57 protein-coding genes and 1 pseudogene (1 of these 58 running past the window's edge) are annotated in these 55,361 nt (G+C 70.4%); 25 read left to right on the forward strand and 33 right to left on the reverse strand.

Annotated elements, in window-relative coordinates:
- Nucleotides 1–299: 299 nt before the first annotated feature.
- Nucleotides 300–1,472 (reverse strand): FAD-dependent monooxygenase, encoded by a 1,173-nt coding sequence (locus ABGA98_RS43600; protein WP_347624364.1) that lies wholly within the window; start codon nt 1,470–1,472, stop codon nt 300–302.
- The gene (locus tag ABGA98_RS43605) at nt 1,469–1,924 is read right to left on the reverse strand and encodes a transcriptional regulator (protein WP_347624365.1); all 456 of its coding nucleotides are present in this window, start codon (nt 1,922–1,924) and stop codon (nt 1,469–1,471) included. The genes ABGA98_RS43600 and ABGA98_RS43605 overlap by 4 nt, the downstream gene beginning before the upstream one ends.
- 125 nt (nt 1,925–2,049) lie before the next feature.
- Between ABGA98_RS43605 and ABGA98_RS43610 the strand changes: the two genes are divergently transcribed.
- On the forward strand, nt 2,050–2,721 hold the full coding sequence (locus ABGA98_RS43610; RefSeq protein ID WP_347624366.1) for a DUF998 domain-containing protein: 672 nt from the start codon (nt 2,050–2,052) through the stop codon (nt 2,719–2,721).
- Between the two features lie 55 nt (nt 2,722–2,776).
- Here the strand turns inward: ABGA98_RS43610 and ABGA98_RS43615 are convergent, their stop codons facing one another.
- From ABGA98_RS43615 to ABGA98_RS43625, 3 genes and pseudogenes are all read right to left on the reverse strand, one after another.
- Complete coding sequence (locus ABGA98_RS43615; RefSeq protein WP_347624367.1) at nt 2,777–3,166, reverse strand: recombinase family protein; 390 nt, start codon at nt 3,164–3,166, stop codon at nt 2,777–2,779.
- Nucleotides 3,167–3,327: 161 nt separating this feature from the next.
- Complete coding sequence (locus ABGA98_RS43620; RefSeq protein WP_347624439.1) at nt 3,328–3,477, reverse strand: hypothetical protein; 150 nt, start codon at nt 3,475–3,477, stop codon at nt 3,328–3,330.
- Nucleotides 3,428–4,087, reverse strand: a pseudogene (locus ABGA98_RS43625) (Tn3 family transposase). Before ABGA98_RS43625 ends, ABGA98_RS43620 begins: the two are co-directional and overlap by 50 nt.
- Here ABGA98_RS43625 and ABGA98_RS43630 point away from each other — a divergent pair.
- Complete coding sequence (locus ABGA98_RS43630) at nt 4,037–5,161, forward strand: histidine kinase (protein ID WP_347624368.1); 1,125 nt, start codon at nt 4,037–4,039, stop codon at nt 5,159–5,161. The pseudogene ABGA98_RS43625 and the gene ABGA98_RS43630 overlap by 51 nt on opposite strands.
- A 296-nt stretch (nt 5,162–5,457) precedes the next feature.
- On the forward strand, nt 5,458–6,096 hold the full coding sequence (locus ABGA98_RS43635) for a response regulator transcription factor (protein ID WP_347624369.1): 639 nt from the start codon (nt 5,458–5,460) through the stop codon (nt 6,094–6,096).
- Between the two features lie 29 nt (nt 6,097–6,125).
- On the opposite strand, the gene ABGA98_RS43640 is transcribed toward ABGA98_RS43635, so the two are convergent.
- From ABGA98_RS43640 to ABGA98_RS43655, 4 genes are all read right to left on the reverse strand, one after another.
- Complete coding sequence (locus tag ABGA98_RS43640; RefSeq protein WP_347624370.1) at nt 6,126–6,395, reverse strand: DUF4158 domain-containing protein; 270 nt, start codon at nt 6,393–6,395, stop codon at nt 6,126–6,128.
- A 38-nt stretch (nt 6,396–6,433) separates the two neighbouring features.
- Entirely contained in the window at nt 6,434–6,577 is a 144-nt protein-coding gene (locus tag ABGA98_RS43645; protein WP_347624371.1) for a DUF4158 domain-containing protein, read from the reverse strand.
- A gap of 148 nt (nt 6,578–6,725) precedes the next feature.
- On the reverse strand, nt 6,726–7,088 hold the full coding sequence (locus ABGA98_RS43650) for a cupin domain-containing protein (protein WP_347624372.1): 363 nt from the start codon (nt 7,086–7,088) through the stop codon (nt 6,726–6,728).
- A gap of 91 nt (nt 7,089–7,179) precedes the next feature.
- Entirely contained in the window at nt 7,180–7,728 is a 549-nt protein-coding gene (locus tag ABGA98_RS43655; RefSeq protein ID WP_347624373.1) for a dihydrofolate reductase family protein, read from the reverse strand.
- 402 nt (nt 7,729–8,130) lie between these two features.
- Between ABGA98_RS43655 and ABGA98_RS43660 the strand changes: the two genes are divergently transcribed.
- Nucleotides 8,131–9,090 (forward strand): hypothetical protein, encoded by a 960-nt coding sequence (locus ABGA98_RS43660; protein WP_347624374.1) that lies wholly within the window; start codon nt 8,131–8,133, stop codon nt 9,088–9,090.
- Between the two features lie 297 nt (nt 9,091–9,387).
- Here the strand turns inward: ABGA98_RS43660 and ABGA98_RS43665 are convergent, their stop codons facing one another.
- Both ABGA98_RS43665 and ABGA98_RS43670 read right to left on the reverse strand, forming a co-directional pair.
- On the reverse strand, nt 9,388–10,149 hold the full coding sequence (locus ABGA98_RS43665; RefSeq protein WP_347624375.1) for an SDR family oxidoreductase: 762 nt from the start codon (nt 10,147–10,149) through the stop codon (nt 9,388–9,390).
- Nucleotides 10,150–10,207: 58 nt separating this feature from the next.
- Nucleotides 10,208–10,570, reverse strand: a complete 363-nt coding sequence (locus ABGA98_RS43670; RefSeq protein ID WP_347624376.1) for a DUF488 family protein — start codon at nt 10,568–10,570, stop codon at nt 10,208–10,210.
- A gap of 391 nt (nt 10,571–10,961) precedes the next feature.
- Here ABGA98_RS43670 and ABGA98_RS43675 point away from each other — a divergent pair, with 391 nt between their 5' ends.
- Nucleotides 10,962–13,280 carry an ATP-binding domain-containing protein gene (locus tag ABGA98_RS43675; protein ID WP_347624377.1) on the forward strand — a complete coding sequence of 773 codons (2,319 nt, stop codon included), beginning with the start codon at nt 10,962–10,964 and terminating at the stop codon, nt 13,278–13,280.
- A 66-nt stretch (nt 13,281–13,346) separates the two neighbouring features.
- Here the strand turns inward: ABGA98_RS43675 and ABGA98_RS43680 are convergent, their stop codons facing one another.
- A complete protein-coding gene (locus tag ABGA98_RS43680) occupies nt 13,347–13,811 on the reverse strand; it encodes a MarR family transcriptional regulator (protein ID WP_347624378.1) in 465 nt (154 codons plus the stop codon).
- Between the two features lie 105 nt (nt 13,812–13,916).
- On the opposite strand from ABGA98_RS43680, the gene ABGA98_RS43685 reads away from it, so the two are divergent.
- From ABGA98_RS43685 to ABGA98_RS43695, 3 genes are all read left to right on the forward strand, one after another.
- The gene (locus ABGA98_RS43685) at nt 13,917–17,183 is read left to right on the forward strand and encodes an efflux RND transporter permease subunit (RefSeq protein ID WP_347624379.1); all 3,267 of its coding nucleotides are present in this window, start codon (nt 13,917–13,919) and stop codon (nt 17,181–17,183) included.
- Between the two features lie 296 nt (nt 17,184–17,479).
- Nucleotides 17,480–18,910: an adenylosuccinate lyase gene (purB, locus tag ABGA98_RS43690; protein ID WP_347624380.1), complete on the forward strand. Its 1,431-nt coding sequence runs from the start codon at nt 17,480–17,482 to the stop codon at nt 18,908–18,910.
- On the forward strand, nt 18,907–19,665 hold the full coding sequence (locus ABGA98_RS43695) for a GNAT family N-acetyltransferase (RefSeq protein ID WP_347624381.1): 759 nt from the start codon (nt 18,907–18,909) through the stop codon (nt 19,663–19,665). The genes purB and ABGA98_RS43695 overlap by 4 nt, the downstream gene beginning before the upstream one ends.
- Here the strand turns inward: ABGA98_RS43695 and ABGA98_RS43700 are convergent.
- The 3 genes from ABGA98_RS43700 to ABGA98_RS43710 all read right to left on the reverse strand — a co-directional run bounded on the left by ABGA98_RS43700 (nt 19,623) and on the right by ABGA98_RS43710 (nt 22,591).
- Nucleotides 19,623–20,321 (reverse strand): TetR/AcrR family transcriptional regulator, encoded by a 699-nt coding sequence (locus tag ABGA98_RS43700; RefSeq protein ID WP_347624382.1) that lies wholly within the window; start codon nt 20,319–20,321, stop codon nt 19,623–19,625. The genes ABGA98_RS43695 and ABGA98_RS43700 overlap by 43 nt on opposite strands.
- Before the next feature lie 120 nt (nt 20,322–20,441).
- On the reverse strand, nt 20,442–21,335 hold the full coding sequence (locus ABGA98_RS43705; RefSeq protein WP_347624383.1) for an SDR family oxidoreductase: 894 nt from the start codon (nt 21,333–21,335) through the stop codon (nt 20,442–20,444).
- 2 nt (nt 21,336–21,337) lie between these two features.
- Nucleotides 21,338–22,591: an MFS transporter gene (locus ABGA98_RS43710; protein WP_347624384.1), complete on the reverse strand. Its 1,254-nt coding sequence runs from the start codon at nt 22,589–22,591 to the stop codon at nt 21,338–21,340.
- Between the two features lie 80 nt (nt 22,592–22,671).
- Here ABGA98_RS43710 and ABGA98_RS43715 point away from each other — a divergent pair, with 80 nt between their 5' ends.
- Together ABGA98_RS43715 and ABGA98_RS43720 are read left to right on the forward strand one after the other, a co-directional pair.
- Complete coding sequence (locus ABGA98_RS43715) at nt 22,672–23,571, forward strand: LysR family transcriptional regulator (RefSeq protein ID WP_347624385.1); 900 nt, start codon at nt 22,672–22,674, stop codon at nt 23,569–23,571.
- A 160-nt stretch (nt 23,572–23,731) separates the two neighbouring features.
- Complete coding sequence (locus ABGA98_RS43720) at nt 23,732–24,754, forward strand: DUF4037 domain-containing protein (RefSeq protein WP_347624386.1); 1,023 nt, start codon at nt 23,732–23,734, stop codon at nt 24,752–24,754.
- Nucleotides 24,755–24,776: 22 nt separating this feature from the next.
- Here the strand turns inward: ABGA98_RS43720 and ABGA98_RS43725 are convergent, their stop codons facing one another.
- Genes ABGA98_RS43725 through ABGA98_RS43735 form a run of 3 tightly spaced genes read right to left on the reverse strand, consistent with a single transcriptional unit; the run spans nt 24,777 to nt 26,664 of the window.
- A complete protein-coding gene (locus tag ABGA98_RS43725) occupies nt 24,777–25,556 on the reverse strand; it encodes an SRPBCC domain-containing protein (RefSeq protein ID WP_347624387.1) in 780 nt (259 codons plus the stop codon).
- Complete coding sequence (locus tag ABGA98_RS43730; RefSeq protein ID WP_347624388.1) at nt 25,553–25,858, reverse strand: metalloregulator ArsR/SmtB family transcription factor; 306 nt, start codon at nt 25,856–25,858, stop codon at nt 25,553–25,555. Before ABGA98_RS43730 ends, ABGA98_RS43725 begins: the two co-directional genes overlap by 4 nt.
- A 50-nt stretch (nt 25,859–25,908) precedes the next feature.
- Complete coding sequence (locus ABGA98_RS43735; RefSeq protein ID WP_347624389.1) at nt 25,909–26,664, reverse strand: MerR family transcriptional regulator; 756 nt, start codon at nt 26,662–26,664, stop codon at nt 25,909–25,911.
- 99 nt (nt 26,665–26,763) lie between these two features.
- Here ABGA98_RS43735 and ABGA98_RS43740 point away from each other — a divergent pair, with 99 nt between their 5' ends.
- The 5 genes from ABGA98_RS43740 (at nt 26,764) to ABGA98_RS43760 (ending at nt 31,485) form a co-directional block, all read left to right on the forward strand.
- Nucleotides 26,764–27,972 (forward strand): OmpA family protein, encoded by a 1,209-nt coding sequence (locus ABGA98_RS43740; protein WP_347624390.1) that lies wholly within the window; start codon nt 26,764–26,766, stop codon nt 27,970–27,972.
- Between the two features lie 201 nt (nt 27,973–28,173).
- Complete coding sequence (locus tag ABGA98_RS43745; protein WP_347624391.1) at nt 28,174–28,368, forward strand: DUF5999 family protein; 195 nt, start codon at nt 28,174–28,176, stop codon at nt 28,366–28,368.
- Entirely contained in the window at nt 28,365–28,784 is a 420-nt protein-coding gene (locus ABGA98_RS43750; protein ID WP_347624392.1) for an ATP-binding protein, read from the forward strand. The genes ABGA98_RS43745 and ABGA98_RS43750 overlap by 4 nt, the downstream gene beginning before the upstream one ends.
- 71 nt (nt 28,785–28,855) lie before the next feature.
- Nucleotides 28,856–28,981 (forward strand): hypothetical protein, encoded by a 126-nt coding sequence (locus tag ABGA98_RS43755; protein ID WP_347624393.1) that lies wholly within the window; start codon nt 28,856–28,858, stop codon nt 28,979–28,981.
- A 143-nt stretch (nt 28,982–29,124) separates the two neighbouring features.
- The gene (locus ABGA98_RS43760; RefSeq protein ID WP_347624394.1) at nt 29,125–31,485 is read left to right on the forward strand and encodes a LuxR C-terminal-related transcriptional regulator; all 2,361 of its coding nucleotides are present in this window, start codon (nt 29,125–29,127) and stop codon (nt 31,483–31,485) included.
- Between the two features lie 22 nt (nt 31,486–31,507).
- On the opposite strand, the gene ABGA98_RS43765 is transcribed toward ABGA98_RS43760, so the two are convergent.
- Complete coding sequence (locus ABGA98_RS43765; RefSeq protein ID WP_347624395.1) at nt 31,508–31,984, reverse strand: hypothetical protein; 477 nt, start codon at nt 31,982–31,984, stop codon at nt 31,508–31,510.
- Nucleotides 31,985–32,127: 143 nt separating this feature from the next.
- Here ABGA98_RS43765 and ABGA98_RS43770 point away from each other — a divergent pair, with 143 nt between their 5' ends.
- From ABGA98_RS43770 to ABGA98_RS43790, 5 genes are all read left to right on the forward strand, one after another.
- Nucleotides 32,128–32,547: a nuclear transport factor 2 family protein gene (locus ABGA98_RS43770; RefSeq protein ID WP_347624396.1), complete on the forward strand. Its 420-nt coding sequence runs from the start codon at nt 32,128–32,130 to the stop codon at nt 32,545–32,547.
- Nucleotides 32,548–33,001: 454 nt separating this feature from the next.
- Nucleotides 33,002–33,256 carry a hypothetical protein gene (locus ABGA98_RS43775; RefSeq protein WP_347624397.1) on the forward strand — a complete coding sequence of 85 codons (255 nt, stop codon included), beginning with the start codon at nt 33,002–33,004 and terminating at the stop codon, nt 33,254–33,256.
- A gap of 525 nt (nt 33,257–33,781) precedes the next feature.
- Complete coding sequence (locus tag ABGA98_RS43780) at nt 33,782–35,488, forward strand: enoyl-CoA hydratase-related protein (RefSeq protein ID WP_347624398.1); 1,707 nt, start codon at nt 33,782–33,784, stop codon at nt 35,486–35,488.
- 14 nt (nt 35,489–35,502) lie between these two features.
- Nucleotides 35,503–37,032, forward strand: a complete 1,530-nt coding sequence (locus ABGA98_RS43785) for a UDP-N-acetylglucosamine 1-carboxyvinyltransferase (RefSeq protein WP_347624399.1) — start codon at nt 35,503–35,505, stop codon at nt 37,030–37,032.
- Between the two features lie 70 nt (nt 37,033–37,102).
- Entirely contained in the window at nt 37,103–38,155 is a 1,053-nt protein-coding gene (locus tag ABGA98_RS43790) for a tyrosine-type recombinase/integrase (RefSeq protein WP_347624400.1), read from the forward strand.
- Between the two features lie 139 nt (nt 38,156–38,294).
- On the opposite strand, the gene ABGA98_RS43795 is transcribed toward ABGA98_RS43790, so the two are convergent.
- Nucleotides 38,295–38,600: a winged helix-turn-helix domain-containing protein gene (locus ABGA98_RS43795; protein ID WP_347624401.1), complete on the reverse strand. Its 306-nt coding sequence runs from the start codon at nt 38,598–38,600 to the stop codon at nt 38,295–38,297.
- 159 nt (nt 38,601–38,759) lie between these two features.
- A complete protein-coding gene (locus tag ABGA98_RS43800; protein WP_347624402.1) occupies nt 38,760–39,815 on the reverse strand; it encodes a TerC family protein in 1,056 nt (351 codons plus the stop codon).
- 377 nt (nt 39,816–40,192) lie between these two features.
- On the opposite strand from ABGA98_RS43800, the gene ABGA98_RS43805 reads away from it, so the two are divergent.
- Nucleotides 40,193–40,444, forward strand: coding sequence for a helix-turn-helix transcriptional regulator (locus ABGA98_RS43805; protein WP_347624403.1), 252 nt, complete (start codon nt 40,193–40,195; stop codon nt 40,442–40,444).
- 189 nt (nt 40,445–40,633) lie between these two features.
- Here the strand turns inward: ABGA98_RS43805 and ABGA98_RS43810 are convergent, their stop codons facing one another.
- Nucleotides 40,634–41,944 carry an FAD-binding protein gene (locus ABGA98_RS43810; protein WP_347624404.1) on the reverse strand — a complete coding sequence of 437 codons (1,311 nt, stop codon included), beginning with the start codon at nt 41,942–41,944 and terminating at the stop codon, nt 40,634–40,636.
- Nucleotides 41,945–42,050: 106 nt separating this feature from the next.
- On the reverse strand, nt 42,051–42,410 hold the full coding sequence (locus tag ABGA98_RS43815) for a DUF4267 domain-containing protein (protein WP_347624405.1): 360 nt from the start codon (nt 42,408–42,410) through the stop codon (nt 42,051–42,053).
- Nucleotides 42,411–42,494: 84 nt separating this feature from the next.
- Between ABGA98_RS43815 and ABGA98_RS43820 the strand changes: the two genes are divergently transcribed.
- Entirely contained in the window at nt 42,495–43,070 is a 576-nt protein-coding gene (locus ABGA98_RS43820) for a TetR/AcrR family transcriptional regulator (RefSeq protein WP_347624406.1), read from the forward strand.
- Nucleotides 43,071–43,192: 122 nt separating this feature from the next.
- Here ABGA98_RS43820 and ABGA98_RS43825 read toward each other — a convergent pair whose 3' ends face one another.
- From ABGA98_RS43825 to ABGA98_RS43840, 4 genes are all read right to left on the reverse strand, one after another.
- Entirely contained in the window at nt 43,193–44,860 is a 1,668-nt protein-coding gene (locus ABGA98_RS43825) for a prolyl oligopeptidase family serine peptidase (RefSeq protein ID WP_347624407.1), read from the reverse strand.
- A 432-nt stretch (nt 44,861–45,292) separates the two neighbouring features.
- A complete protein-coding gene (locus tag ABGA98_RS43830; protein WP_347624408.1) occupies nt 45,293–45,589 on the reverse strand; it encodes a DUF952 domain-containing protein in 297 nt (98 codons plus the stop codon).
- Entirely contained in the window at nt 45,586–46,140 is a 555-nt protein-coding gene (locus tag ABGA98_RS43835) for a GNAT family N-acetyltransferase (RefSeq protein ID WP_347624409.1), read from the reverse strand. The genes ABGA98_RS43830 and ABGA98_RS43835 overlap by 4 nt, the downstream gene beginning before the upstream one ends.
- 60 nt (nt 46,141–46,200) lie before the next feature.
- A complete protein-coding gene (locus ABGA98_RS43840; RefSeq protein WP_347624410.1) occupies nt 46,201–46,524 on the reverse strand; it encodes a multidrug efflux SMR transporter in 324 nt (107 codons plus the stop codon).
- A 198-nt stretch (nt 46,525–46,722) separates the two neighbouring features.
- On the opposite strand from ABGA98_RS43840, the gene ABGA98_RS43845 reads away from it, so the two are divergent.
- On the forward strand, nt 46,723–47,676 hold the full coding sequence (locus ABGA98_RS43845; RefSeq protein WP_347624411.1) for a radical SAM protein: 954 nt from the start codon (nt 46,723–46,725) through the stop codon (nt 47,674–47,676).
- Nucleotides 47,673–47,876, forward strand: coding sequence for a hypothetical protein (locus tag ABGA98_RS43850; protein WP_347624412.1), 204 nt, complete (start codon nt 47,673–47,675; stop codon nt 47,874–47,876). Before ABGA98_RS43845 ends, ABGA98_RS43850 begins: the two co-directional genes overlap by 4 nt.
- 149 nt (nt 47,877–48,025) lie before the next feature.
- Here ABGA98_RS43850 and ABGA98_RS43855 read toward each other — a convergent pair whose 3' ends face one another.
- The 6 genes from ABGA98_RS43855 to ABGA98_RS43880 form a co-directional block, all read right to left on the reverse strand.
- Nucleotides 48,026–48,526 (reverse strand): N-acetyltransferase, encoded by a 501-nt coding sequence (locus ABGA98_RS43855; protein ID WP_347624413.1) that lies wholly within the window; start codon nt 48,524–48,526, stop codon nt 48,026–48,028.
- A gap of 5 nt (nt 48,527–48,531) precedes the next feature.
- Nucleotides 48,532–49,722 carry an Ig-like domain-containing protein gene (locus tag ABGA98_RS43860; RefSeq protein ID WP_347624414.1) on the reverse strand — a complete coding sequence of 397 codons (1,191 nt, stop codon included), beginning with the start codon at nt 49,720–49,722 and terminating at the stop codon, nt 48,532–48,534.
- A gap of 128 nt (nt 49,723–49,850) precedes the next feature.
- Nucleotides 49,851–52,019: an ATP-dependent RecD-like DNA helicase gene (locus ABGA98_RS43865; RefSeq protein ID WP_347624415.1), complete on the reverse strand. Its 2,169-nt coding sequence runs from the start codon at nt 52,017–52,019 to the stop codon at nt 49,851–49,853.
- A 71-nt stretch (nt 52,020–52,090) separates the two neighbouring features.
- Complete coding sequence (locus ABGA98_RS43870) at nt 52,091–52,324, reverse strand: hypothetical protein (protein WP_347624416.1); 234 nt, start codon at nt 52,322–52,324, stop codon at nt 52,091–52,093.
- Between the two features lie 1,152 nt (nt 52,325–53,476).
- Nucleotides 53,477–53,884 carry a hypothetical protein gene (locus tag ABGA98_RS43875; protein ID WP_347624417.1) on the reverse strand — a complete coding sequence of 136 codons (408 nt, stop codon included), beginning with the start codon at nt 53,882–53,884 and terminating at the stop codon, nt 53,477–53,479.
- 93 nt (nt 53,885–53,977) lie between these two features.
- A complete protein-coding gene (locus ABGA98_RS43880; protein WP_347624418.1) occupies nt 53,978–54,760 on the reverse strand; it encodes a BTAD domain-containing putative transcriptional regulator in 783 nt (260 codons plus the stop codon).
- 250 nt (nt 54,761–55,010) lie between these two features.
- Between ABGA98_RS43880 and ABGA98_RS43885 the strand changes: the two genes are divergently transcribed.
- Nucleotides 55,011–55,361 carry the beginning of a serine hydrolase domain-containing protein gene (locus ABGA98_RS43885; RefSeq protein ID WP_347624419.1) on the forward strand. The gene runs 981 nt beyond the window's last position, so the window shows 351 of its 1,332 coding nt (coding positions 1–351); its start codon is at nt 55,011–55,013; the stop codon falls past the right edge of the window.

Genomic DNA, 55,361 nt, shown 5'->3' on the forward strand with positions numbered 1-55,361 from the left:
TGGGGTACGGCTTGCGCTCGGTCACGCGGCCATCCCAGCACATCCTGCCCTGACGACCGGCGGTAACGCTACAAATCCATACGATCACACTGCGACATCACGGACATAAGCTCGCGGAACGCACTCTCAGTTTCCGAAGTCGTCTGCACGGATGTCCGGAGTGCCCTGCAGGGGTGCCACCGGAATACGGCGGAAACGGGCCGCGTGCTTGATCTCCGTCACTAGGATCTTGGCGTTCACGCTGGTGGGTGACGGTTTCCCGAGTTCGGGTAGCTCGGCCTTCGGGAGCCTCGGGCGGGTCAGCCATGTGGGAGTGCGTCAGGCGTTGCTGGCAGGGTCGGGGGTGTCCAGTCCCACAGGGGACCGAGCGTGCGGGGTGCGAGGTGCGCCCACAGCGTAGAGGGAGTGAGCTGGAGGGCGAGAGCAGTCAGGACATGGGTGATCGGCCCGGCGTTGATCACTTGAAGACCGGCCTGGTGAGCATTGCGGGCGGTGGCCTGGGTGCGGGGGCGGCGTTGGGCATCATAGGCGTCCAGCGCCGCGGGTACGGAAGCGTTGCTGGCAAGGGCGGCGGCCAGGACGACGGCATCTTCGATCGATTGGCCGGCGCCTTGGCCGCGATCAGGGCTCATGGCGTGGGCGGCGTCGCCGAGAAGGGCGATCCGGCCGCTGGTGTAGGCAGGCAAATCGGGTAGGTCGTGGATGTCGATGTGGCGGACCTGTTCGGGCGGTGTGGCCTGCAGGAGGGCGGGGATCGGGTCGTGCCAGCCGGCGACGTGCCGCCGCACTTGCCCCAGTTCGTCGTCGAAGCGGACGCCGGGCTGGTCGGTGCTTGTGCCCAGCGCCCAGTAGACCTGGCCCGGCGCGATGGGGTGGATGAGGAAGTAGCAGCCGCGGCCCAGGGTCATGCTGCCGCTCACCGGGATGGAGGTGTCGGCAAGGCCGAGCCAGGCGGTGTAGCCGAGGAAGCGCGGGCCGGGGGCCTGCGGCCACAGCAGTCGGCGGGTGAGGCTGTGGATTCCGTCGGCGCCGACGACCAGGTCGGCGTCTTGCCGGCCGGCGGCGTAGGTGACGGTCACCTTCTCGGAGTCCTGGGCCAGGCCGGTGACCTTGACGCCGGTGTGCACCACGTCCTCGGGCAGCGCCTGTCGGAGCAGCCGATGCAGGGCGGCGCGGCGGAAGGCGCGCAGCGGCGGGTTCTGGCCGGTGGGGGCGCGCATCAGGTGGCGGCCTGAGGGCAGGCGCATGGTGTGGGTGGCCCAGGTCGGCATGCTCGTCGCTTCGGCCTGTTCGGCCAGGCCGAGTTCGGCCAGGGCACGCATCGCGTTGGGCGATTGCGACAAGCCGGCACCCACCTCGCCGAAGGCGTGCACGCGCTCCAGCACCTCCACCTGCCAGCCGATGCGGCGCAGGGCGACTGCGGCGGCCAGACCGCCGATGCCGCCCCCGATCACGATCGCGTGGCCAGTCATGAGTCCTCCTTGTTCAGCGGTGGGGCCTGTTCGAACACCTTGGCCATCCACGCGAAGGTGGCGTGCGCTTGGTGGACGCGTGCGGCCCGTTCGTCGTCGGGGCCGACCAGATCGAGGCCCTGGCGGGTGATGTCGAGGAACGAGGCGATCCCCGCCACCTGCTGCCGCACCACCGCCTGCCAGGCGTCGTCGGCCATCCGGTAGTACATGGTGCGGTCGCCCGGCCGGGTCCTCCATGTGAGGAAGCCCATGCCGGTTAGCAGCCGCAGGTTCATGGTCAAAGACGCGCGGCTGGCGCCGATGGTGGTGCTGATCTGGCCTGCCGACTGCTCTGGCGGATCGCAGACCATCAGCCAGCCCAGGATCCGCCCGGCGATCGGTGGCACGCCATCGCGTGCCAGATGCATGGCGACCTGCTCGGCCCATTCCAGTAGTTGTTCGTCGTCGGCCATACGAACCCCCATTTTTTCGCGAGTTTCAGTATGAGCTAAAGTCCGTGTATCCAGCAAGACGGTGAGCCGGGAAGTCTGGTCGGCCCGCGACGCGCGTCGCGGAGAACAAGGAGGGTTTCCCCTTTATGTCCACCACATGGCTGCTGCGCTGCGGCCTGGCTGCCAGCGTCCTGGTTCCGGTCGTGCTGTGGGTTGACGGCGCCACTCGTCCCGGCTACAGCCTGTGGCATCACGGTGCCAGCCAGCTCGGCACGGGCGAGCGTGCCTGGCTACAGACCGCCAACTTCCTGCTCGGTGCTCTGCTTCTGGGCCTGTTCGCCATGGGCTTGCGGCGGGCCCTGCATGCTGGCCGCGGCGCCACTTGGGGGCCCGTCCTCATCGCCACCGCAGCCGTTGGCCTGGCGGTGGCTGGGCTGGTGCCCACTGACCCTGCCCTCGGTTACCCGCCCGGACAGCCGGAAGGCCTCACCGCCGCCGGCGGCGTTCACCAGGCGGCCGGGCTCGCCTTGTTCGCGGGCCCCAGCGGCGCTGCCTTCGTCCTCGCCCGACGCTTGGGCGGGCCCAGCCGCGGCTGGGCCCGCTACCTGCGCACTTCAGGTTCTCTCGTCATCGCCTTCGCCTTCGCCGCCGGCATCGCCTACCGCCTCGACACGGTCGGCATCTGGCGACCCGCTCCGGCCGGTTTTCTCGAGCACCTCGCCCTGCTGGCCGGATTCTGCTGGATCATCGCCGTCGCCACAGGGTTGCTGCGTCGCCCAGCTGAGATGCAGGCAGAACCGGCCAAGTCCGGCACTTGACGATGCCAGCCGCACGGCCTGCTGCCTTGCCGACGGAGCTCCGGGAGTCCTGAGCCTACCGGCCGGCGGCGAGCGCGGCGTAGGCCGTGCTGCGGGAGACCCGCAAGATGCGGGCGGCCTCGGTGACGCTGACGCCGTCGTCGGCGAGGTGGCGCAGCGTGGCCAGCTCGGCCGGGCCGACCGCGCGGGGGCGGCCGGTCTTCTTCTTGCCGGGCAGCATGGTGCCGGTGGCTTCGCGGCGCCTGGCGGCGGCAATGCCCTCGGCTTGACGCTCGGCGCGCAGTTCCAGCTCGTACTCGGCGGCCGCGGCCAGGACCGCGAACATGAATCGGCCCCCCTTGGTGCCCAGGTCGAAGTTCTCGGTCAGCGACACCACTGTGATGCCGCGGTCGCGTAGTTCATTGACCGTGGTCAGCACGTGTGCCGCCGAGCGACCCGACCCCATCGGTCGGACTTCCAGAACTTCAGGGTGTCGCCCGCCTTGGGCAGCGGCAGGAGCGCCGCCCACTCCGGTCGCGCGACGGTGCGCTTGCCCGACTCCTTTCCATGACCAGCTTGTCGTAGCCGCTGGCCGCCAGGGCGTCGAGCTGGAGCTGCGGGTTCTGGTCACGCGTCGAGACGCGCGCGTACGCCCATACGGTCACCGGCTGCCTCCGGCAGTGTCCAGAAACGTCTACCGTTGCGGTTGGTGACCTGGGTGATCTGCTCACGCAGGTCGGGATCCGACAGATAGCGCAGCAGCGTGATGGTGGGCACCGCGCGGCCGAGCTTCCGAAAGGCCCGGTAGAGGCGGTTCTTGCGGGAGTGGTTGCCGAGCCTGCGCAGCAGCGTGACAGGGGCAGCAGATCGAATCCCAGAAGTGCGGCCAGGCCGAAGACCGGCAATGACTGGCCTTGCGTGTCCGCGTGGATGGTGTCCGGCTGGATCTCCGAGGCGTTCTTCAGTAGCCCCTCGATGATGTAGACCGCCTCCCACACCCCGCGGCCACGGTCGTGCCGTCACCCCACACCGAGGCGATGTCGAGCTGGTTGAACGCGTTGATCACCGCGGTGGACGCTTTGGCGATCTTCTCGCTGGTGGCGTGCTTGTTCGCGGCCAGAGCGAGCTCGGCGGCGCTGACCTTGCCCCGCATGTGCGCGGCGCCCTGGGCCGGACCGAGCAGCGTGCCGTAGGTGAACACCGTGAGCACATACCGGCCGAGCGCTTCCTTGATCTTCGGGTCTGAGCCGGAGGCAGGCCCGAAGTGATGGTGCCATCCCAGCTGGTAGGCGGTGCGGGTGAGGATGTCCAGCAGATCGCGCTGCGGCAGCCGATCGTGCACCGCCTCCTCCAGCTTGAGCGCTTCCGCGCGCCGCCGGCCGGGCACGCCACCAGCCTGGTCGACCTGACCGCACTGCAGTCGGTGCTGCGCGCTCTCAAGCTCAGCGGCATGCTGGAGACCCTGGACGCCCGCTTGGCCCAGGCCCACGCCGGCGACCTCGGGCACCTGGACTTCCTGCAGATCCTCTGCCAGGACGAGATCACCCGACGCGACACCAACGCGCTCGCGCGCCGCCTGCACCGCGCCCGCTTCGAACAGCAGGCCACCTTCGAGGGCTTCGACTTCAACACCTCGCCGAAACGCCGTCTCATTCACCTGATCGCGACCGTCAACGGAGGCTCGCTGCTGGTCTCGATCTCGGGCTCACCACGATATGCGAACGGCTGGCCCGACCCCGTCGTCATCCTCGGTGCGGCCTGGCTGGCCTTCGCGGCGAGCTGGAGTCTCGGCACGGCGGCGCGCACCCGCCGCGAGTTCGCCGCCCGCGAGGCCAGGAGGCAGGCCGAGCAGGCAGCGGCCGACGAGCGCTTGCGGATCGCGCGCGAGCTGCACGACGTCGTCGCCCATTCGATGAGCGTGATCACCGTCAAGGCGGGGGTGGCGGCCAAGGTCCTGGACAAGCATCCGGAGGAAGGGCGCAAGGCGTTGCGGGCCATCGAGGAGATCGGGCGCGGCTCGCTCGCGGAGATGCGCCATCTTCTCGGCGTGCTGCGCGAACCCGGCAGCGCGCCCGACAGCGCGCCGCTCCCCCGGCTCGCCGACCTGCCGTCCCTGGCGCGCCAGGCGGCGGAGGCCGGCGTGCAGGTCGACCTGTCGGTGGACGGAACCGTGCCCGACAGCATGGCGCCGGCCGTTTACCGCATCGTCCAGGAGGCGATCACCAACGTCGTCAAGCACGCCGCTCCCGCCCACTGCCAGGCCAGCGTGTCGGTCGCCGATGGAAGGTTGCGGATCTCCGTGGTCGACGACGGGCCTGGGCAGCGGGTGCTGCCGGGGCGGCCAGGTGGGCACGGGCTGGCGGGGATGCGCGAACGGACCCTGCTGTACGGCGGCACCTTCGAGGCCGGCCCGCTCTCGGGAACGGGGTTCGGCGTGCACGCGTCATGGGAGATCCCTTGACCTGCCTGGACTTCGGCGGAGGGACAAGGGCGCAGCGCCGGGCGTTCCGGCGGGGCGCGGGCGTGCGCGAACGGCGGGCCATTCGACACAGTGCCGCAGTGGCGCATGGAGGTACGTATGGCCGGCGTTCCGAAACAGCATCGACGTGGTGGGAGCGATAGGCGCGGATCGGCCATGATGGACGTGATGACGAGAATCTTGAGCGTGAGCTGGAAAAAGCGGAGTCGGCGGGTTCGGAGAGGACGATCGCGGACCGGGCCGGGCCTGGTTGGGGTGGGTGCGGCAGGGGGAGGCTCGTGATCCGGGTGCTCATCGCCGACGATCAGGCGCTCCTGCGCGGCAGTTTCCGCTTGCTGATCGATTCGGAGGACGATCTCACCGTGGTCGGGGAGGCGGGCGACGGGCGGGAGGCGGTGGCGCTCGCACGTACGGAGTCACCCGACGTGGTGCTCATGGACGTCAGAATGCCCGAGATGGATGGCATCACCGCGACCGGGCAGATCGCCGGGGACACTCGGGTGCTCATCCTGACCACGTTCGACCTCGATGAGTATGTCTATTCGGCGCTGCGGGCGGGTGCCAGCGGGTTCCTGCTCAAGGACGCGCCTCCGGACGACCTGTTGAAGGGGATCCGCGTGGTGGCGTCGGGTGAGACGCTGCTCGCGCCGACCGTCACCACCAGGCTGATCGCGGAGTTCGTACGGCGGCCGGCCCAGCAGCTCTTTCACGGGCTCGACACGTTGACGGACCGGGAGCGCGAGGTGCTCACCCTCGTCGCCCACGGACTGTCCAACGCCGAGCTCAGTGCGCAGCTCCAGGTGAGTCCGGGGACCGTGAAGACGCATATCGGCCGTCTGCTGGCCAAGCTCAACGCCCGCGACCGCGCCCAGCTCGTCATCGCCGCCTACGAGGCCCGCCTGGTCACGCCGCGTTAGCCGCCCGCGCGCCGTGACCGCAGGCCGCGTCACCGCATCACCAGGCCGGCCCGCACACCGTGCATGCGAGGAAAGCGGACACTGGCCACCAAGCGCTCCAGCACCGTCACTCCGGGTAGCAGCACCCGATGCCGGCGTAGCCACGCCACCGACTGATCGAACAGCGCCGTCGGCCCCTCGGCATGCGTCCACGCCCATCCGTGCGGGAACGTCCGGAACCTCTTCGCCAGCACCCGCCCCTCCCACAAGTCCCGGTCGTCGAAGTCTCGTGGTAGCCGTAGGCGTCCCGGATCATCCACGCGTGCTCGTACGCCGTCTTCGGCCGCTCGGCGTACCTCTACACCTGCGAGGGATCGCCAATCCCCAACTGCTCGGCCAGACAGTCCACCACCGGCCACGGCAGCGCCAGCGGATCCTCCAGAAACAGCCCCTTGTACCGGACCGTCCCGATCTGGACAGCTACGCCCAGGCGAAGCGCCAACGGCTGCTCCCGGGTTCCTCAACCCCCGTCTCGTACGGCGTGTTGCGGCCCCGTACCGTGGGCCCGGCCCGTCCTCCGTGAGATGTCAGGCGGACCCCGGGTGGGCGCCGGGGGAGGGCGGGCCGGAATGTGGCGGTGAGCGGTGCGATCAGCCGCTCCTGGCCTTGGCGTAGTCGGCGGCGCCGCCCGCGAAGTCGTAGACGACGGCCGGCTGGTCGCCGACGACCCAGGCGTCGTGTCCCGGCGGGCAGACGAAGACCTCGCCCGGGCCCACCTCGGCCTCGGTGCCGTCGTTCATGCGGATGCGCAGGCGCCCTTCGGCGACGAACCCGTTGTGGTGGACCTCGCACAGGTCCGTCCCCGCGATCGGCTTGACGGAGGCCGACCAGCGCCAGCCCGGCTCGAACGTGGCGACGCCGAAGGTGAGCCCGCTGAGGTTGCACACCTCCAGGTGACCCATCGGGAAGTCGCGGCGTTCGTCGGGCTTGTCGATGCTCTTGACTTCGATCATGACGTTCCCCCCTCCCGTCAGGTCCAGTCTTACACCGGCGACATGCCGTCACAAGCCGCTTGACCTGGGCGAACGCCATAATGCGGGGGTTTCAGGCGGAGGGGTGGTGGACCCGGTAGGTGGACTGGACGACGCCCGCGCCGAACACCTGCGTCGACACGTGGGCGAGCGGGATGTCACCGCCGACCGGGCCGAAGAGGGGCAGCCCTGTGCCCAGCAGCACCGGGACCGTCGTGAGGGTCATCTCGTCGATCAGCCCGGCACGGAGGAACGTGCGGATCACTTGGCCGCCGTCGACGTAGACGCCCTTGGCGCCGCGCTCGGTCAGGTGCCGCAGGAGCGCGTCGAGGTCGCGGTGGACGGTGACGCGGGGGTCGGCGTCCTCGGGCAGGGTGCTGCTGAGCACGGCTACGTGCTTGTCCTCGTGCGGCCACGGATCGTAGGTCAGGCCGGGTTCGTACGTGCCGCGCCCCATGACGACGGTGTCGATGTCCTTGATGAACGCGTTGTAGCCGAGGTCGTCGCCGGCGGCCTCGCCCCGGCTGGTGAGCCAGTGAAGGTCGCCGTCCTCGCGGGCGATGAACCCGTCGAGGCTGATGCCGATGAAGACCGAGCAGGTGAACGGGCGGCGGGTGGTCATGGAGGGTCTCCCATTAGTAAACGGATATTCATTTACTAATGTACGGAGAAGGGCGAGGTACGCCAAACTGTGCGCCTGGCCAGGTCATGCTCGCCGGAGACCCCCTGGTGACCTGCCCGCGGCGTCACCGGCCGCACGAATCCGCGTTGGCGAGGTGGCGGCTGCCTCCACCGCCGCCCGCGCCCCGGCGTCGGCGGCTCGATCCGCCCCGGGAAGCGATCGATCCGAAGCGTCCTAAGATTGGCCGGTATGCGGCTGGCCTGGGTACTGCTTCTGCTGCTCGTGGGGTGTGCTCCCAGCGCCGGATCACCTGCTCAGACGCCAGAGGCGTCGGATGGGTCGTGGCGGCTGACGCACACGTGGAACGGGGCCGGAGAACATAGGTGGCACTCGATCGCTGCCATGAGTTCGGGGGAAGCGTGGGCGTTCGTCGCGGGCGGCAGGTCGCTGATGATGCGGTGGGACGGGCGTGCCTGGCGGGCCGTGGAGCCGCCCGATGATTTCAGCACGACGGGGTACGGCTTCGGGTTCGAGACATCGCCGGCGGGTGATGATCTCTGGCTGGTGGCCGGCAGCGTGTGGCAGTGGGCGCGGGGTGAGTGGGTGAGACGTCCCCGGTCATCTTCCTACGGCGACCTCGACAGCAAGGACATGGCGGTCACCGCCAAGGGGGAGGCGTGGCTCGCCGAGGTCGGCGAATACGGAGGGTGGTACCTGCACCGCTGGGATGGTGGCAAGTGGAAGCCGGTACGGAAACCCGAAGGCGAGGCGGGGTCGGCGTGGCTGGAGCGGGTCGCCGCCTCCGGGCCGGGACAGGTCTGGGCGATCCAACAGGCGGACGGCGCGACCCAGGCCATCCGGTGGGAGGGTTCGCGGTGGAGCGTTCACCCTTTGCCCCAGGTCCCCGCTCCGTCCCCCAGGTCCACCACCGCGGGCTGCGTCAGTACGGGGTGGCCGAGGTTCGCGATCCGGGCCCTGGCCCTACCTGCTCGTGATGACGCCTGGGCCGTGGGTTCGGTCCTGGTGGAGAAGCCCGGGGCCTGCATGCACTCCGTGGCGAAGGAGGGCGTGGTCCTGCACTGGGAGGGCGGCCAGTGGAGACGGGTGGAGCGCCCGATGCCCGGGACCGCGCTGACCGTTGCGCGGGCGGACACAGAGGGAGGGGTGTGGATTGCGGCCAACCCCGTCCAGGGTCGCCGGCCGTACCTGCTGCACGTCAAGGACGGGCAGTGGACCGAGCATCCGCTGCCCGAGGGGCCGACCGAGGTCATGGATATGGCGCCGGTGCCCGGCACCACCCGGGTGTGGGTGTATGCCAGGAAAGGCAGCCGGGTGTCGCAGCTTTACGAGCTGGCCAGGTGACGTGTGCCGGGGCCGTGGCCGCCGGCCGATTCTGTCGGTGCGGTCGTCCATGATGGGGTCCATGGCTTCGTGGCAGGAGTTCGAGCGGCAGGCACCCGGGTTGGCGGCGCGCAGGTGCTGGAGGCGTTCGAGATGCCGGCGGCTGACTCTCACCTGTTCCGGATCGAGCTGACGGAAGTGGTGTCGACGAGGGTCGAGGGCGACGAGCTGGTCATGGACGCCTGGCAAATGGGGTGCGCCAGATCCGCCGTAAGTAATCTACAAAGTAAAGGCGCGGGCCTGGGGCGTCACACCGGCTCAGTGCACCGAAAATCCGCCGTCGACGAAGAGCATCTGGCCGGTGACACATGCGGAGGCGTCACCGGCCAGAAACACCGCAGCCCCGGCGAAGTCCTCGGGCACGCCGTTGCGGCCCGTCATGTGGCGGGCGGCGAGTGCCTCGACACGGCCCGGCACGGCCTGGGCCGGTTCGGTCAGCGGCGTCAGCACGAATCCGGGGATGATCGTGTTGACGCACACGCCGCTGGCCGACCACGCCTCGGCCTGGGAGCGGGTCAGCCCGGCGAGGGCGGCTTTGGCCGCGCCGTAGACCCCGCTGTCGCCGAAGGCGCTGATCGACTGCTGGGAGCCGATGTTGATGATGCGTCCCCAGCCGCGGCCTGCCATCTGGGGGCCGAAGTGCTGGCCGAGCAGGTACGGCGCGGTGAGGTGCACGGCCAGGGTGCGTTCGTAGTCGTCGGCCGTGAGGTCGGCCATGGGTTTGCGGATGTTGTTGCCTGCGTCGTTGACCAGGATGTCGATGGCGCCCGCGGTGGCGCAGACCCGCTCGACGTCGCCACGCTCGCCGAGGTCGGCGCTGATCGAGGAGGCGGTGACGCCGTGCTCGCGCAGGCGGGTGACGGCCTCGTCCAAGGCGCCCTGCCTGCGGGCGACCACCACGACCTCGGCTCCGGCACGGCCGACGGCCTCGGCGATGACGTACCCGATCCCGGAGCTGCCGCCGGTGACCAAAGCGCGCCGGCCGTGCAGGGAGAAGAGGTCGCGCAGATAGTCCGACATGGAGCGTCAAACTAGCATCCCGCCTCAGCGGGACCGAGGCACGGGCCGACCGTCGGGCCTACGTGCTGAGCACGTCGGCGAGCACGGCCGCCTGGCTGATCTCGGGTCGTCTGGTCGAGGTGAGCAGGGTGAGCGGCCGGTTGGCGGCGAGTTCGCGCAGGTGGGCGAGAGCCTGGGCGCGTTCGGGGTCGTTGAGCTCGCTGCGGTAGCGGCGGGCGAACTCCTCGAAGCGCTCGGGGTCGTGCGCGTACCAGGTGCGCAGCTCCGCCGAGGGCGCGACTTGTTTGCACCATTCGTCGAGGTGGGCCCGGTCTTTGGCCATTCCGCGCGGCCAGACCCGGTCGACCAGCACCCGGGTGCCGTCATCGCCGGTGGGCTCGTCGTAGACGCGGCGCACGTGGATCGTGGTCGTCTCAGCCATCGTCGTCGCCTCCTCACTCACGACGATACGAGGCTGCCACCGGGCGACGACGAGCAGCCGCCCCTTCATCGGCAGACGGCCGGATTCTTCCGCTCACCGGGGAACACCATGACGAACAGTTCCACGGCGCCGTCGGGCTGGTCCGGCGACTGGTGGACGAGCTTGCGCCCGCGCAGGTGCACCCGCGGCCCAGAGCACCCATGATCGTCGGGACACGAGAGGGGATACTGGAGGAGCGTCGGGCCCCTGCCTACGAGAAGAACAGGGCCGATGTCTCTGCGGCCGGCCGATCAGCCGGGGGATTGCGCGCGGACGCGCGGAGGGTTAAGCTCGAATGCTGCCTTACCCGGCATCAGCGTTTACAGCCCTCCCGTCAGGAGCATACCACCGAATGACTAATCGTCAAGATGGTTTCGCGCAAGCCCTTGACAGTGAGCAGCGTGTCGTGTCGTGGCTGTACGGCCGGCTCGACGCCGCCCGGCGGCGGGCGGAGGAGGCGCTGCGCACGGCGTACGGCAGGGCGACCGGCACCCGCCAGGCGATGGTCGAGCGCGAGGCGATGGCCTCGGAGCAGGCGCGGCGGCTGGCCCAGCTGAACGCGGTCGAGCGGGGCCTGTGCTTCGGCCGCATCGACGACGGCTCCGGGCGGAGCACGTACATCGGCAGGATCGGCCTGCGTGACGAGGAGCACGAGTCGGTGCTGATCGACTGGCGGGCGCCGGCGGCGCGGCCGTTCTACGTGGCCACGGCCACCGATCCGGGTGGGCTGGTGCGCCGCCGGCACCTGCACCTGAAGGACCGTACGGTGGCCGGCATCGACGACGAGGTGTTCGACCTGGACGGCATGAGCGACGGCGACCGGCGCACGCTGGTGGGCGAGGCGGCGCTGCTGGCGGCGTTGCGCCGGGGGCGGACGGGCCGGATGGGCGACGTGGTGGCCACCATCCAGACCGAGCAGGACCGGGTGATCCGTTCCTCGCTGCAGGGGGCGCTGGTGGTGCAGGGCGGTCCCGGCACCGGCAAGACGGTGGCGGCGCTGCACCGGGCGGCGTATCTGCTCTACACGCACCGCGACACGCTGGAGCGGCGCGGGGTGCTGGTGGTGGGCCCCAACCCGATGTTCCTGCGCTACATCAGCCAGGTGCTGCCGGCGCTGGGGGAGACGCAGGTGGTGATGGCCACGGTGGGGGAGATGTTCCCGGGCGTGCGGGCGCGCGCGGCCGACTCCCCGGCCGCGGCGGTGGCCAAGGGTGATCCGCGCATGGCCGGGGTGGTGGCCAGGGCGCTGGAGCTGCGCCAGGCGGTGCCGGACGGCGAGCTGGTCGTGGAGCTGGACGGGCTGCGGCTGCGGGTGCCGTATGAGGTGTGCGCGCGGTTGCGGGCGCGGGCGCGGGCGGTGCGGCTGCCGCACAACATGGCGCGCAAGCTGTACGTGAGCGAGCTGCTGAAGGAGCTGGCCAGGGCGGAGGCCCGGGCGCTGGAGGAGTCGCTGCACATCGAGGAGCTGGAGGTGGACGATCCGGAGCTGGTCGAGCCGCTCGATCTGGAGGCCGACCTCGACGAGATCGACCTGGAGCTGGCCTCGCGGCGGTTGTGGGGCGAACCGGAGATCCGGCGCGCGGTGGACGGCCTGTGGCCGGAGCTGACGCCGCAGCGTCTGATCGGCGATCTGCTGTCGTCGGCGGAGACGTTGCGGTCGGTCGCTCCGGCGGGCCTGGCCTGGCAGGGGCTGGTACGCCCGCCCGGCTCCGCCTGGACGCCGGGCGACGTGCCGCTGCTGGACGAGGCGGCCGAGCTGCTGGGCGAGGACGACTCGGCCCGGAGGGTCGCGGCCAGGGAGGCCGGCCAGGAGTGGGCCGAGCAGGAGCGCTACGCCCGGGAGGTGCTGGAGTCGACGGGCGTGGCCGAGCAGGGCATCTTCGAGCGGGCCGACGTGCTGGCCGAGCGGCACGCCGACGACGGCTCGGGCCTGACCACGGCCGACCGGGCGGCGGCCGACCGCTCGTGGGCCTACGGGCACGTGATCGTGGACGAGGCGCAGGAGTTGTCGCCGATGGCCTGGCGGATGGTCATGCGGCGGGTGCCGGCGAAGTCGCTGACCGTGGTGGGCGATCTGGCGCAGACGGGGTCGGCGGCGGGGGCGCGTTCGTGGGGTGAGGTGCTCGACCCCTATCTGGAGGGCCGCTGGCGGGTGGAGCGGCTGCTGGTGAACTACCGCACGCCGGTGGAGATCATGCGGGTGGCGGCTGACGTACTGCGGGCGTTCGCGCCCGAGCAGGAGCCGCCCGAGTCGGTGCGGTCGGGCGGGGCGGAGCCGCGGGCGGTGCGCCTCGCAGCGGCGGATCTGCCGGTGCTCGTGGCGGCGGAGCTGGCAAAGGTCGGCGCCGAGGTGGGCCCGGAGACCGGCGCCGAGGCGGGTGCGGGCCGGGTGGGCGTGGTGACGCCCGACGCGCGGCACGCCGAGGTGGCGCGGTTGTTTCCGGAGGGGGATCTGGAGGCGCCGGTGGTGGTGCTGACGGTGGGGCAGGCCAAGGGGCTGGAGTTCGACGCGGTCGTGGTGGTGGATCCGCAGGGCATCCTGGACCAGTCGCCGATGGGCGGGCAGGACCTCTACGTCGCGGTGACGCGGGCGACGCGGCGGCTGACGGTGGTGCACGAGGGTGATCTGCCGGAGGTGTTGTCCCGGCTGACCCAGGAATTTACTTTGTAAAGGCGATGGCCCGGATCTGAACGATCATGGTCCACATCACACACCCCTCGGCGACGCCCGCGGACGCTACTGCCGGCAGGTGTCGTGGTCCGGGGTGAGGTCGGTGGCGACGTCGCGGATGGTGCGGGTGACGTGGTCGAGGGCGCGCAGCGTCTCCAGGTCGAGGTGGTCCATGATGCGGCGGTAGTGTTCGTGGCCGGCGTTGTTGATCTCTTCGATGAGGGCGGTGCCCTCGGGGGTGAGCTGGACGCGGCGTACGCGCCGGTCGTGGGGGTCTTCGTGCCGGTCGGCAAGGCCCTGGGCGACGAGGCGGTCGACGATGCCGGTGACGGTGCCGAGGCCGACGCCGAGCGCGTGGGCGAGCTCCTGGCCGGAGGAGGAGCCGTTGATCGCCAGGAGCATGACGACCTTGAGCTGTCGCATGGTGAGGTTGGAGGTGAACAGGGGGGAGTGGTGCTGGGCGAACAGTCGCCCGAGGCCACGCTGGGTTTCGGTGATCCGGTGGATCAGGTCTTCGCGTTCGCTGCTCACACTCACCTCTCGCCTTCCTGAGAAGGTTATCAGGAAGGCTCGGTTTGTCTAAATATTCGTATCAGGCGAAGTGTTAGTCTGTGGCGAACTCTTGGAGGGGACCTCATGACCGCTTTCGCCCGGTTGAGCCTGGTCAACCGCAGCCTTGTGATCCTGATCGCGGTGGTGCTCAGCGCGTTCGGCGTGTTCGCCATCCCTCAGTTGAAACAGCAGTTGCTGCCGTCCTTGTCGTTCCCCGGCGCGTTCGTGGTGGCGCCGTTCGCCGGGGCCTCGCCGGAGATCGTCGAGGACCAGGTCACCAAGCCGATCGAGGATTCCTTCCAGGGGCTCGCCGGGATGGAGCAGATGACCTCGACCTCGAAGGAGGGCCTGGCGCAGATCCAGGTGGCCTTCGAGTACGGCACCGACGTGGAGTCGTCGGTGAACAAGATGCAGCAGGCCATCAGCCGGGTGACGTTGCCGGAGGGCGTTGAGCCTCAGGTGGTGGCGGGCAACACCGATGACATCCCGGTGCTGGTGCTGGCGGTGGGCGACGGCGGTGACGAGCGGTCGATGGCCGACAAGCTGCGCCGGATCCTGGTGCCGGAGGTGCAGGGCGTTGAGGGCGTGCGTGAGGTGTCGGTCACGGGCACCCGCGAGGAGGTCGTGACGATCGAGCCGGATGCCAGGAAGATGGCGCTGGCGGGGGTGTCGGCGGCGCAGATTCCCGAGGTGCTGAAGGCGAACGGCACGCCGATCCCGGCGGGGACGCTGATCGATGACGGTAAGGCGCTGACGGTCCAGGTGGGTTCGCGGGTCGACTCGGTGTCGAAGTTGGAGAGCCTGTATCTGACGCCTGCGCAGCCGGCGGCGACTCCTCAGCAGTCTCAGCAGCAGGGCCGGTCCCCGTCTCAGCAGCAGAGCCCGCAGCAGGGGCAGGCGCAGGCGCCGGGCCGGCCGGGTCAGGGGGCGGTCGCGCAGCAGCCGGCCAGGCCGAAGCCGCTCAAGCCGGTGAAGCTGGGTGATGTCGCGGAGATCAAGCGTGGGCTGGCGGAGGCGACGACGCTCACCCGTACGGACGGCAGGTCGAGCCTGGGCGTGGCGGTGACGATGACGCCCGACGGCAACGCGGTGGCGATCTCGCACGAGGTCCGGGAGAAGCTGCCGGAGCTGACCAGGGCGCTGGGCGACTCGTCGGACACGGCGGTGTCGGTGGTGTTCGACCAGGCGCCGTATGTGGAGGAGTCGATCGAGAGCCTGACCACTGAGGGTCTGCTGGGTCTGGTGTTCGCGGTTCTGGTGATCCTGGTGTTCCTGTTGTCGGTGCGGTCGACGCTGGTGACGGCGGTGTCGATTCCGCTGTCGGTGGTGATCGCGCTGCTGGTGTTGTGGGCGGGCGACTATTCGCTGAACATGCTGACGCTGGGGGCGCTGACGATCGCGGTGGGCCGCGTGGTCGACGACTCGATCGTGGTGCTGGAGAACATCAAGCGGCATCTGGGTTATGGCGAGGCGAAGCTTCAGGCGATCTTGACGGCGGTGCGCGAGGTGTCGGGGGCGGTGACGGCTTCGACGCTGACCACGGTTGCGGTGTTCGCGCCGATCGCGGTCGTGGGCGGCATGGTGGGCGAGTTGTTCAGCCCGTTCGCGATCACGGTGGCGGTGGCGTTGCTGGCTTCGCTGGTGGTGTCGCTGACGGTGGTGCCGGTGCTGGCGTACTGGTTTTTGAAGGCGCCCGCGCTGACGCCGGAGCAGGCGCGCAAGCAGCGTGAGGAGGCCGAGGCGAAGGAGTTGCGCTCGCCGTTGCAGCGGTCCTACCTTCCCGTGCTGCGGTTCGCGACCCGGTTCAAGCTGGTGACGGTGCTGATCGGGGTGGCGGTGTTCGTCGGCACGATGGGGCTGGCGGGCGGGTTGCAGACGAACTTCCTGGACGCCTCGGGGCAGAACACGATCTCTGTGTCGCAGCGGATGCCGGTGGGCACCGACCTGAAGACCACCGACGAGGCGGCGCGGAAGGTCGAGGAGGTGCTGGCGGGCCTGGACGGCGTGGAGACGTACCAGGTGAACGTGGGCGGCGGGAACGCGATGTCGGGCGGGGCGGTCGGCGGTGGCGCGGATCGGGCCTCGTACTCGGTGACTCTTGAGGAGGGTGCCGACACCGTGAAGGTCGAGCGGGTGCTGCGCGATGGGGTGGCGGGCCTGTCGGGGGTCGGCGAGGTCACGGTGGGGGCGCAGGGGGCCGGGTTCTCCTCCGACACGATCGACGTGATCGTGCAGGCGTCCGACGCTGAGGCGTTGCGTGCGGCGAGCGGCACGGTGGCGGCGGCGATGGGTGAGGTTTCCGGGTTGAAGGATGTGTCGTCGGACCTGGAGTCGAGTGCGCCGCGGGTCGAGGTGGTGGTCGATCGTGAGGAGGCCGCCGAGCGGGGCCTGTCGGAGGCGCAGGTGGGGCAGGCGGTGGCGCAGGCGTTCCGTGGCGCGCCGCTGGGGCAGATCGTGCTGGACGGGCGGGCGAGCGATCTGGTGCTGCGGGGGGCTGACGCGCCGGACGACGTCGAGGCGATCGAGGGTTTGAAGCTGCCGACGCCTGCCGGGATGGTGACGTTGTCGTCGGTGGCGGATGTGCGGCAGGTGGCGGGGCCGACGCAGGTGACGAGGATCGACGGTGAGCGGTCGGCGACGGTGTCGGCCAAGGCGGACGCGGCGGATCTGGGGAGTGTGACGCAGGCGTTGACGACGAAGCTGGAGGGGTTGTCGCTGGCCGCGGGGGTGTCGTACGAGATCGGTGGTGTGTCGGCTGATCAGGCTGACGCGTTCGCCGATCTGGGCTTGGCGATGCTGGCGGCGATCGCGATCGTTTTCCTGATCATGGTGGCGGCGTTCCGCAGTTTCGTCCAGCCGGTGATCCTGCTGGTGTCGGTCCCGTTCGCGGCGACGGGCGCGGTCGGGTTGCTGGTGGCCACGGACACGGCGCTGGGGGTGCCGGCGTTGATCGGCATGTTGATGCTGATCGGCATCGTGGTGACGAACGCGATCGTGCTGATCGATCTGATCAACCAGTACAGGGATCAGGGGATGGGTGTGGTGGAGGCGGTGATCGAGGGTGGCCGGCGCAGGTTGCGGCCCATTCTGATGACGGCGGTGGCCACGATCTGCGCGTTGACGCCGATGGCGCTGGGGGTGACGGGTTCGGGTGGTTTCATCTCGCAGCCGCTGGCGATCGTGGTGATCGGTGGTCTGATCTCGTCGACGTTGTTGACGCTGGTTCTGGTGCCGACGTTGTACGTCGTGGTGACGCGCGAGGGCGGCCAGGGGCGGGGGCCGGTGGGTCCGCGGGTGCGGCAGGACGCCGACGGCGCGGGGGCGCAGGATCTGGCCGGTCATCCGGCGTGAGGGTGTCCCGGCGGCGGAAGGTCGCCGGGGTTGAGGTGCCCGGCCGGGTCTGACATCGGGCCGGGCTCGCTCGCGGCTACGTGGACATCACTCACGCGGGCGGGCGCGGAAGCGGCGTCGTCCACCTCTACGACGTGGGGCGAGGAGATCACGTCGGCGTTATGGTCTTCGACGACGGGCGGCGCGCCCTGATGTTCTACGACCGGGCCGGTGCTTCGGGTGTTGGTGCCGCCCCCGCCGGGAGCGGGGCCCCTGCGCGCCCGGCGGGGGCGGGCGTGTGAATAGACTTGTCGAACGTGACTGCCAAGCCGCGTATCCCCGATGTCCTGGCCGCTCGTTATGCCTCGCCTGAGCTGGCTCGCCTGTGGTCCGCCGAATACAAGATCGTCGCTGAGCGGCGGTTGTGGCTGGCGGTGTTGCGCGCCCAGGCCGAGCTGGGGGTGACGGTGCCCGAGGGGGCCATCGCCGATTATGACAAGGTGGTCGAGCAGGTCGATCTGGGCTCGATCGCGGCGCGCGAGCGGGTGACCCGGCATGACGTCAAGGCGCGCATCGAGGAGTTCAACGCGCTGGCCGGGCACGAGCAGGTGCACAAGGGCATGACCTCGCGCGACCTGACGGAGAACGTCGAGCAGTTGCAGGTGCGTGACAGTCTTATGCTGGTGCGCGACCGGACGGTGGCGCTGCTGGCCCGTCTGGCCCGTCTGGCCGTGGAGCATGAGGCCACGGTGGTCGCCGGCCGCTCGCACAACGTGGCGGCGCAGGCCACTACTGTGGGCAAGCGTTTCGCGACGGCGGCCGAGGAGTTGCTGGTGGCCTACCGGCGGCTGGAGGAGTTGATCGGCCGCTATCCGCTGCGCGGGGTCAAGGGTCCGGTGGGTACCGCCCAGGACATGCTCGACCTGCTGGGCGGTGATCGCGGGAAGCTGGCCGGGCTGGAGGAGCGGGTCGCCGCCCATCTGGGGTTCGCGCGCCGGTTCACCAGCGTGGGGCAGGTCTATCCGCGCTCGCTCGACTACGAGGTGGTCACCGCGCTGGTGCAGCTGGCGGCGTCGCCGTCCTCGCTGGCCAGGACGATCCGGCTGATGGCCGGGCACGAGCTGGTCACCGAGGGGTTCAAGGAGGGGCAGGTCGGCTCGTCGGCGATGCCGCACAAGATGAACACCCGCTCCTGCGAGCGGGTCAATGGCCTGGCGGTCGTGCTGCGCGGCTACGCGTCCATGGTGGGGGAGCTGGCGGGTGACCAGTGGAACGAGGGCGACGTGTCCTGCTCGGTGGTGCGCCGGGTGGCGCTGCCGGACGCGTTCTTCGCCTTCGATGGGCTGGTGGAGACGACGCTGACGGTGCTGGACGAGTTCGGCGCGTTCCCCGCGGTGATCGCGTCGGAGCTTGACCGTTACCTGCCGTTCCTGGCGACGACGAAGATGCTGATGGCGGCGGTGCGTGCCGGGGTGGGGCGTGAGCAGGCGCACGAGCTGGTCAAGGAGCACGCCGTGGCGGCGGCGCTGGCGATGCGTTCGCGCGGAGCCGCCAACGACCTGCTCGATCGGCTGGCCGGCGACGAACGGTTCCCTCTCGGCCGCCCGGCGCTGGAGGAGTTGCTGGCCGACCGGGTGTCGTTCACGGGCGCGGCCGGCGACCAGGTGGCGGCGGTCGTGCGGCAGGTGGACGAGGTTGTGGCGGAGCATCCGGAGGCGGCCGCGTACCGGCCCGGCGCCATTCTGTGATCCGTGAGCTCCGCTCCGTGGCCGAGGTGCGGGCGGCCTGCGGGGACGACGATCTGGTGGTGTGGGCGGCGCAGGGGTTGCGCGGCGGCGCGCGGGCGTGGGTGCTGGGCGAGGCGGTGGTGGCGGCCTGCCCGCGGGTGTCGCGGCGGGACCGGCTCGCGGTGCGGGGTGGTGCCGTGCACGCCGCCGAGCTGGTACGCCATGCGCTGGCGGAGCTGGGCCCGTCGTACCGGCCGCTGGGTGAGGCGGCGTTGATGCGGGAGGTGACGGCCAGGCTGGACGGGCTGCAGGTGGCCGGGCGGTTCTCGTGGATGAGCCTGGACACGGACGTTGCGGGCACGGACGGCACGGACGGCACGGACGGCGGTATCGGCGGGGCCGGGTGGCTGGAGGACGACGACATCGAGCAGGTCGCGGCGCTGCTGGCCGCCGAGGCGCCCTTGTCGTACGCGGTGCCCGGCCTGGCGGGGGTGCGGCGCTGGGCGGGTGTGCGGGCCGGTGGGGAACTGGCGGCTGTGGCGGCCGACGCCTGGTCGGCGCCCACGGTGGGGTTGCTGGCGGGGGTGGCGACGCGGGCCCGTCATCGCGGCAGGGGGCTGGCGGGCCGGGTGTGCCGGTGGGTGTCGCGGGAGCTGGTGGCGGCCTACGGGCGGGCGGCGCTCATGGTCGACGACGACAATCCGGCGGCCATCCGGGTGTACGAGCGGCTCGGCTACCGCAGGCGGCGGGTGGCGGCCTGCCGGGCGGCGGGCTGACCGAGCTCCGCACGGTCCGTGCCTGGTGCGGGTGGGCGCGGCGGGGACGGTCGGCCGTTTCGGCTGGGGCTGGTCTGGGAGGCGGCGGACAGCAGGGTGAGCGCGGCTTGGCGGGCGTGCTCGCCCGCGCCGGTCGCGTCGTGATGTGCGGCGACGACGGTGGCGCCCTCGACCAGCATGAGCAGCTGACGCCCCAGCAGGTGTGGTTGGGCTGCTCCGGCGCGGTCGGCGATACCGGTCAGGAGGTCCAGGTAGCGGTCGAGGTGGCGTGTGGTGATGGCGCGAACGGCCTCGACATGGTGCTGGGCGGCCGCGTTCAGCATCGCGCAGCCGCGGAAGAGCGGGCGGTCGTACCACTGCTGCAGGGCGTCGAACACTGCGGCGAGCTGGTCGCGGGGGTCGTTCCCGGCGTCCGAGACAGCTTTGACGAGCCAGTGCGTCACCCGCTCGCTGCGGGCCTTGAGCACGGCCTCCACGAGGCCGTCCTTGGTGCCGAAGTGCCGGTAGAGCGTCTCCTTGGACACGCCGATGCGGGTGCACAGCTCGGCGACGCCGATGCCGTCGAGTCCGCGCTCGTACAGCACCGCGGTCGCCGCGTGGAGGATGGTGGCGCGTGTGCGCTCCGGGTCGAGCGTCGAGCCTTTGGGAACCGGCATACCCGGATGGTACCGGGCGGTTCGATCCTTTGGGGTCCGCCCGTCATGTCCTCCGCCCCGGGGTCGCGGGCGGAGGAGACTCCGGCTCCGGCCTCGGGACGGCCGCCGCTCCCCGACAGGTCAGTACGCGGTGGCGGATCCGGTCCGGGCGAACGCTGCGGCGTGGTCGCGGGCGAAGCCGGCGATGTCGCGCGGGGGGCGGCCGGCAACGGTGGCCACCGCATCGGTGGTGACGTCTCCCCAGCCGGAGACGTACGCCTGCGCGTACTCCTGCAGCATGTCGACGATCCATCGCGGAACACCGTGGCCGAGCAGCGTCTCGCGCTTGGCGTCGTCGCTGACCGGCAGGTAGGCGATCGGCCTGCCCAGAGCGCGGCTCAAGGCCTGCGCCACCTCGCCGAACGTCAGCGAGCGCGGGCCGGTGAGGGTGTAGGTCTGGCCGTGGTGGCGGTCGGGGCCGTCGAGGATCACGCGGGCGGCGCACTCGGCGATGTCGCGTACGTCGATCATGCCGATTCGGGCCGAGGCCATGTTCAGCGAGAACGTGCCGGTGGCGGCGATGGTGCCCGCCTCGTTCAGCAGGTTCTGCATGAACCAGTGCGGGCGCAGGATCGTCCAGCGCAGGCCGCACCGTTCGATCTCCTGGTCGGACAGCGCGTGCAGCCTGCCACTGCGGTTGGGTGCGTCGTGCGCGGCGCCGACCACGGACAGCCGTACGATGCGCTCCACTCCGGCCTGGCGTGCGGCCCACACGGCGTTCATGCTGTTCTCCGGAGCGCGCGGGCTGTTCGGAGTGAGCAGCCACAGGTCGTGCACGCCCTCGAAGGCGGGCGGCAGCGACCGGGCGTCATCGAGGTCGCCGGCGACGACCTCGGCTCCCCGCTCGCGCAGGCCGTGCGCCCTGGACTCGTCGCGGACGAGGGCGCGAAGGCCGATCTCGGCTCCTTCCAGCGCGTTCATCAGCGCGGTGGACACGGTTCCGGTCGCTCCGGTGATCAACACGGTGCGTGACACGTTCATTCTCCTTTGGTAGAGCCGGCTGGTGCCGGGTGAGCCGTGGGCCGCGGGGGTTTCCCGCCGGCGCGGCTGGTGGTGATGCGCTCCAGGGCCCAGAGCACGACGGTGCCCGTCGAGAGGGCGGCGCCCAGGACGCACACGCCGGTCCAGCCTCCGTGCACCCAGACCACCGAGGTCAGCGCGGAGCCCACCGCGCCGCCGACGAAGAAGGAGGTCATGAACGCGGAGTTGATCCGGTTACGGGCCTGCGGCCGGAGCGCGTAGACAACGTTCTGGCTGCTGTTGAGCACCGCCTGGTGCGCCAGATCCAGCACGATCACGCCGGCGAGCAGCCACACCAGGGAGCGCGCCCCGGCGGCGATGGCCAGCCAGGACACCGCCAGCAGGACCGCTCCCGCGCCGGTCACGATCTGGACGAGCCCGCGGTCGGCCAGCCGCCCGGCCACCGTGGCGGTCAGCGCACCCGCGACGCCGACCAGGCCGAAGAGGCCGATGGCGGACTCCGTCCACGCGTACGGCGATTCCACCAGCAGGAACGTCAGCGCCGTCCACAGCACGCTGAACGACGCCAGGCTCAGGGCGCCGATGCCCGCCCGCCACCGCAGCAGCGGCTCGTACCGGAACATCGCCACCGTCGAGCGCAGCAGTTCGGGGTAGGTCAGGCGCCCGCCGTCGCCGCCGAGCCGGGGCAGGAAGATCCGCAGCAACACCGCCGTCAGCGCCATCAGGACCGCGTTCACCCAGTAGACCGTCCGCCAGCCGCCCAGCTCCGACAGCGTTCCGGACGCGGTGCGCGCCAGCAACAGGCCGAGCATCAACCCGGTCATCACGGTGCCGACCACCCGGCCACGTTCGGCCGGGGCCGCAAGCGTCGCCGCGAACGGCACCACGACCTGCGCTCCGACCGAGGCCAGCCCGGTCAGGGCCGTGCTCACCAGGAGCACCGTGCCTTCGGCCGCGGTGGCCGACACCAGCAGGAACAGCGCGGTCGCCGCGTAGAGGGCCACGGCGAGCCGCCGCCGCTCCATCAGGTCGCCGAGCGGCACCAGCAGGATCAGCCCCAGCGCGTACCCGGCCTGCGCGGCCGTCACCGTCAGCGCCGCCAGCGAGGGTCCGAGGCCCAGTTCCTGGCCGATCAGGTCGAGCAGCGGCTGCGCGAAGTAGTTGCCCGCGACCGCCAGCCCGGTCGCCACCGACATGAGCAGGAGCAGCCAGGGCGACAGGCCGCCATCACGATGGGGTGTCGTCGTCATGCACCCCAGCCTCGGGGATACCCGATCGATGAGTCCAATGCATGTTCGTCATCGGTTCAATCGTGGTTCAAGATTGATGTATGGAGCTTCAGCAGATGCGCTACGTCGTCGCGGTCGCGGAGACGAGCAACTTCACCCGCGCGGCCGAGCAGTGCCTGGTCGTCCAGTCCGCGCTGAGCCATCAGATCGCGCGGTTGGAGCGTGAGCTGGGCGCCAGGCTGTTCGACCGCACCAGCCGCCGCGTCCGGTTGACCGCGGCGGGCGAGGCGTTCCTTCCCGCCGCCCGCCAGGCTCTCGACGCCGCCGAACGGGCCCGGGCCGAGGTGGCGGCCGCCGCGGGCGAGATCCGCGGCCGGCTCGCCATCGGCGCCATCCCCACCGTCACGGCGGTCGACCTGCCGATCGCGCTGCGGCGGTTCCACCTGCGCCACCGGGAGGTGCGGATCAGCCTCCGTTCCGGCGCGAGCGAGGAGTTCGTCGAACGGGTGCGGCAGGGCACGCTGGACGTCGCTTTCCTGGGGCTTCCCTCGGGCGTCCGGCCCATGGGGGTCCGCGGCCGCGAGCTGGCACGCGGCGACCTCGTCGCCGTGGTCGCGCCCGGCCACCCGCTGGCCGGCGAGGAGCGGGTGAAGCTGCGCAGGCTGGCGGACGAACAGTTCGTCGACTTCCCCGCGGGCACCGCCGGGCGGATCCAATCGGACGAGGCCTTCGCGGCGGCGGGGGTGCCGCGCGAGGTCGCCTTCGAAGTGTCGACCCCCGACTTCATGGCTCGCCTGGTCCGGCAGGGGCTGGGGATCGGGATGTTGCCGGCGGCTTTCGTTCCCCAGCTCCCCGACCTGCCCGTCGTCCGGCTCAGCGACGCTCCGGCCCGCGTGGAGCACCTCATCTGGAGCCGGCACCAGCCCTCTCCCGCCGCCGCGGCCTTTCTGTCCGCGCTGGGCGTCTCACCGCAGCCGGCCGAGACGGGTTCCGGCGCGTGAGCGGCAGGGCTGCGGCAGGGCTGCGGCAGGGCTGCGGCAGGGCTGCGGCAGGGCTCTCGTCGCCGGTGACCCGTGCTGGGGGCGGCGGCGGGAAATTGGGGTGAGGTTCCGGCGGCGCTGGTGCACAGTGGACGGCGTGATGTCCGATTTTGTACCTGGAATGGAGTTGTCGCGGGCCTTCTACCGGGATGCGGTGGCGCCGCTGATCCCCGGGGTCACGCACAGCGCCGCGTTGATCGGGCCGGGCTCGGAGGTGCTGGCATTCGACACCGCCCGCTCCACCGACCATGACTGGGGGCCGCGGGTGCTGCTGTTCGTGCCGGGCGAGCAGGTGGCCGAGGTGCGGGCGGCGGTGGAGGAGGGCCTTCCGGACCGGTTCGGCGGGTTCCCGACGGTGTTCGCCTATCACGGGCAGGTGCGCTCCGGGGTGACGGTGACGGAGGCGGGGCGGTGGCTGGCCGGGCGGCTGGGGTTCGACCCGAGGCAGGGGGTGTCGCTGCTGGACTGGCTGTCGGCCCCGTGGCAGAGCCTGGCGGAGGTGACGTGCGGCGAGGTCTTCCACGACGGGCTGGGGGAACTGGGCGGGCTGGAGACGGCCAGGGCGGCGCTGAGCTGGTATCCCGATGACGTGTGGCGTTACGTCCTGGCGTGCCAGTGGCGGCGGATCGCGCAGGAGGAGCCGTTTCCCGGCCGGTGCGGCGAGGTGGGCGACGAACTGGGGTCGGCGGTGGTGGGAGCGCGGCTGGCGCGGGAGGTGATGCGGCTGGCGCTGCTGCTGCGGCGGCGCTACCCGCCGTACGCCAAGTGGCTCGGCAGCGCGCTGGCGCGCATGCCGGGCTCGACCGAGCTGGGGGAGTCGCTGGGGGCGGCGCTGGCCGCCCGGTCATGGCGTGAGCGCGACGCGGCGCTGGCGGCGGCGTACGCGCGGGTGGCGGCGCTGCAGAACCGCACGCGGCTGGCCGGATGGCTGGATGAGGGGGTGCGCGGGTTCTACGACCGGCCGTTCCAGGTGATCGGCGGGGACCGGTTCGCCGATGCGCTGATGGCGTCGGTGACCGACCCGGTGATCAAGGGATTGCCGGTGGTCGGGTGCGTGGATCAGCTGTCGGATTCGACGGACCTGCTGGTGGCGCCGGGCAGGGCGCGGGCCGCGGCGGCCGCGGCCCTGCGACTGGGCACGTGACGGTCTGAGGGACCTGACCCTCTCAGTCGACCAGGGCCGCGGCCAGCCCTTCGACGTGGACGCGCCAGGCGTCGCGCGCGGACGGGTCGCCGGTGTGGGTGATGATGAGGCGGGCGCCGTGGCCGGTGCCCGCCGCCAGTTCCCACCGCACGTGGCCGCCGGGGGTGTCGTATTCGAGGAGCTTGCCGCTCTCGACGCGCGTGACGGAGCCGGTGGCGAGGGCGGGAGGGGTGAACGGGGCCGGGGGCGGGCCGCCCGCGGTGGCCTGGTCGCCGTCGAGCCGCCGCCACAGGTGGTCGGCGGGGCGGGTGAGCTGGCGTTCGACGCGTACGGTGTCGCCGTCGGTGGTGGCGCAGGTCAGGCCGAGGATGGCGACGTAGTGCTCGTGCAGGGGGGCGCTGTCGCCGGGCGGGGTGAAGGGGCGCTCGTCGAGGTGGGCGAGCATGGCCATGATGCAGGTGTGCCATCCGGTGGCGAAGCTGGCGGCGCCGTGGTGGTCGGTGAAGGTGTGGGTGAAGGTGAGCAGGGTGGCGTCGCCGTCGGGGTGGAGCTCCCAGCGCAGTTCGTCCTCGCCCCAGGTGTGGGCGAAGACGTGGGGCGGGTCGTTCTCGGTGATGCGGCCGTCGGGGCCGAAGCCGTAGGCGATGCGGTCGCCGTCGATGGTGACCTCGGCGGGGAACCAGGCGGCCAGGTGTTCGGGCCGTGTGATGGCGCGCCAGACCTTGCCTGGAGGGTGGGGGAGGCGGCGCTGCAGGCGCAGGGTGGTGCGGCCGTCGGGGTGCAGGGTGAGTGTTTCGTTCATGAGTCGTCCATGGTGTCGAGATGGTCTTCGAGGCGGTCGAGGGAGTGGTTCCAGAGCCTGCGGTAGGGGGTGAGCCAGGCGTCGATCTCGGCGAGGGGCTGGGGGCGGAGTTCGTACCAGCGGCGCTGGGCGTCCTTGCGGACGGCGACGAGGCCGGCCTCGCGCAGGGCCCGCAGGTGTTTGCTGGTGCCGGGCTGGGTGAGGCCGAGGTGGTGGGTGAGCTCGCCGACGAGATGGGGGCGTTGGAGGAGCAGGTCGAGGATCTGGCGTCGTGCGGGGTCGGCCAGCACGTCGAAGCGCATGGCGGCGAATATACCCGTACGGCTATATACCCGCAAGGGCATGTACGAGGTCAGGCGCGGCGGACGTTGGCGTGCACGGCCTGCCGGAAATAGCCCGCCAGGCCGGGGACCAGGTCGTCGAAGGTGGCGCGGAAGCGAGGATCGTCGACGTACAGGTCACCGAGGCACCGGTGGAGCTCGGCCGTGCAGGTGTAGAACCAGCGGCTGATGTGACCGCGGTGGCGTTCGGCGAGGTCCATGGCGTGTTCGCCGTCGGCGGGCAGACCGGCCTTGAAGGCGGCGACGAGGTCGTCGGTGATGGCGGCCGCCTCGGCCCTGAGCTCGAGCCAGTCGGCTTTGGTGTAGGAGGCCACGCGGCGGCGGCTTTCCACGTACTCCGCCGTGTCGCCCCAGCGGCGTACGACTTCCGGCTCGTGGTCTTCTGGCCGGTGGTCGCCGAACACCTCGAAGCGTTCCTCGGGAGTCAGGGCGAGGTCGAGCGTGTGGGCCTGCATGGAGCGTTCGACGGCGGCGATGACCTCGCGCAGGCGTTCGACCTTACGGGTGAGGAGCTCGTGCTGGCGGCGCAGGTGGGCGAGCTCGTCGGCGTGGGGCGCGTCGAGGATGACGGCGATCTCGTCGAGGCCGAAGCCGAGCTCGCGGTAGAGCAGGATCTGCTGCAGGCGGACCATGTCGGCGTCGGTGTAGCGGCGGTAGCCGGCGCGGGTGCGCTCGCCGGGGGTGAGCAGGCCGATCTCGTCGTAGTGGTGCAGGGTGCGCACGGTGATGCCGGCGAGTCCGGCGACCTGCCCTACGGAGAAGCTCATGGTCCCACCTTGCACGGTGACGCCGGGTGAGGGTCAAGCGCGCCGGGGACGCGCGACGCTATGCCAATCCTGAAGGTGGATCCTTTACCGTCGGGGGCTATGACCGATCGGTTGATCCGTACGAGCAGCCGGCTCCTCCTCCCGGTGGTCGCGCTCGCGCTGGCGTCCTGCAGTCTCTCCCACACCGGCGGCAGCGGGGAGGAGCGCCAGCCGCCGGCGTCAGCGTCGGCGTCGGTGTCGGTGTCGGCGTCGCAGAGCACCGCCTCGGCCGCCACGACGCCGGCGGGCACGCCGGCCACGCCGTCCCCCACGGGCCCCGAACCGTCGAGCTGCCCGAACGGCGAGCTGATCCCGGCCGTGGACGTGCCGGCGGTGCACGCCGACCCGGTGGTCGTGCCGGAGGCGAAGGTCGGGGGAGAGGTCGTCCCCGCCGTCACCATCCCGGGCATGGACATCCCCGCCGTGCACATCTCCGCACAGTGCACCGAGGTGGCGCCGGCACCCGGCGGCTGCCTGGGCGCCGCGTCCATCCCGCCGGTGTCGATCCCCGCCGTACGGATCCCGCCGGTCGAGATTCCCGGCGTGGACGCGGGCGGGATCAAACTCGACCCGGTGCGCGCGGAGGGCGTCTCGGCGCCGGCCGAAAGCGCGCAGGGCGTGTCGACCCCCGAGGTGTGCCAGGCCGAGCCCAAGGACGGCGGCGTGGTGCCGTTCGTGATCCGCCCCTTCATCATCCGGCCTTTCATCATCCGCCCGTTCGTGATCCGCCCCTACGTCATCCGGCCGGAGGGCTGCAACGCGCAGCGGGAGTGCATCCCCGCGGTCGAGGTGCCCGCCGTGGAGGTGCCCGCGGTCGAGGTGCCCGCCGTGGAGATCCCGGGGGCGGAGCTGAAGGGGTACGAGGTCGGGAAGAGCCAGGTGCTGGAGGGGAAGGACTCGATCGCGTTCGCCCTCGAAGCCGACGTGCTGTTCGACTTCGACAGCGCCGACATCAAGCCGTCCGCGGCCACCGAGCTGAAAAGGATCGCGCGGCGGGTGGCGGAGGAGGCCGGCGACGGGGTGACCATTCACGTCGACGGGCATACCGACGCCAAGGGAGACGCCGCGCACAACCAGCCGCTGTCGGAGCGGCGGGCCCGGGCGGTGGCGGACTGGCTGGCCTCCGAAGGAGGGCTGTCGGGGGCGCGGCTCGTGGCGCGGGGCTTCGGCGAGTCGAAACCCGTCGCGCCGAACATGACGGCGGGCGGCTCGGACAATCCGGCCGGCCGGGCCAAGAACCGCCGGGTGGTGATCTCCGCGCGGAGATGAGCGCCTGCCCGGGGTCGGGGCGGTGTTGCGGGGTGTCGCCGGGGGATGCCATGGTGGGGCTGAACGGGGGATTCGGGTACCTACCTACGCAGAAACAGGTACCCATATGGGGATTTTTCACCTCTTTCTTGGGCGGGTGGGGGAACCAGGCTGGCCCCATGAGCTCAATCCGCTGAGAAGCGGGAAGCGAGGACCGAAGTCATGTGCCAGCACCAGCCACCATGTCCCCCCGCGGACACCGCCGGCCGCGAGGCCGCGCGCCTCGTGGCATACCACCCCGAGCAGGGATGGGGTCTGCTGTGCAACGGGGTCGTCTTCTTCGACGACACCGGCGAACTGCTGCCCGACGGCCGCAGCGTCATCCCTGCCGCCACCTGCGCCGGGCAGGCATCATGAACGCGACGGCGGCGTGGACCCTGCCGCCACGCCACGCGTCCGTGCCGCGCGCCCGCCACGCCGTCCGCGCGCAACTGCTCGCCTGGGGCCTGCCGCACGGCAGCGAAGCCGCCGAACTGCTGGTCAGTGAACTGGTCACCAACGCCGTACGCCACGCCCGCGGCCCCATCCGGCTGCGCCTGTCGCTCACCGGCGACCTGCTGCGCTGCGAAGTCGAGGACACCAGCCCGGACCTGCCCCGCCTGCGCCCGGCCGGCCACGACGACGAGAGCTCACGCGGCCTGCACCTGGTGGAGGCCATCGCCTCCGGCTGGGGCAGCACCCGCACCCGGCGCGGCAAACGCGTCTGGTTCGACCTGCCGCTCCCGCAACCCGCCGCCGACGACACCCTGACACTCGAGGCGCAGGCCTGCTGACCGCCCACCCGGCCGCCACCAATCCCAGGCATCGGCACGCATCGGGGCGCCGACTGCACCAGACTCACACCATGACCTCCAGCAAACACCTCCGCAAGAAAGTCGCCATCACGGTCATGCGAGCGGCCAGAGCCGCCAACCGCATCGGACGGCAACACCACCTCGACGCCCTGCGCCCCTGGCACGCCACCCCATGAACCACGCCACCACCATGAAAGGGTCAAAACCCGGCCACGGGCTCCCGGCCACGCACCCGGCACCAGCGCCCGGCACATACGGTGGGTTACGACGACACGGCTCCGGCGCCACGCGAACCCGCCGGCCGGTCAACCCACACACCATGACAGCGGTGACGACCACCACCTCCAGGGAGCAACGAACGAACAGGCTCCCGGCAGAGGTGACCAGCTTCATCGGACGCCGGCACGAAGTGGCCGACGTCAAGCGACTGCTGGCCGCATCCAGAGCCGTCACCCTCACCGGCGTCGGCGGCGTCGGCAAGACCCGCCTGGCCCTGCGCGTCGGCCAGGACCTGCGCCGCTCCTTCCGCGACGGCGTATGGCTCGTCGAACTCGCCTCCCTGCACCAGCCCACCATCCTCGCAGAAAGCGTCGTCGAAGCCCTCGAGATCCGCGGCCACACCGCCGCACCCGCCATGCAGGTCCTCACCGAGCACCTGCACGACAAGCAGGCCCTGCTCATCCTCGACAACTGCGAACACCTCGTACACGAATGCGCCGTCCTCGCAGAAACCCTGCTGCGCGCCGCCGGCGACCTGCGCATCCTCGCCACCAGCCGGCAAGCGCTCGGCATCGCCAGCGAACAGGCCGTGCCCGTGCCGCCCCTGTCACTGCCCGACGGCCACACCCCCCGCCCCACCCTCGACACCTTCCAACAAGGCGACGCCGTCCGCCTGTTCGCCGAACGCGCCCGAGCCGTCCTGCCCACCTTCGCCGTCACCGAGGACAACCGCGACGTCATCACCCGCATCGTCCGCCGCCTCGACGGCCTGCCCCTCGGCATCGAACTCGCCGCCGTCCGGCTGCGCGCCCTGTCGGCACAACAACTGCTCGACCGGCTCGACGACCGGTTCCGCCTGCTCAACGCCGGATCACCGGCAGAACTACCCCGCCACCAGACACTACGAGCCCTCATCGATTGGAGCTACACACTGTGTTCGGACAAAGAACGACTGCTGTGGGAACGGGCCTCGGCCTTCGCCGGCAGCCTGGACCTGGAAGCAGCAGAAACGATCTGCTCCGGCCGCGGAATCAGCCGCCACGACGTCGTCGACCTGGTGATCGGCCTGGTCGACAAGTCCGTGCTGATACGCGAAGACCACCCATGCGGCGTCCGCTACCGGATGCTGGAAACCCTGCGCGCCTACGGCCGCGAACGCCTGACCGCCTCCGGCCACGACGACTGGCTGCGCGAACGGCACGCACGTTATTACCGCAACCTGGCCGCACGGGCCCGAGCGGACCTGTTCGGCCCCCGGCAGGTGCACTGGCTCACCCGCCTGCACCTCGAACACGCCAACCTGCGCACCGCCCTGCAAGAGTCCTACAACGGACCGGACGGCGCGCCCACCGGCCTCACCATGGCCACCGACCTGCTCTACCACTGGACCACCAGTTATTACCTGGCTGAAGGCCGGCGCTGGCTGGACCACGGACTCACCGCCGACGACGTCCCCGACGACGTACGCGCCTGCGCCCTGTGGGCCGGCGGCTGGCTGGCCATCATCCAGGCCGACAAACCCGCCGCCACCACCATGCTGCACGCCAGCCGCCACGCGGGGGAGCGGCTGCACAACCAGCACGTCCTCGGCTACGTCGCCCTGTTCTCCGGCATGATCGCCATGTGGGAGAACCGCACCGCCGACGCCGTCACCCTGTACGAGCAGGCCCTGGCCAAGCACCGAGCCTGCGGCGACCCCGCCGGCACGGCACTGTCACTCATCCGGCTGACACTGGCCCGCTCCTACACCGGCGACACCGCCTCCGCCATGGCCGCAGGGGAGGAGTGCCTGGCCCTGTGCGAAAACCACCACGAAAGCTGGCACCGCGCGTACGCCATGATGGCGCTGGGCGTCGAGGTGTGGCGCCAAGGAGACCTACGGCGCGCCACCGACCTCGAACAACAGGCGCTGATGGTCACCCGCAGCCTGGGCGACTCCCTGGGCATCGGCATCACCCTCGAAGCGCTGGCCTGGATCGCCGCCTCACAACGCCGCCACCAGCGCGCCGCACGCCTGCTCGGCATCCTGCAGACGGTGTGGGCGTCCGTCGGGGCGCCCCTGTCCGGATACGGGCACCTGGCCGGCTACCACGACGCCTGCGAGGAAGAGACCCGCAAGGCACTGGGGGAGACGGCGTTCGACACGGCCGTACGGCGCGGCGCCCGCATGCCGCTCGACGAGGCGCTGGCCTACGTCCTGCAAGAGGAGCCGCCCAGCGGCCGCGGCGACGGCAGCGAGCGGCGGACCCGGCTGACCCGCCGCGAAAGCGAGATCGCCCAGCTCGTCGCCCGCGGCCTGACCAACAAGGAGATAGCCGCCTCGCTCGTCATCTCACAGCGCACCGCCGAAGGCCACATCGAGCACATCCTGACCAAACTGGGCTTCAGCTCCCGCTCCCAGATCGCCGTATGGGTGGGAGAACGCACCAGAACCGGCGACAACAACCCACCGGGGGAGTGAACCGCCACCCGCGCCCAACCCGTCAATGCACGTGACCGCCGCCGGAAGGCAACTCGAACCACGCCACCTGCCCGGAAACACCCCAGCAACAGGCCAGCCGGGCCAGCAGCGACTGGTGCGGCGCAGGACCCGGCCGCGCCCCAGGACCGGCGAAGACACACGTCACCTCGCAACGCAGCAACCCGTCGTCCACCCGCAGCGCCAGCCTGATCCGGCCGCCGCAGCGGCGCAACGCGTCGGCGACGAGCTCACCCACGAGCAACTCGGCCGCCTCCGCCTGCCGCTGCAGACCCCACGCCGACAACCGCGCCGTGGCCAGACGCCGGGCGGCGGGCACCGCCGACGGCCGCGCCGACAACAACCACGACACCTCGCGATCCCGCCCCGCCCATCCGGTGCGCACGGCCAGCGCGTCGGCCATGGCCAGAAGCGCGTTACGGGAGGGGAGCCGTACGACGGGCGTCCTCGGGTCGCTTCCTCGCCGGTCCATGGCACGCACGTCGGTTCCTCTCCCTGGGGGGCTGGTGAGCGGTCCTCACGTAGCTTGCCGCCGCACCCTCAACCACAAGACGGGAGAAATACCTATATGGGTACCTATTGGGTGCTACGTAGGCGGCAAGCCCACCCACCACAATGAACACCATGAACACCCGCGCCGCCGCCCAACGCTTCGCCGACACCTGGCAACACGGCTGGACCCACCACGACACCGACGCCATCATCGCCCTCTACCACGACGAAGCCGTCCACACCAGCATGCCCTTCCGCCCACCCCACCAGGGCAAACAAGCCATCGCCGACTACATCACCTGGTCATTCAGCAGCGAAACCGACCCCCACGTCACCTTCGCCACACCCCTCGTCGACGGCGACCAGGCCGCCATCGAATTCCAGGTCCACGCCCTCGACAACGGCCGCCCCACCACCCTCGCAGGCTGCGTCCTCGTCCACTTCGACCCCGACGGACTTGCTCTACGCACCCGCGACTACTGGCACACCACCGACCGGCACCCCGGCCCAGAGAACAGCCCAGAAAACAGTCCGGAAAACCCAGCGAGCTAGCGCGCCACCCGAACCGGCCCCGCACCCGCCGGGACCGGCCGCGGCGGCACCGGCGCCGCCTGCGGCTGAGGACGCGCCACCCGCTGCGCCGCCTCCTCGGCACGCCGCTCGGCGCACCCACCCCCGCAGTAGCCGTTCGACACGATCAGCCGCCCCCGCAACGCCGTGTACGCCTCCTTACCCGAAGCGGGCAGAACCCCCTGACACACCTGGCATAACACCGACTGGCTCCCCACGTGCTGCTCCTCTCGCGGCGCGAATAGCAGAATCCCCACATTAAGCGCGCCGACCCGAACCGAGGAAGCGAATCGACAGGCCGTCAAGCAAGCATGTCAACCCCGCGGGGAAGTCCCTCCGGTCCCATGGATCCTCACCCTACTTGACATAATGTACATTATCGAGCAACTACGAGAGCGGGCCGACTAAACCGTTTCCTTCCGGGAAGACGCTTCCCATGTCACCCCTGGAGGTCACCACCCCGAGCCTCGTCGCACTGTCGGCCGTCCTCGCCGCCGCGGCCATCTGGTTGATCATCTGGGCCGTTCTGCTCACCAGACGCCCGCGCAACCGGCCGAACCCCAGCATGGATCTTGTGGATCAGGCGCGGGAGCTCAAGGCGCTCGGCCAGATCCGCGAGGCCGTCTTTCTCGTACGCGGTGAAACCGGCATGAGCCAGCGGGCCGCCTCGCGTTTCGTCAACCGGCTGTAGGCCCGGTGCCCTTCCGGGCGCCCCTGCGGAACCGTTTCTGATACCAGACAGAACAGGGATTCTGTCTGGTATCGAATGTTATGTCCTGGTTTGTGGTGCTTGTAGGCCAACGGGTCCGGCCGCGCGCGCCGGGGTTCCCCTGTTGCCCCGGCCGGTCCACGTCCGGGAGGCTCGTACGGTGTGCGATCGTTGTCGGCGCGGCCGGGTCCCGCCGCGAGGGAACTCCGCCCCGCTCCCCTGTTCGCGGTGGGATGCGGGCCGCTCCCCCGTGTGATCGCCGAGGGGTGTTTTCACGTCGCAGAGCGTGATGTTTGTGGGCAAATGGGACTTATCGGCGCTGGTCAGCCGGGGTTTTTGCGGTGAAGTGTCAGCGGTGATGTGAGTTTCGTGTCAGCATCGATGGCATGTATGGGTCATATGGGACGGACTGTAATGTCCGAGACCGGTGGGTTCACCCGTCCGGCTGACCGGTCCCCCGTGCCCGCGTGTCGTGTCGTCTCCCCTTGTCCTGAAAGAAGTACCGCGTTGCGTATCTTGCTGCTCTGCTCCGCGTTCAATGGCCTGACCCAGCGTTCCTGGCTGGCTCTGCGGCGTGAGGGTCATGAGGTGAGTGTCGAGCTGGCCGTCTCTGAGCAGGCCATGGTGGAGGCGGCCGAACTGGCGAAGCCGGATCTGGTGATCTGCCCGTTCTTGAAGGAGCGGGTGCCGGCGGCGTTGTGGCAGGGGCACCGTACGGTGATCATTCATCCTGGTCCTCCTGGGGATCGTGGGCCGTCGTCGCTGGACTGGGCGATCGTGGACGCCGAGCCTGAGTGGGGGGTGACGGCGTTGCAGGCGGTGGAGGAGATGGACGCGGGTCCGATCTGGGGGTATCGGATGTTCGCGATGCCGGCGGAGCCGCCGCGTAAGTCGGCGTTGTACAACGGGCCGGTGGCGGATGCGGCGGTGGAGCTGGTGGTGGAGGTGGCGGGGAAGGCGGCGGACGCGTCGTTCGTGCCGGTGCCGCTGGATTATCGTTCGCCTGAGGTGCGGGGGCGGTTGCGGCGGGCGATGCGGCATGCGGATCGGGAGTTTTCCTGGTCGGAGCCGAGTGAGGCGATCGTGCGCCGGGTGCGGGCGGCGGATGGGTCGCCGGGTGGGCGGTCGGTGTTGTGTGATCTTCCGGTGCGGGTGTTCGACGTGTATCGGGGTCCGGAGTTGCCGGGTGGGGTGCCGGGTGAGGTGGTGGCGCGGCGTGAGGGGGCCGTGCTGGTGCGTACGGGGGACGGTTCGGTGTGGGTGGGGCATCTGCGGTTGGAGCGTGAGGGGGCGGTGAAGTTGCCGGCGGCGATGGCGTTGGGTGAGCTGGTGGCGTCGGCGCCGGAGCGGTCGGGGTACAGCGAGATCACGTATGACCGTAGTGATGGTGTGGGGGTGGTGAGTTTCGACTTCTACAACGGGGCGATGTCGACGGAGCAGTGCCGGCGGTTGGCGGCGGCGTTGCGGTATGCGGCGGCGCAGGATACGCGGGTGCTGGTGGTGCGGGGTGGGGAGGTGTTCTCCAATGGCATTCATCTGAATGTGATCGAGGCGGCGCGGCATCCGGAGCTGGAGTCGTGGATGAACATCAACGCGATCAATGCGGTGTGTCGTGAGGTGATCGGGTGTACGGGGCAGCTGGTGGTGACGTCGATGGGCGGCAATGCGGGTGCCGGTGGGGTGATGATGGGGTTGGGTGCGGATCGGGTGATCGTGCGTGAGGGGGTGGTGTTGAATCCGCATTATCGGACGATGGGGTTGTTCGGTAGTGAGTTCTGGACGTATGTGTTGCCGCGTCGGGTGGGTGCGGAGCAGGCGTTGCGGTTGACGCAGGAGGCGTTGCCGATCGGGGCGGCCGAGGCGGTGGAGCTGGGGCTGGCGGACAGGATGCTGGCGGGGTCGCGGTTGGATTTCGAGCGGCGGGTGCTGGAGTACGCGGAGCGGTTGGCGGTGGATCCGGGTTACGATCGGCTGCTGGCGGGGCGTCGGGCGGCGCGGGAGGCGGATGAGCGGCGTAAGCCGTTGGATGCGTTCCGGGCTGAGGAGCTGGCGGAGATGAGCCGGGACATGTTCGATGATCAGAATGGGTTCCGGGCGGCTCGGCGGGCGTTTGTGCACAAGGTGAAGGCTGAGGCGACGCCGGAGCATCTGGCGGTTCATCGGGGGTTGTCCGGCGCGTCGTCGGTGTCGGGCGCGGAGGCATCTCATATGTGAGATATGGTTCCGGTGTGACAGATGATTATCTTGTGCGGATCGGTCGGTTGATCCGGGATGCGCGTCAGCATCGTGGGTGGACGCAGCTGCAGTTGGCGGATGCGCTGGCGACGAGTCAGAGTGCGGTCAACCGGATCGAGCGCGGCAACCAGAACATCAGTCTTGAGATGATCGCTCGGATCGGTGAGGCGCTCGACAGTGAGATCGTGTCGCTGGGTTATGCCGGGCCGATGCATCTGCGGGTGGTGGGCGGGCGGCGGCTGTCGGGTTCGATCGATGTGAAGACGTCGAAGAACGCGTGTGTGGCGTTGTTGTGCGCGTCGTTGCTGAACTCGGGGCGGACGATTCTGCGTAAGGTGGCGCGGATCGAGGAGGTTTACCGGATTCTGGAGGTGCTCGCGTCGATCGGGGTGCGGGCGCGGTGGATCAATGAGGGCAGTGATCTGGAGATCGTTCCTCCGGCGAGGTTGGAGCTGGAGGCGATGGATACGGAGGCTGCCCGGCGCACCAGGAGTGTGATCATGTTCCTGGGGCCGTTGATGCATCGGACGGAGCAGTTCCAGATTCCGTATGCGGGTGGGTGTGATCTGGGGACACGCACGGTGCAGCCGCATATGTCGGCGTTGCGGCCGTTCGGGCTGGACATCACGGCGACGGGCGGGTTCTACCACGCGCGGGTGGATCGGGGGGTGTCGCCGTCGCGGCCGATCGTGCTGACCGAGCGGGGTGACACGGTGACGGAGAACGCGCTGCTGGCGGCGGCGCGGCATGACGGGGTGACGGTGATCCGCAACGCCTCGTCGAACTACATGGTGCAGGATCTGTGCTTCTTCCTGGAGCAGCTCGGGGTGCGGGTGGAGGGGGTGGGGACGACGACGCTGACGGTGCACGGGCTGGCCTCGATCGAGCGGGACGTCGACTACTCCCCTTCCGAGGATCCGGTGGAGGCGATGAGCCTGCTGGCGGCGGCGGTGGTGACGTCGTCGGAGCTGACGATCTGCCGGGTGCCGGTGGAGTTCCTGGAGATCGAGCTGGCGGTGCTGGAGGAGATGGGGCTCGATTGCGATCGGGGGCGCGAGTACGCCGCGGCCAACGGGCGGACGCGGCTGGTGGATCTGACGGTGCGGCCGTCGAAGCTGGTCTCCCCCATCGACAAGATCCATCCGATGCCGTTTCCGGGGCTGAACATCGACAATGTGCCGTTCTTCGCGGCGATCGCGGCTTCGGCGCAGGGGTCGACGCTGATCCATGACTGGGTCTATGACAACCGGGCGATCTATCTGACGGAGCTGACGCGGCTGGGGGCGTCGGTGAAGTTGCTGGATCCGCATCGGGTGCTGGTGGAGGGGCCGACGCGGTGGCGTAGCGCGGAGATGATGTGCCCGCCGGCGTTGCGTCCCGCGGTGGTGGTGCTGCTGGCGATGATGGCGGCGGAGGGCACGTCGGTGTTGCGGAACGTGTATGTGATCAATCGGGGTTATGAGGATCTGGCGGAGCGGCTGAACGCGCTGGGGGCGCGGATCGAGACGTTCCGCGACATCTAGCGTTTGTGTCGGTGCCGGCCGCTACGGTCTTGCTGGGATCTTGTCGTGTCCAGCGAGAGGGTGGTGGCCGGTGCGGCCTGCGGAGCTCGACCGGGTGACGGTGGCGGAGGCGGCTGACCGTTATGTGGAGTTGGTGCGGGCCAGGACGGTGACGGGGGCGTTGTCGCCGTCGACGGCGGAGGTTTACGCGCGGGATGTGGCGACGCTGGTGGAGCTGGCGGGCGAGGCCACGGTGCTGGATGATCTGACGGGCGCGGACGTCGATGCGATCCTGCTGGCGTTCGCGCGCCGCCCGGACGGCAGGCGCGCGGCGGGCTCGGGCTCGGGTGAGCGGGGTGGCGGGCAGTCGCCGGCGTCGCAGGCGCGGTTTCGGCGGTCGATCTCGGCGCTGTTCAAGCACGCGGCGCTGGCCGGGTGGGTGCAGCTCAATCCGATGACGGGGTCGGCGGTGACGGCCAAGGAGCGGGGCGGGCTGCGGCCGCAGCGGCGGGCGTTGACGCGGGAGCAGGCGCAGGGGCTGATCGGGGCGGCGCGGGCGGTGCCGGACGCGGCGCCGGCGGGCAGGCGGCGTGATCAGCGTACGGAGTTGCGGGATGCGGTGATCGTGTTGCTGCTGGCGACGGTGGGGCCGCGGGTGTCGGAGCTGGTGCGCGCCAATGTGGAGGATTTCTTCACCAACGACGGGGTGCGCTACTGGCGGATCTTCGGCAAGGGCGGGCGGACGCGGGATGTGCCGTTGCCGGAGGATGTGGCGCGGGTGCTGCAGGAGTATCTGGCGCGGGGGCGGCCGGCGGTGCAGGACAAGGCGTTGTTGTTGTCGTGGCGGGGGCGGCGGCTGGCGCGGGGGGATGTGCAGGCGGTCATCGACCGGGTGCAGGCGCGGGTCGACCCGGATCAGCGGCGGTCGGTGACGCCGCATGGGCTGCGGCACACGACGGCGACGCATCTGCTGGCCGACGCGGTCGACATGGACGCGGTGCGGCGGGTGCTGGGGCACAGTGACCTGTCGACGTTGGGGCGTTACCGCGATGAGCTGCCGGGTGAGCTGGAGGTGGCGATGCGGGCGCATCCGCTGCTGCGGGGCGAGCCGGGCGGCCCGCGCGATTCCGCCCTCCCCTCCTGAAGGTGTCCCCAGCCGCCGGGTAGCTGAGTGAGTGATCGCGATTGCGGTTCCTCGTGGGAAGCACGACGGAAGCGACCCGCCTGGGGTTTAGGCTGCTGTGGCCCCTGCGGGGCGGGCTGCTCGTTACCGTCCGGCGGGTTCAGGGGGCGACGTTTCGGGTGAGCGCCGGCTGGAACACCGCGAGGATCTCGCCGATCTGGTGGTCCCGTTCGAGGGGATGGCGCAGCGGCAGGGCGGGATTGACCTGATAGCGGTTGCGCCGGCCTTCCCGGGTGGCGGTGAGGTATCCCTCGGCCGTCAGGTCGGCCAGGATGCGCTGGGCGGCACGCTCGGTGATCTGGACGCGGGCGGCCACCTCACGGATGCGCGTGCTGGGGTCGCTGGCGATGCACAGCAGTACGTGCGCATGGTTGGTGAGGAAAGTCCATTCCGGCACGGTTACCATCCTTCAAAGGGTGATATGCGTATCACGAATAGAAAGTAGCGAACTGTTGCGGGCGACGACCTGATAGCAGATGGCGGAGTCGGACAAGCGGCGCATCGGGGTTCACTCCTTCCCGCCCGGGCGGTCAGGCCCGGGCGTGCCTGAGTGAGCGAGGGCGAGTCACCCGTGCCGCGCGGGGTCCTGGACATCCTGGTCTGGTGTGTCCTGATCGGTCGCGGCGTCGCTGTCGTCGTCATCCTCGGCCGTGACACCGTCCGGGGCGACGGCGGTGACGACGGCGTCGGAGGTGACGACGGCGTCGGAGGTGCGGGTGGCGATCAGGCTCCAGGTGATCGATACACCGATGGTGACCACGATGACGCCCAGCGTCAGCGGGACCGGCAGCTTGCCGACCGGCGTCTCCGAGGCGATCAGCTTGACGCCGGCGAAGGCCAGCAGGACGGCCAGGCCGTAGTGCAGGTGCACGAACCGGCGCAGCAGCCCGGCCAGGCAGAAGTACAGACTGCGCAGCCCGAGGACGGCAAAGGCGTTGGCGGTCCAGACGATGAAGGTGCTGGTGGTGATCGCCAGGATCGCGGCGACCGAGTCGATCGCGAAGATCAGGTCGGTCGCCTCGACGGCGATGAGTACCACGAACAGCAGCGTGGCCACCCGCCGGCCGCCGGTGCGGGTGAAGAACCGGTCGCCGTGGTAGCGGGGGTCGGTGGGGATCACTCGGCGGACCAGGCGGACCACCGGGTTGCGCTCAGGCGGGGTCTGCTGGCCGTGCCGGAAGGCCATCGTGTAGCCGGTGTAGATGAGAAACGCACCGAACAGGTACGCGGTCCAAAAGAACGTCTCCAGCAGTTCCACGCCAATGAAGATGAACGCCAGCCGGAAGACCAGGGCCCCGATGACGCCCCAGAACAGCACTTTGTGCTGGAGCGCGGCGGGCACCGCGAAGGCGGTGAAGATCAGCGCGAAGACGAACACGTTGTCGATCGACAACGCCTTCTCGATCAGGTAGCCGGCGAAGTAGGTGCCGGCCACCTGCCCGCCCTGCCACCACCACAGGATCGCGCCGAAGGCCAGTCCGGCGGCGATCCAGACGCCAGACCACACGGCGGCTTCGCGAAAGCCGATGACATGGTTGTCGCGGTGCAGGAACAGATCGATGGCCAGCATCAGCGCGACCACCAGCATCACCGCGGCCCACGCCCACCAGGCGACAGACACGGGGAACCTCCTCGACCGGGCCGCCCGGACAACACGCGGGCGGCGCTGGCTGGTCGAGGGTCTCCCCAGGCCACCATGACAGGGCGGCCGCATCACCGGAGCCCGGGTCGGCCGGGCCCGTCCTGACGGCGATGCGTCGAGCGCTGGATACTCCCCCTCGAACTATGAACAATTATTCACGACACAAAAGACGTGTGTCAAGCATGCGCGACACGCGCGATAACGGTCTGTTATCGCGCGTGTCGCGCGCTGAGCGATCATGGCCGAACTGAGGGCCTGCCCCTGCCGTATGGACCGGTGATCATGCGGTGGGATCCGGTCGGCGCCTGATCACGATAAATATACCGGTATTAGTATCCGGGTATAGAGTGGTGGTCATGGTGCGACCTCCGCTGACCCCTGAAGAGCGGCTCCGTGGTGAGCAGCTCGGCTCGACCCTTCGGCAGGCCCGCGGCGAGCGCAGCATCGTCGAGGTCGCGGCGGCCGCGGGCATGTCCGCGGAAACGCTCCGCAAGATCGAGACCGGCCGCATCGCCACCCCTGCCTTCTTCACCATCGCCGCCCTGGCCGACGTGCTCGGCATCTCCCTCGACCACCTGGCCGTCCGCTCCACCCCCGCCCCCACCTGATCCCGTCCCGGCCGGCCGCGCAGGGCGCCGTCGCGGTTGATCTCCGGTGCGGCGAAGTCGTTGCGCCCCAGGGGGCGATGGCTCCGGGCAGGGTGTGCCCTTCGCGGTCTCGCGGCGACATCTGTCACGAGGGTTCGGTGCGGCCCCCTTCCTGGTGCGTGGAGGGGCCGTGACCTGCTGGGAACCGATCTATCCGAGCACCGGGTAGTTCGCGCGGAACACGTTGTGCGGGTCACGGGCCCGCTTGATCTCCCGCAGCCGTGCGAGTGCGCTGCCGGAGAAGGACTTCGCCGCCGTGTCGCCGGGGGACAGTACGGTGTACGGCTTGCGGCCGCTGATGTAGGGCTTCATGCCGGCCACGATCTCGGCCTGCTTGGCGCGCGTCGCCTCGGCCGCGTGCGGCAGGCCGAGACCCAGCAGCCCGAGCAGGTACGGCTCGGCCACCGCGCCGCTCGCACCGGCCCCGGCGCCCGGCTCGGAGAGCGCCCCGCCCAGGTGCCTGATCTGTACGTTGACAAGCGGTTCGACCGGCTTGGCCAGCAGGAGGTCCACCGCGTCCGCGTCCAGGCCGGTGAGCAGTTCCGCACGAGTGATGGATGGGGCCGGATCGGTGGGCTCGGCGGTGATGTCACCGAGGTCGGCGACCGGGACGACGCCGCGGCTGTCGGCGATCGCGCCCTCGATCTTGTCGATGCGCGCCAGCAGTTCCTCCCCCTGAGCCGCCTCACCCAGGTAGGCCAGATCCAGCGTCACCATCGGCGGCGCGCCGGGGGGCTGGAGCCGGTTGATCCAGACACTGAGTTCACGTGGCGCCTCGGCGGTGATCTCCAGGAACGCGTCGTACACCTGCCTGGTCCGGTGCTCCGGCCAGATCACGCGCCCGCCGTACAGGACTGGCGCGGGATACAGTTCGAGTTCGAGGGCGGTCACCACCGCGAAGTCCCCGCCTCCGCCGCGCAGTGCCCAGAACAGCTCGGGGTCGGACTCGGCGGTCACCCGGCCCGGCTCGCCATCGGCGTCCACGATGTCGATGGCACGCACGCTGTCGGAGGCGAATCCGTACGTGCGGCTGAACCAGCCGACCCCGCCGCCCAGGGTGTAGCCGGTCACGCTGACCCCCGGCGCGCTGCCGGACAGGCCGGTCAGGCCCAGCGGACCGGCCGCCGCCAGCACTTGCCCCCACTTCGCACCCGCGCCCACCCTGACCACGCGCTCCTGCGCGCGTACCTCCACCTCGTTCAGCAGGCCGGTACGCAACAGGATCAGGCCTTCCACATCACCGGATGCGCCGTGGCCGCTCGGCTGCGCGGTCACCGTCATACCCGCCCGCCGCGCGTAACGCACGAGCGCCGCCACGTCTTCGGCATCCGCGGCCTCCGTCACGGCCGCAACCGGCTGCCTGACGGTCAGATTCCACGCGGTGGCCGCCTGTTCAAAGCCGTCGTCATCGGGCAGGAGCACGCGCCCCTTGAGGACACCGCGCAGATCGTTGATCGTCATCGTCGTCTCCCTTTCGAGTTCTCGGAGATGCGAGGAAATACCTGCCGCACTTCGGCACGGACGGCGCCCTGACCGGCCCGGCCAGGGATCACGCCCGGAACTTCGATCACACCAGGATGAGAATGGCCGCGACCACCGCCATCACCGCGGCGGTGAGACCGTGGACGCCGAACGCCACCGCCCGCGGACCCCCGTGCCTGAGCACGACGACCATGTCGCCCAGCGGGGCGAACACACTGGCGAGAATCAGCCGGCCGAGCAGGTGCTGGTTTCCCGTCACGAGGGCCGGGAGCACGACGAGTCCGGCCGTGATGTCCCGTACGCCCTTGACGGTCAGGTACGCGTTCATGGACACGGGGACCCCGTAGCCCGCCGCCGACGCGACCGGCTGGAGCAGGAAGCGGATGCCGATGAGGATGATTCCGATGGCGATCAGTCCGGCGAGCCAGGTGGCGATGGTGACCATGCCGTCTCCTTGGATCGTTGCTAGAAGTGTTAGCAAAGCTAGACTGTCGGCGCTCATCTGTCTAGCGGCGCTAGAATCCGGGGGGTGTCCACACAGCAGCGCAGAGAACGCGAACGCGCCCAGCGCCACGATCTGATCATCAAGACCGCCCGCAAACTGGCCGAGTCCGAGGGCTGGGACGCCGTGACCACCCGCCGACTGGCCGACGAGATCGAGTACAGCCAGCCGGTCCTGTACAGCCACTTCGCCGGCAAGGACGCCATCGTCGCGGCGGTGGCACTGGAGGGCTTCACGGAACTGGCCGTACGCCTGCGCGCCGCGAGCCGGACGGGCGAGCCGCGGGCCGCGCTGGAGGGGCTGGCCAGGGCCTACATGGCGTTCGCCGAGGAGAACCCCGCGCTGTACGACGCCATGTTCACGATGGCCGTGGACCTCCCGTTCGGCCAGGACGACACCCCGGAGCCGCTCCGGGACGGCTTCCAGGCGCTCTTGTCCGGGGTCGCGCAGTTCGCCGACGGCCGCGACCCGGCGATCCTGACGGAGGTCGTCTGGAGCGCCCTGCACGGGCTGATCGTCCTGTCCCGCGGCGGCCGACTCCCCGCCTCAGGCCGCGAGGCCCGCCTGACATTGCTGCTCGACCAGCTCAGTGCCACGCGTTGAGATCGTTCCACACGGCGGCGAGACCGGCCAAGGGGGCTCGGTCGGGCCAGGCCAGGGCGCGGTGCTGGTCGTGCGATCAGTCCGTTTCCCTGACCCGCCCGCCGAACCTGCCGCTCCGAGCGTCAGCCGGGATGTGACGTGGGGCCGGCGAGCCATCGGTCGAACCACGCGCGGGTGCGCCGCAGCACGTCGATCTGGTGGCCGCGTTCCTGGATCGAGTGGCCTTCGCGCGGATAGACGACGAACTCGTGCTCGATGCCGAAGCGTCGCAGGGCGCGATGGAAGTACGTGGCCTGACCGACCGGCACGTTCGTGTCGGCCTCACCATGCAGGATCAGCACCGGCGTGCGGATTTTCGAGGCGTGGGAGATAGGGCTGAGCCGGTCGTGGCCGTGTGGACCGGTTCCTTCCCAGCCGCAGCTTCCGCTGAGGCCTGCCTCCAGGGTCCCCCAGTCGCCGGTGGCGACGAGCATGCCCCAGTCGCTGATGCCGGCACCCATGACCGCGGCCTTGAACCGGCCTGTCTGCCCGACGGCCCACGCGGCCATGAACCCTCCATGGCTCCATCCGCCGATCCCGAGCCGGTCCGGATCGGCGATGCCGTCGGCGATCAGCAGGTCGATGCCGCTGAGAATGTCCGTCCATTCGTCCATGCCGACCGCGCCGGCAACGGCCGCCGCGAATTCGTGGCCGTGGCCCTCGCCTCCCCGTGGGTTGGGCAGGAAGACGGCATAGCCGGCGGTCGCAAGCCACTGTCCCGACGGGAGCACGTCAAGCATGAAGCGGTCGGCGTACCTGTCGTACGGTCCGCCGTGCACCAGCGTGATGAGCGGGAACGGGCCGTTGCGACGGCTCCTTCCGGCCGGCAGGATCAGCAGCCCGTCAAGGTCCAGCCCGTCGGACGCCCTGTAGGACAGGCGTTCCTGCCTTCCCCATTCGATCTCGCGCAGTTCCGGCCTGGTGTCGCTGAGCTGCGCGAGTCGATCGGCAGGCCGCCCGGCGTGGATGTTCAGCGGCTGGTACGCCGTGCTCGCCGCCGCGGCGACCACCTCGCCCGCCGTGCTCGCGGTGAGCCAGGCGAGCAAGCCCTCTGCCGAACGCACCGGCTGGAACCGCCGTGTTCCGGGATCGAGCCGGTAGATCGCGGTGTCGAGCCCGTCGGCGAACAGTGCCAGTGGCGGTCCGGCCGCGACCTGCGCCAGGCCGGACGGGCAGACGGTCATGCCGCTGGTCAGGTTGCGGTGTTCTGCTGGTGAGCCGACCTCCGGCAGGGCGAGGTCGAAGACGGCCCGCCCTCCGACCGGCCCGGGGAGGGTCGTCGCCAGGTAGCACAGGTGCCAGGTGCCGTCCGTGCTCCACCAGGTGGGCGAGGAGGCCTGCGAAGCGGCCTTGCCGAGCGCCTGGACCTTGCCGGTGTCCAGGTCGACCGCATGCAACTCGCAGGCCGAGCAGCCAGGGTCGAGCTCCGGCGTCGCCCAGCTGAGTAGTGCGAGAGGGCCGCCATCCGGCCGCTGCGCCAGTTCGACGACATGCCTGTCACCGAGTCCGTCCACCATGCGCGCCCGCCCGGATTCCAACTCGAGCAACCACAGCCGGCCGTAGGGCACCTGTTCTCCCCACACCTGGGCGTCGTCGCGTTCGGCTGTCCTGCGCGCGTCCTCATCGGTCGGCGGCTGCGCGGCCACGACCGCGATCCGCCGGCCGTCGGCGAGCGGAAGGTAGTCGGAGATCCCTGCCTGCCAGGCGGTCAACGTCTCCGCCTCGCCGCCCTCGAGGGATATCCGATGCACCTGGACGGTGCCTCGCCGCGCCCGATCCGATCCGAAGAAGAGCGAGGTTGAATCCGGCGCCCAGCGCGGGATGACGTCATGCGCCGTTCCCGCGGTCAGCTTCCTGGGTGGAGAGCTTCCGTCAGTCGCGGCAATCCAGATCGCACTGCTGGGATGGTCCCCTGCCCGCCCGACGGGGGCGAGCGCGTAGGCGACCCAGCGGCCGTCCGGGGAGATCACCGGGTGCGACGGCCGGGCACTGTCCACGACCAGATGCGGCGTGAGCTTACTCAGCAAACTGGCCCTCCAGCGTCAAAGGTGGCGATCGGCGCAACAATGATCATTCCTGCATTCTCGCGGCACACACGGCTGGGACGCCTCAGATCGCGGGCAGCGCGTCCGGAATCACGCAGATCAGGTACCACCCGCGGCTGCCTCGGAGGACGGGAGAGGTCAGGGGGTGAAGGGGTGGACGGCGGTGACCGCGCTGACCGGCAGGGGGCCGTACAGGTGGGGAAAGCCGTTTTCGAGGCGCACGTCCAGGCCCGCCGGGTCGATGTCGAGGACGAGCAGCGGCTCGGTGACGTCGGTGTAGAAGGCGGAGTGGACGCCGCGCAGCTGGGCCAGGTCGCGGCTGCAGTGGATGAACCCCACGTCGTCGAGGGAGCGGCCCAGGGTCGAGACGCGGTACTCCCCCGTCTGGCGGGCGCTGTGCCAGTCGGCGCGCAGGGCGAGATGGTGGATCGTCATGGGGTCCATTCGCGCTCGAGGATGGCGTAGACCGCTTCGCTGGCCCATGCGCCCTTGACGATCTCGTTGTCGATGAGGGTGGCCTCGTGGCGCATGCCGAGTTTTTCCAGGACGCGGGCGGAGGCGGTGTTGGCGGCGTCGAGGCGGCCGACGACGCGGTGCAGGCCGAGGCCGTCGAAGGCGAGGCGGAGCAGGGCGCGGCCGGCTTCGGGGGCGTAGCCGTGGCCATGGTGGCCGGGGTGCAGGACGTAGCCGATCTCGCCCTGGCGGTTGGGCTTGCTGGTCCAGATGAGCAGGCAGTTGCCGATGAGCTCGCCGCTGTCGCTCAGGGTGATGGCCAGGTCGAGCGCGTCGCCCTCGTCGAGGAGGGCGGTGCGGGCGATCCTCTTGTCGAGGGCGACGCGGCTGGCGTCGCGGTCGCGGGGCCCCCAGTAGAGGTGGCGGGTGACCTCGGGGAGGCTTTCGTAGGCGTGGACGGCGTCGAGGTCGCCGGGGGTGAAGGGCCGCAGGGTGAGGCGGTCGGTGGTGAGGGGGTAGTGGGGTTTGAGCACGGGGGCAGTGTAGGGAGCGGTCGCGGGGGCGGCAAAAGGTTTTCCGTCGTGGTGGCGGGGTCAGTGGGCGCCCGCGAGGTTGAGGACGACGACGCCGCCGATGATGAGCAGGATGCCGCCGATCTTGAGAGGGGTGAGGGTCTCCCCCAGGAAGACGGCGCCGATCAGGGCGATGGCGGCGGTCCCGGCGCCGGACCAGACGGCGTAGGCGGTGCCGACCTCGAGGTGGAGTTTGAGCGCCTGGGCGAGCAGGACGAAGGAGACGATGTAGCCGGCGGCGACGACGACGCTCCAGCCGAGGTGGGTGAAGCCGTTGCTGAGTTTGAGCGCGGAGGTGGCCAGGACCTCGGAGGCGATGGCGAGGGCGAGCAGGAGCCAGGCCATGGGCGGTTGTCCCCCAGATGGTGAGCGGTGCGGGCGTACCACTGTAGGCCGGAGCTTGTGGCGCGGATCAGGGTAGAGGCGCGGGCCCGCGTGAGCCGGGCCGGGCGCGCCGATAGGCGGTGCGTCCGGTCGGCGGGGAACGGGCGGGTGTGCGGGAATCGCTTGAAAACGCAGTCGAATGCGTGTTCCACTGGGGGTGTGGCTTGGGACGCGCTTTCGCTGGTTGAGGCCGCCGACGATCGCACGCTGATCGAGCGGCGCGCGGTGGTGCGCGGCGGCTTCTACGAGCTGCAGGCCCGCACGATGATCGAGCGGGTGCCGCAGGCCGCGGGCATCGCCCAGAGGTGGGCGCTGTCCCCTTACCGTGGTTGTGCTCATGCCTGTCTCGGGTGCGGCGCCCGTGGCGGGCACCGGCGGCTGGGGCTGGACGCGGGCGGCGATTTCGACACGCGCATCGTGGTCAAGCCCAACGCGGTGGCGCGGTTGCGGGCGGAGCTGGCGCGCTGGGACGGCCAGGAGCTGGCCGTCGGGGTCAGCGGCGACTGCTACCAGGCGGCCGAGGAGACCTACCGGCTGATGCCCGGCGTGATCGCGGCGCTGGCCGGGGCGGGGGTGCCGTTCACCGTCTACACCAAGAGCGCGCTGGTGCTGCGCGACGCCCGGCTGCTGGCGCGGGCGGGGGCGCGGGTGGCGGTGTCGATCGCGTTCGTCGACGAGCGGATCCGGCGGGCGGTCGAGCCCGGCGCGCCCGGGGCGCAGGCGCGGCTGGAGCTGGTGTCGGCGCTGGTGGAGGCGGGCGTGGACTGCCGGGTGCTGATGGCTCCGGTGCTGCCGCTGCTCAGCGACGCCGCCGACCAGCTGACGGCCACGGTGCGGCGCATCGCGGGGGCGGGCGCGCGGGCCGTGGAGCCGGTGGTGCTGCGGCTGCCGCCCGGCACCCGGGCGTGGTACGCGCAGTGGCTGGCGCGGGCGCATCCGCACCTGGTGGAGCGCTATGAGGAGCTCTACGATCGTGCGGGCCTGCCCTCCCCCGGCTACGAGCAGCGCATCACGGGGCAGATCGCCGGGCTGTGCCAGGTGTACGGGATGGCGTGCGGGGCGCCGCCGCCGCGGCCGCTCGAGCCTCGGGCGGCGCAGCTGGCCCTCGTGTGAGCCCAGGGGCCAAGACCTCGGGGAGCGGCCAGGGGTCGCTGACCGGTGCCACCATGGCGGCCGAGATTCCCGCCGTGGCCGCCGCGATCGCCGACGGCGCCGACACGGTGGAGCCCGGCCCCGTCCCGCTGCACGACGTCGAGCGCGCGTGGTCGCTCCCGGCCGACAGCAGCAGGCGCATCGTCTTCAACCGGCTCTGACCTGGACGATCCGCCGCCACTGTGCCCTGCTCCGCCCTGCCGCCCCGGCCGGCCGGGGCGGCAGGGCGGGGCGGCAGGGCGGGACCGGCCGATCTGCACGTGTGATCCCAACAGCGGGCGGGCCGAGGCAGCGAGCGGCATCGGCGGGTTCAGGCGACGCGGCGCTGCAGGAGCATGCCCGGCCACTCCCCCACGGTGAAGGGCTCCGTACGGGTGAAGCCGCAACTTTCGTAGTAGGCGACCAGGCGGCCGTCGTCGCCGGCGTAGCAGTCGACGCGCAGCAGGTTCACGGCGAGCTCGCGGGCCCGCTCGTAGGCGTGGTCGAGCAGGGCCCGGCCGACGCCCTGCCCGGCGAAGGCCTGGTCGATGACCAGGCACTGGACGTACAGCTCGCTCTCGGCGGCGGGGGTGACGTAGTCGTGGGGGGCGCCGACGACCAGGCAGCCGGCGGGACGGCCGGCGACCTCGGCGATGTGCATGCCGCCGCCCTCGGCCCAGCCGGCGATCTGCCGGGTGCGTTTGTCGTCGCCGGTGAACGGGCGGCTGCCCCACTGGCCGGTGCGGCCCTGCGAGACCAGCCAGGCCACGGCGCTGTCGAACATGGCCAGCACGGCGGGGACGTCACCGCTGTCGCCTTTGCGGATGTGCATGGGGGTCAGGTCTTCTCCTTCAGGGCGCTGCCCTTCTTCCACTTGGAGAACGACAGCTGCCAGTAGCCCCAGCCGTTGTTCCATTCGAGATCGCGGTCGGTGCCCTTGACCTCGACGACGTCTCCGCGCTGGACGTTGTCGAAGTACCATTTGGCCTGGTCGGGGCGGGCGTTGATGCAGCCGTGGCTGACGTTCTGCCTGCCCTGGGCCCAGACGTTGTTCTTGGCGTGGACGTACTCGCCGGAGTTGGAGATCCGCACCGCGTGGTCGATCATGACGTCGTAGTACTCGGGGTCGCCCTTCTTGCGGCCCGGGGAGATCATGCGGACGGGGTGCGCGCGTTCCATGGTCAGGTGCACGCCGGAGGTGGTGGTGTACTCGCGGGTGGTGGCCTTGCCGGCGCTGATGCGCATGGTCTTGACGCGCTTGCCGTCCTTGTAGACGTACATCATGTGCTTGGCGACGTCGACCTTGCTGATCTGCTTGGCGCCGATCTCGAGGTTCGCGGTGTAGTCCTTGACGCCGTAGAGGCCCTTGCCGCCCTTGACGCCGGTGATGTCGGCGTGGAACTTCACCTTCTGGTGGGCCGGCCAGTATGTGGCGGTGCGGTAGATGACCTTGTTGTCGGCGACCCAGCGCCAGGCGCCGTCGACGGGCTTTTCCGCCTCCACCTCAAGGGCGCGCTCGATGGCGGCCTTGCTGGTGACGGGCTGGTTGAACGTCACGATGATGGGCGCGCCGACGCCGAGGGTCTCGCCCTTGGCGTTGGGGGTGACGTCGACGACCTGCAGCGCGCGCTCGGGCTTGGCGGTGGTGAAGCCGCTGGTGGAGGAGGTGGCGCCGGCTTTGGCGGTGACCGTGTAGTCGGTGGACGGCTTGAGCGGCGTCTTGGAGATCCACCTGGTCCTGTCGGCGTTGAAACGGCCCTCGACCGGCTCGTCGTCACCCTCGACGGTCACGTCCTCCAGAGCGCCGCCGGAGGCCATGACGATGATCCTTTTCTCCGGGCTGACCTTGGCGCTGCCCTCAGCGGGAGTGATCTTGATGGTGGGCGCCTGCGGGGTGGCCGAGGTGGTGGCCTCGGGCGCGTCGGGTGTTCCTGAGGGGGCGCCACCGGAGCATGAGGCCGTCAGCGCCGCCGCAGTGAGCAGCGCGAACGCGGTGGCGGGCTTCCTCCAGGCAGGCGCAGCGTTCAAGACAGTCCTTTCCCATAAGGGCACCAAAGGCACCCCAAAAACCATAATGCTCCTGCATGTAAGACGACGAATGATTTAGGAGAGTTCGGTCACATTTCAATCACTTCTGCGGGGTGATCTGCCGCAGGTCAGCGCGTTGCGAGGCGGTGGGTGAGGCCGGTGTGCCGGCGTCCCGCTCCCTTGGTGCGCACGGCCTGCGCCAGAGCCCGGCGCGAGCCGACGATCACGACGAGCTTCTTGGCGCGCGTGATGGCGGTGTAGAGCAGATTGCGCTGCAACATCATCCAGGCGCTGGTGGCCAGCGGGATGACGACCGCGGGATATTCGCTGCCCTGCGAGCGGTGGATGGAGACCGCGTAGGCGTGGGCCAGCTCGTCCAGCTCGTCGAAGGCGTAGTCGACCGCCTCGTCCTCATCGGTCAGGACGGTCAGCTTGTGCTCGTCGGGACGGATGTCGGTGACGATGCCGACCGTGCCGTTGAACACCCCGGCCGCGCCCTTGTCGTAGTTGTTGCGCAGCTGGGTGACCTTGTCGCCGACGCGGAAGACACGGCCGCCGTAGCGACGCTCCGGCATGCCCTCCCGGGCCGGCGTCAGCGCCTCCTGCAAGGCGGTGTTGAGCGCGCCCGCCCCGGCCGCGCCGCGGTGCATCGGCGCCAGCACCTGCACGTCGCGGCGCGGATCGAGCCGGAAACGGCGCGGGATGCGGCGGGCGACCACGTCGACCGTCAGCGCCGCGATCTCCTCCGGCTCCTCGCACGGGAACAGGAAGAAGTCCCCCATGCCCTCCAGGACCGGATGGCGGCCGGTGTTGACCCGGTGGGCGTTGACCACGACGCCGGACTCCTGAGCCTGGCGGAAGATCTGCGTCAGCCGTACGCGCGGCACGTCCTCGGCGGCCAGCAGGTCCTTGAGCACCTCTCCGGCGCCGACCGAGGGCAGCTGGTCGACGTCGCCGACGAACAGCAGGTGCGCGCCCGGGGCGACCGCCTTGACGAGCTTGTTGGCCAGCAGCAGATCCAGCATCGACGCCTCGTCGACCACGACGAGATCGGCGTCCAGCGGGTTGTCGCGGTCGAAGGTGGCCTCACCGCCCGGCCGCAGCTGCAGCAGCCGGTGCACCGTGGTGGCCTCGTGGCCGGTCAGCTCCGCCAGGCGCTTGGCCGCCCGGCCCGTCGGCGCGGCCAGGATCACCCGGGCCCGCTTGGCCCTGGCCAGCAGCACGATCGAGCGCACGGTGAAGCTCTTGCCGCAGCCCGGCCCGCCGGTCAGCACCGCGACCTTCTCCGTCAGCGCCAGGCGCACCGCCTGGCGCTGCTCGGCCGCCAGCTCGGCGCCCGTCTGGCCGCGCAGCCACTGCTCGGCCCGCTCCCAGTCGACGTCGGCGAACGCCTTGAGCCGGTCGTGGCCGTTGCCCAGCAGCCCCCGCAGGCCGGAGGCCAGCGACAATTCGGCCCGCTGGAAGGGCGGCAGGTAGACGGCCGGCACCACGTTGTCGCCTGCGGGAATCGGCTCGCGCACCACGCCCTCGGCCGCCACCAGCTCCTCCAGGCAGGCGGACACCAGGTCCGCGGGCACCTCCAGGATCTTGACCGCGTCGCCCACCAGATTGGGGGCCGGCAGGTAGCAGTGGCCGTCGTCGGCGGCCTGCGACAGCGTGTAGCGCAGCCCGGCCATCACCCGCTCGGGGCTGTCGTGCGGGATGCCGACCGCCTGGGCGATGGTGTCGGCCGTCTTGAACCCGATCCCCCACACGTCGTCGGCCAGTTTGTACGGCTGGGTCCTGACGACGGAGATGGACGACTCGCCGTACTGCTTGAAGATGCGCACCGCGATCGAGGTGGACACGCCGACACCCTGCAGGAAGATCATCACCTCTTTGATGATCTTCTGTTCCTCCCAGGCGGCGGCGATCATCTTCGTCCGTTTGGGGCCCAGCCCCGGCACCTCGGCCAGGCGCCGCGGCTCCCGCTCGATGACCTCCAGCGTGTCGACGCCGAAATGGTCGACGATCCGCTCGGCCATCTTCGGGCCGATGCCCTTGATCAGCCCCGAGCCGAGATAGCGGCGGATGCCCTGCACGGTGGCCGGCAGCACCGTGGTGTAGGACCACACCTCGAACTGGCGGCCGTAGCGGGGATGGGAGGTCCAGCGGCCCCGCAGCCGCAGCGACTCGCCCACCTGCGCGCCCAGCAGCGGGCCGACGACGGTCAGCAGATCGGAGCCGGAACGCTCGGTCGCCACCCGGGCGATCGTGTAGCCGCTGGTCTCATCGGCATAGGTGATGCGTTCGAGCACCGCACACAATTCGGTGACGTTATTTTCTGAACCCGAGTCCGGCCTTCCCACACCGACGAGATTAGGGCAGATCAACATCCCCGCGGCACCTGTCCCGAGCCGCTGAGCCCCCGAACTATGTCGAGCTGGGCGAACGCGCGGCGCTGCTTCCGCTCGCAGGCGCGGGCCTCGCGCAGCGCGCGGGCGCGCATCGCCGTGAGGGTGACGCGGGTGAGACGGCGGTGGGTGTCGACCTCGGTCGCAGTGCGCAGTGGCGCACCGTCACCCGCTGCGGCCTGTGGCTCCGCTCCGTTTCTGGGGCTCATGACACGGACCGAGCGGTGGGGCCGACGGGCTACGCCTATGTCAGATGGCGTCTGTCCGCCCATCCCAATCAGAAGTGGGGGCGGCGGTTATGACGGGGTTATGACGGCCCCATGGTCGCCTTGTCAAGACGAGGGAGCCCCAGGCGCAACACATCTGAGGACGTAGGGAAAGGCACATATGAGATCGCTACTAAGGCTGGCGGCCACGGCTGTGCTTGTTGCCGCGGGCACTGCCAGCATGGCCACGCCTGCCGGGGCCGCCTATGAGCCCTGGATCCGCGGGGAGTGGGGGACGTACGTTGCGACCACGCCCAACTTCAACGACACGCGGCACTGCACATGGGATCTGACGAATCGTGCCGCCCGAGCCTGCGCCACGAAGTCTGCCGTCTACGTCGGCGACGGTGCGCCGGACAGTCGGTCCGCGGTGGGCGAGATGGTCGTACACGTCCACGGCTCCACCCATAGGGTTGTGTGCCGCAACGGCGCCGGCTACGGAAAATGGGTCAAGTGCTCGATCGACACGACCAGCGCGTCTTACATCCAGGTCGGGACAGGAACGTACGGCTACGACGGCTACCACGGCTTCAGGGCTCCAAGAGGGGTTTACGCGTGGCCTGACTAGGATGGAGAGATCGACGTCAACCCGCCGCCCGTGGCGAGGTGCCGAGATCAACCGGCGATCTATGAGAGCTGGACCCCCGACCCGATCCAGGCCAACGACCCGAAGGTCGACGTGGCGGCGGGTGACGTCCAGACATTCTGGGTGACCGTGCACACCACCCAGGACACCAGGCCCGGAGTCCACCAGGTCGACCTCGTCCTCCGTGCCGACGGCCAGGAGCCGCAGCGGGTGAAGCTGCGGGGTCTGGGACGTCAAGATCGATCAGGCGCCCAGGCTACGCACCGCGATCGGGCACGACCCGAACTACGATCCCGGCCGACCGCGCACACTGCTCGGCCCGATGGATCACCGGGCCGACAGGGAAGATCGGCCGCCCGCGGGGAACCCGCCACCGGGGACGAACACGGGCACGGCACGAAGGAGGCTCCGTCCCGCTGCCGGGACGGAGCCCTGGTGACGTCCGTGCCGAGGCGCCTCACCCCTCGCGCGCGGGGCGGGGCCGCTCGGTCACCCTGTCACGGAGGAGATCACCCTCCGCCGCCGCCACCGCCGCCGCCGGGGGCGGGAGTGGTCGGGGTGGGCGTGGGCTTCGGCCGGGTGCAACTGGTGAAGCCCTCGTTGTAGCCGTCCCGGAAGCCGCGCCGGTAGGCGCCGCTGCCGGACATCTGCAGGTCGTGGTCCCGGCCGGCGCGGCAGTCCGCGCGGCCGTCGACGAAGCCGTCCCTGCGGCCCGCGTTGTAGCGCCGCCTCTTGGCCCTGCGCCGCGGCGGCTGGGCGAGTTCTTCAGTGGCGCTGTGCATGGTGGTGGAGGTCGTCGCGGTGAGGTTCTGGGCGATGGACACGGCAGAGGCGTCCGAGGCAACGGCCGGTTCGACGGCCAGTGCGGCGATGAGCGCTGGACTGAGCAGCAGCACGCCTGCTTTGGAGCGCTTCATGCTTCCCCCTTTTTCTGCGGTCGCCGGGCCCGGTGTGACGGGCGATGCCGTCGCCGTGGCCCGGCGTCTTCCGACAGCCTGGCGAATGCCTTGTCACCGGCCCGTCATGCGGGCGTGACCGGGCCGTGACGGCGCCCGCAGGAGAGCAGTGCGCTCCGTGAGCAGACCCGCGACCCGCTCGCGCAAGCGGGGCGTCGGCGTGATGCCGAGTTCGTCGCGCAGATTTCGCTCGAACGCCTGGAAGTGGCGGAGCGCATCTGCCTGGTTACCTTCGGCCAGATGTGCGTCCATCAAGGCGGCGCAAGCGCTTTCCCGCAGGGGTTCGGCGTGGACGGCCACGCCCGCGGCCGCCACCGCCTCGGCGAAGCGCCCCGCCTGCAGGAACCACCCCGACAACGCCTCCAGCGCGTGCAGGCGCAACTGGTGCCATTCGTCCGAGGCGGCCAGCACCCACTCGTCGTACCAGCCGGGCAGCAGGCCGTCCGACAGCACCTCGATCGAGCCGGCGGACACGTCGCCGTCCTGCGGAGGCTCCAGCGGGTCCAGCAGGCGCCGCGCCAGCGCCCTGGCCTCATCGAGGTCCACTCCGACCTCCGGGCACAGCCCGAGGCCGCTCGAGTCGACGCGCAGCAGCCGCCGGCCGTCCCCGTCCAGGCGGGCCAGGGCGGAACGCAGGCTGGCCTGCGCCCGCCGCTCCGGCGCCCCCGGCCACAGGGCCGCCGCCATCACCGATCGGGTCACCGTGTTCCTGCTGAGCGCCAGGTACGCCAGCAGGCGCTCCGATCCGCTGGACAGCACGATCTGCTCCTCACCGGCCGTCAGCCGGAAACCACCGAGGAGCATGAGAAAGACGGCACGCGGGCCGCTGTCCGCCATCTCCGGTCCCCTTCACTGTGCGGGATCAGACTCATCCGTGGGGGACCAGACCATCGGTCTGCTGCACACCCTACCTGCGGCGATAGCACCGAACCGGTAGAAAATCGTCGGTGCCGTCACGAAATTTCGGCAACGCCGGCGCCCTCCGCCGCCCGGAGGCCCCGGCGCGCTCCCGCGTGGCGGGTTCGGACGGACGGTCAGGGGGAAAGGGCCCGACCCGGCCCCCGCACGGCGGCTAATCTTGTCGCCCATGACGCAGGTGGGACACAGGACGGCACGTGCGCTGCTGCGCAGGCTCGCCGTCGAACAGGCCGAATGCAGGGTGCCGTCGCTGACGGCCGCGATCGTGCGCGACGGCGCGACGGCGTGGTTCGGCGGGCGAGGCCGCGTCGACGGCGCCGCACCGACCGCCGCCACCCAGTACCGGCTCGGATCGATCACCAAGAGCATGGTCGCCGTCGTCGTCATGCGGCTGCGCGACGAAGGCGCCCTACGGCTGACCGACCCGCTGGAGGAACACCTGCCCGGCGCGCCACTGGGGCACCTGACGATCGCCCAGCTGCTGTCGCACACCGCCGGCCTGACCGCGGAGCCGCCCACC

The organism is Nonomuraea sp. B1E8 (genome assembly GCF_039871515.1).
Classification (GTDB): domain Bacteria; phylum Actinomycetota; class Actinomycetes; order Streptosporangiales; family Streptosporangiaceae; genus Nonomuraea.

What these genes read in the sequence shown, in the direction of transcription:
- ABGA98_RS43600 (WP_347624364.1), bottom strand. Translation starts at nt 1,472, where the DNA reads ATGACTGGCCACGCGATCGTGATCGGGGGCGGCATCGGCGGTCTGGCC.
- ABGA98_RS43605 (WP_347624365.1), bottom strand. Translation starts at nt 1,924, where the DNA reads ATGGCCGACGACGAACAACTACTGGAATGGGCCGAGCAGGTCGCCATG.
- ABGA98_RS43610 (WP_347624366.1), top strand. Translation starts at nt 2,050, where the DNA reads ATGTCCACCACATGGCTGCTGCGCTGCGGCCTGGCTGCCAGCGTCCTG.
- ABGA98_RS43615 (WP_347624367.1), bottom strand. Translation starts at nt 3,166, where the DNA reads ATGGGGTCGGGTCGCTCGGCGGCACACGTGCTGACCACGGTCAATGAA.
- ABGA98_RS43650 (WP_347624372.1), bottom strand. Translation starts at nt 7,088, where the DNA reads ATGATCGAAGTCAAGAGCATCGACAAGCCCGACGAACGCCGCGACTTC.
- ABGA98_RS43655 (WP_347624373.1), bottom strand. Translation starts at nt 7,728, where the DNA reads ATGACCACCCGCCGCCCGTTCACCTGCTCGGTCTTCATCGGCATCAGC.
- ABGA98_RS43660 (WP_347624374.1), top strand. Translation starts at nt 8,131, where the DNA reads ATGAGTTCGGGGGAAGCGTGGGCGTTCGTCGCGGGCGGCAGGTCGCTG.
- ABGA98_RS43665 (WP_347624375.1), bottom strand. Translation starts at nt 10,149, where the DNA reads ATGTCGGACTATCTGCGCGACCTCTTCTCCCTGCACGGCCGGCGCGCT.
- ABGA98_RS43670 (WP_347624376.1), bottom strand. Translation starts at nt 10,570, where the DNA reads ATGGCTGAGACGACCACGATCCACGTGCGCCGCGTCTACGACGAGCCC.
- ABGA98_RS43675 (WP_347624377.1), top strand. Translation starts at nt 10,962, where the DNA reads ATGACTAATCGTCAAGATGGTTTCGCGCAAGCCCTTGACAGTGAGCAG.
- ABGA98_RS43685 (WP_347624379.1), top strand. Translation starts at nt 13,917, where the DNA reads ATGACCGCTTTCGCCCGGTTGAGCCTGGTCAACCGCAGCCTTGTGATC.
- ABGA98_RS43700 (WP_347624382.1), bottom strand. Translation starts at nt 20,321, where the DNA reads ATGCCGGTTCCCAAAGGCTCGACGCTCGACCCGGAGCGCACACGCGCC.
- ABGA98_RS43710 (WP_347624384.1), bottom strand. Translation starts at nt 22,591, where the DNA reads ATGACGACGACACCCCATCGTGATGGCGGCCTGTCGCCCTGGCTGCTC.
- ABGA98_RS43715 (WP_347624385.1), top strand. Translation starts at nt 22,672, where the DNA reads ATGGAGCTTCAGCAGATGCGCTACGTCGTCGCGGTCGCGGAGACGAGC.
- ABGA98_RS43720 (WP_347624386.1), top strand. Translation starts at nt 23,732, where the DNA reads ATGGAGTTGTCGCGGGCCTTCTACCGGGATGCGGTGGCGCCGCTGATC.
- ABGA98_RS43725 (WP_347624387.1), bottom strand. Translation starts at nt 25,556, where the DNA reads ATGAACGAAACACTCACCCTGCACCCCGACGGCCGCACCACCCTGCGC.
- ABGA98_RS43730 (WP_347624388.1), bottom strand. Translation starts at nt 25,858, where the DNA reads ATGCGCTTCGACGTGCTGGCCGACCCCGCACGACGCCAGATCCTCGAC.
- ABGA98_RS43735 (WP_347624389.1), bottom strand. Translation starts at nt 26,664, where the DNA reads ATGAGCTTCTCCGTAGGGCAGGTCGCCGGACTCGCCGGCATCACCGTG.
- ABGA98_RS43740 (WP_347624390.1), top strand. Translation starts at nt 26,764, where the DNA reads ATGACCGATCGGTTGATCCGTACGAGCAGCCGGCTCCTCCTCCCGGTG.
- ABGA98_RS43745 (WP_347624391.1), top strand. Translation starts at nt 28,174, where the DNA reads ATGTGCCAGCACCAGCCACCATGTCCCCCCGCGGACACCGCCGGCCGC.
- ABGA98_RS43750 (WP_347624392.1), top strand. Translation starts at nt 28,365, where the DNA reads ATGAACGCGACGGCGGCGTGGACCCTGCCGCCACGCCACGCGTCCGTG.
- ABGA98_RS43755 (WP_347624393.1), top strand. Translation starts at nt 28,856, where the DNA reads ATGACCTCCAGCAAACACCTCCGCAAGAAAGTCGCCATCACGGTCATG.
- ABGA98_RS43760 (WP_347624394.1), top strand. Translation starts at nt 29,125, where the DNA reads ATGACAGCGGTGACGACCACCACCTCCAGGGAGCAACGAACGAACAGG.
- ABGA98_RS43770 (WP_347624396.1), top strand. Translation starts at nt 32,128, where the DNA reads ATGAACACCCGCGCCGCCGCCCAACGCTTCGCCGACACCTGGCAACAC.
- ABGA98_RS43775 (WP_347624397.1), top strand. Translation starts at nt 33,002, where the DNA reads ATGTCACCCCTGGAGGTCACCACCCCGAGCCTCGTCGCACTGTCGGCC.
- ABGA98_RS43795 (WP_347624401.1), bottom strand. Translation starts at nt 38,600, where the DNA reads ATGGTAACCGTGCCGGAATGGACTTTCCTCACCAACCATGCGCACGTA.
- ABGA98_RS43805 (WP_347624403.1), top strand. Translation starts at nt 40,193, where the DNA reads ATGGTGCGACCTCCGCTGACCCCTGAAGAGCGGCTCCGTGGTGAGCAG.
- ABGA98_RS43810 (WP_347624404.1), bottom strand. Translation starts at nt 41,944, where the DNA reads ATGACGATCAACGATCTGCGCGGTGTCCTCAAGGGGCGCGTGCTCCTG.
- ABGA98_RS43815 (WP_347624405.1), bottom strand. Translation starts at nt 42,410, where the DNA reads ATGGTCACCATCGCCACCTGGCTCGCCGGACTGATCGCCATCGGAATC.
- ABGA98_RS43830 (WP_347624408.1), bottom strand. Translation starts at nt 45,589, where the DNA reads ATGACGATCCACCATCTCGCCCTGCGCGCCGACTGGCACAGCGCCCGC.
- ABGA98_RS43840 (WP_347624410.1), bottom strand. Translation starts at nt 46,524, where the DNA reads ATGGCCTGGCTCCTGCTCGCCCTCGCCATCGCCTCCGAGGTCCTGGCC.
- ABGA98_RS43855 (WP_347624413.1), bottom strand. Translation starts at nt 48,526, where the DNA reads ATGCACATCCGCAAAGGCGACAGCGGTGACGTCCCCGCCGTGCTGGCC.
- ABGA98_RS43870 (WP_347624416.1), bottom strand. Translation starts at nt 52,324, where the DNA reads ATGAGCCCCAGAAACGGAGCGGAGCCACAGGCCGCAGCGGGTGACGGT.
- ABGA98_RS43875 (WP_347624417.1), bottom strand. Translation starts at nt 53,884, where the DNA reads ATGAAGCGCTCCAAAGCAGGCGTGCTGCTGCTCAGTCCAGCGCTCATC.
- ABGA98_RS43880 (WP_347624418.1), bottom strand. Translation starts at nt 54,760, where the DNA reads ATGGCGGACAGCGGCCCGCGTGCCGTCTTTCTCATGCTCCTCGGTGGT.